43 protein-coding genes, 4 tRNA genes, 1 pseudogene and 1 riboswitch (1 of these 49 running past the window's edge) are annotated in these 57,671 nt (G+C 58.8%); of the genes and pseudogenes, 33 read left to right on the top strand and 15 right to left on the bottom strand.

Going from position 1 to position 57,671, the window contains the following annotated elements:
• Window positions 1-1,215 carry the start of a dermonecrotic toxin domain-containing protein gene (locus tag PMI36_RS15730; protein ID WP_008071842.1) on the bottom strand. Its footprint begins 3,819 nt before the window's first position, so only the first 1,215 of its 5,034 coding nucleotides appear in the window; its start codon is at window positions 1,213-1,215; the stop codon falls past the left edge of the window.
• Window positions 1,216-1,521: 306 nt separating this feature from the next.
• Between PMI36_RS15730 and PMI36_RS15735 the strand changes: the two genes are divergently transcribed.
• The 7 genes from PMI36_RS15735 to astE all read left to right on the top strand — a co-directional run bounded on the left by PMI36_RS15735 (window position 1,522) and on the right by astE (window position 9,414).
• Window positions 1,522-2,742 carry an aspartate aminotransferase family protein gene (locus PMI36_RS15735; protein WP_007904683.1) on the top strand — a complete coding sequence of 407 codons (1,221 nt, stop codon included), beginning with the start codon at window positions 1,522-1,524 and terminating at the stop codon, window positions 2,740-2,742.
• Window positions 2,743-2,966: 224 nt separating this feature from the next.
• Window positions 2,967-3,986: an arginine/ornithine succinyltransferase subunit alpha gene (gene aruF / locus PMI36_RS15740; protein ID WP_007904685.1), complete on the top strand. Its 1,020-nt coding sequence runs from the start codon at window positions 2,967-2,969 to the stop codon at window positions 3,984-3,986.
• Window positions 3,987-4,073: 87 nt separating this feature from the next.
• Window positions 4,074-5,099: an arginine N-succinyltransferase gene (gene astA, locus PMI36_RS15745; RefSeq protein ID WP_008071838.1), complete on the top strand. Its 1,026-nt coding sequence runs from the start codon at window positions 4,074-4,076 to the stop codon at window positions 5,097-5,099.
• Entirely contained in the window at window positions 5,096-6,565 is a 1,470-nt protein-coding gene (gene astD, locus PMI36_RS15750) for a succinylglutamate-semialdehyde dehydrogenase (protein WP_162830922.1), read from the top strand. The genes astA and astD overlap by 4 nt, the downstream gene beginning before the upstream one ends.
• 168 nt (window positions 6,566-6,733) lie before the next feature.
• Window positions 6,734-8,080 carry an N-succinylarginine dihydrolase gene (astB, locus tag PMI36_RS15755; protein ID WP_008071836.1) on the top strand — a complete coding sequence of 449 codons (1,347 nt, stop codon included), beginning with the start codon at window positions 6,734-6,736 and terminating at the stop codon, window positions 8,078-8,080.
• Window positions 8,081-8,100: 20 nt separating this feature from the next.
• Window positions 8,101-8,391, top strand: a complete 291-nt coding sequence (locus tag PMI36_RS15760) for a hypothetical protein (RefSeq protein WP_007904718.1) — start codon at window positions 8,101-8,103, stop codon at window positions 8,389-8,391.
• 12 nt (window positions 8,392-8,403) lie between these two features.
• On the top strand, window positions 8,404-9,414 hold the full coding sequence (astE, locus tag PMI36_RS15765) for a succinylglutamate desuccinylase (protein ID WP_008071835.1): 1,011 nt from the start codon (window positions 8,404-8,406) through the stop codon (window positions 9,412-9,414).
• Window positions 9,415-9,571: 157 nt separating this feature from the next.
• Here the strand turns inward: astE and PMI36_RS15770 are convergent, their stop codons facing one another.
• Window positions 9,572-10,081, bottom strand: a complete 510-nt coding sequence (locus tag PMI36_RS15770) for a 6,7-dimethyl-8-ribityllumazine synthase (protein ID WP_008071834.1) — start codon at window positions 10,079-10,081, stop codon at window positions 9,572-9,574.
• A gap of 115 nt (window positions 10,082-10,196) precedes the next feature.
• A riboswitch (FMN riboswitch) is annotated at window positions 10,197-10,366 on the bottom strand.
• A gap of 291 nt (window positions 10,367-10,657) precedes the next feature.
• On the opposite strand from PMI36_RS15770, the gene ltaE reads away from it, so the two are divergent.
• From ltaE to PMI36_RS15805, 7 genes are all read left to right on the top strand, one after another.
• Window positions 10,658-11,662, top strand: coding sequence for a low-specificity L-threonine aldolase (ltaE, locus tag PMI36_RS15775; RefSeq protein WP_008071833.1), 1,005 nt, complete (start codon window positions 10,658-10,660; stop codon window positions 11,660-11,662).
• Between the two features lie 146 nt (window positions 11,663-11,808).
• Window positions 11,809-14,430, top strand: a complete 2,622-nt coding sequence (gene alaS / locus PMI36_RS15780) for an alanine--tRNA ligase (protein ID WP_008071832.1) — start codon at window positions 11,809-11,811, stop codon at window positions 14,428-14,430.
• Window positions 14,431-14,520: 90 nt separating this feature from the next.
• The gene (locus PMI36_RS15785; RefSeq protein ID WP_008071826.1) at window positions 14,521-15,762 is read left to right on the top strand and encodes an aspartate kinase; all 1,242 of its coding nucleotides are present in this window, start codon (window positions 14,521-14,523) and stop codon (window positions 15,760-15,762) included.
• A 186-nt stretch (window positions 15,763-15,948) separates the two neighbouring features.
• Entirely contained in the window at window positions 15,949-16,137 is a 189-nt protein-coding gene (gene csrA, locus PMI36_RS15790) for a carbon storage regulator CsrA (RefSeq protein WP_002554426.1), read from the top strand.
• 62 nt (window positions 16,138-16,199) lie between these two features.
• A tRNA-Ser gene (locus PMI36_RS15795) sits at window positions 16,200-16,290 on the top strand.
• Between the two features lie 107 nt (window positions 16,291-16,397).
• A tRNA-Arg gene (locus PMI36_RS15800) sits at window positions 16,398-16,474 on the top strand.
• A 71-nt stretch (window positions 16,475-16,545) separates the two neighbouring features.
• A tRNA-Arg gene (locus tag PMI36_RS15805) sits at window positions 16,546-16,622 on the top strand.
• A gap of 19 nt (window positions 16,623-16,641) precedes the next feature.
• Here the strand turns inward: PMI36_RS15805 and PMI36_RS15810 are convergent.
• Window positions 16,642-17,157: a hypothetical protein gene (locus PMI36_RS15810; protein WP_008071824.1), complete on the bottom strand. Its 516-nt coding sequence runs from the start codon at window positions 17,155-17,157 to the stop codon at window positions 16,642-16,644.
• Between the two features lie 321 nt (window positions 17,158-17,478).
• On the opposite strand from PMI36_RS15810, the gene mgtE reads away from it, so the two are divergent.
• Window positions 17,479-18,921, top strand: coding sequence for a magnesium transporter (gene mgtE, locus PMI36_RS15815; RefSeq protein WP_008071822.1), 1,443 nt, complete (start codon window positions 17,479-17,481; stop codon window positions 18,919-18,921).
• A 260-nt stretch (window positions 18,922-19,181) separates the two neighbouring features.
• Here mgtE and PMI36_RS15820 read toward each other — a convergent pair whose 3' ends face one another.
• On the bottom strand, window positions 19,182-19,508 hold the full coding sequence (locus PMI36_RS15820) for an Arc family DNA-binding protein (RefSeq protein ID WP_003178899.1): 327 nt from the start codon (window positions 19,506-19,508) through the stop codon (window positions 19,182-19,184).
• 387 nt (window positions 19,509-19,895) lie between these two features.
• On the opposite strand from PMI36_RS15820, the gene phnN reads away from it, so the two are divergent.
• Window positions 19,896-20,468, top strand: coding sequence for a phosphonate metabolism protein/1,5-bisphosphokinase (PRPP-forming) PhnN (phnN, locus tag PMI36_RS15825; RefSeq protein WP_008071819.1), 573 nt, complete (start codon window positions 19,896-19,898; stop codon window positions 20,466-20,468).
• Here phnN and PMI36_RS15830 read toward each other — a convergent pair.
• Window positions 20,443-20,622 carry a PA3371 family protein gene (locus PMI36_RS15830; protein WP_008071818.1) on the bottom strand — a complete coding sequence of 60 codons (180 nt, stop codon included), beginning with the start codon at window positions 20,620-20,622 and terminating at the stop codon, window positions 20,443-20,445. The two genes, phnN and PMI36_RS15830, sit on opposite strands and share 26 nt — an antisense overlap.
• Before the next feature lie 23 nt (window positions 20,623-20,645).
• Window positions 20,646-20,879, bottom strand: coding sequence for a hypothetical protein (locus PMI36_RS15835; RefSeq protein WP_008071816.1), 234 nt, complete (start codon window positions 20,877-20,879; stop codon window positions 20,646-20,648).
• Window positions 20,880-21,171: 292 nt separating this feature from the next.
• Here PMI36_RS15835 and PMI36_RS15840 point away from each other — a divergent pair.
• A tRNA-Arg gene (locus PMI36_RS15840) sits at window positions 21,172-21,248 on the top strand.
• A gap of 83 nt (window positions 21,249-21,331) precedes the next feature.
• Here the strand turns inward: PMI36_RS15840 and PMI36_RS15845 are convergent.
• Both PMI36_RS15845 and PMI36_RS15850 read right to left on the bottom strand, forming a co-directional pair.
• Window positions 21,332-27,241 (bottom strand): VCBS domain-containing protein, encoded by a 5,910-nt coding sequence (locus tag PMI36_RS15845; RefSeq protein WP_008071814.1) that lies wholly within the window; start codon window positions 27,239-27,241, stop codon window positions 21,332-21,334.
• 839 nt (window positions 27,242-28,080) lie between these two features.
• Complete coding sequence (locus PMI36_RS15850) at window positions 28,081-32,217, bottom strand: CheR family methyltransferase (protein WP_008071810.1); 4,137 nt, start codon at window positions 32,215-32,217, stop codon at window positions 28,081-28,083.
• Window positions 32,218-32,601: 384 nt separating this feature from the next.
• Between PMI36_RS15850 and PMI36_RS15855 the strand changes: the two genes are divergently transcribed.
• The 4 genes from PMI36_RS15855 to PMI36_RS15870 all read left to right on the top strand — a co-directional run bounded on the left by PMI36_RS15855 (window position 32,602) and on the right by PMI36_RS15870 (window position 38,028).
• Window positions 32,602-34,206 carry a tetratricopeptide repeat-containing response regulator gene (locus PMI36_RS15855; RefSeq protein ID WP_008071807.1) on the top strand — a complete coding sequence of 535 codons (1,605 nt, stop codon included), beginning with the start codon at window positions 32,602-32,604 and terminating at the stop codon, window positions 34,204-34,206.
• Entirely contained in the window at window positions 34,203-34,895 is a 693-nt protein-coding gene (locus PMI36_RS15860; RefSeq protein ID WP_008071805.1) for a sensor histidine kinase, read from the top strand. Before PMI36_RS15855 ends, PMI36_RS15860 begins: the two co-directional genes overlap by 4 nt.
• Window positions 34,896-35,332: 437 nt before the next feature.
• Window positions 35,333-36,574, top strand: coding sequence for a glutamine synthetase family protein (locus PMI36_RS15865; protein WP_177319488.1), 1,242 nt, complete (start codon window positions 35,333-35,335; stop codon window positions 36,572-36,574).
• Window positions 36,575-36,645: 71 nt separating this feature from the next.
• The gene (locus tag PMI36_RS15870; protein WP_008071802.1) at window positions 36,646-38,028 is read left to right on the top strand and encodes an MFS transporter; all 1,383 of its coding nucleotides are present in this window, start codon (window positions 36,646-36,648) and stop codon (window positions 38,026-38,028) included.
• 205 nt (window positions 38,029-38,233) lie between these two features.
• On the opposite strand, the gene PMI36_RS15875 is transcribed toward PMI36_RS15870, so the two are convergent.
• From PMI36_RS15875 to flgA, 4 genes are all read right to left on the bottom strand, one after another.
• Window positions 38,234-38,980 (bottom strand): flagellar brake protein, encoded by a 747-nt coding sequence (locus PMI36_RS15875; protein WP_008071799.1) that lies wholly within the window; start codon window positions 38,978-38,980, stop codon window positions 38,234-38,236.
• Between the two features lie 88 nt (window positions 38,981-39,068).
• Window positions 39,069-39,536, bottom strand: coding sequence for a flagella synthesis protein FlgN (locus tag PMI36_RS15880; RefSeq protein ID WP_008071798.1), 468 nt, complete (start codon window positions 39,534-39,536; stop codon window positions 39,069-39,071).
• A 47-nt stretch (window positions 39,537-39,583) separates the two neighbouring features.
• The gene (gene flgM / locus PMI36_RS15885) at window positions 39,584-39,910 is read right to left on the bottom strand and encodes a flagellar biosynthesis anti-sigma factor FlgM (RefSeq protein ID WP_008071796.1); all 327 of its coding nucleotides are present in this window, start codon (window positions 39,908-39,910) and stop codon (window positions 39,584-39,586) included.
• A 169-nt stretch (window positions 39,911-40,079) separates the two neighbouring features.
• Entirely contained in the window at window positions 40,080-40,841 is a 762-nt protein-coding gene (flgA, locus tag PMI36_RS15890; RefSeq protein WP_032830386.1) for a flagellar basal body P-ring formation chaperone FlgA, read from the bottom strand.
• A gap of 81 nt (window positions 40,842-40,922) precedes the next feature.
• Between flgA and PMI36_RS15895 the strand changes: the two genes are divergently transcribed.
• The 6 genes from PMI36_RS15895 (at window position 40,923) to flgE (ending at window position 46,002) form a co-directional block, all read left to right on the top strand.
• Window positions 40,923-41,855, top strand: coding sequence for a chemotaxis protein CheV (locus PMI36_RS15895; protein WP_008071794.1), 933 nt, complete (start codon window positions 40,923-40,925; stop codon window positions 41,853-41,855).
• 46 nt (window positions 41,856-41,901) lie between these two features.
• A complete protein-coding gene (cheR, locus tag PMI36_RS15900; RefSeq protein ID WP_008071786.1) occupies window positions 41,902-42,729 on the top strand; it encodes a protein-glutamate O-methyltransferase CheR in 828 nt (275 codons plus the stop codon).
• 368 nt (window positions 42,730-43,097) lie between these two features.
• A complete protein-coding gene (flgB, locus tag PMI36_RS15905) occupies window positions 43,098-43,505 on the top strand; it encodes a flagellar basal body rod protein FlgB (RefSeq protein WP_008071783.1) in 408 nt (135 codons plus the stop codon).
• Between the two features lie 3 nt (window positions 43,506-43,508).
• Window positions 43,509-43,952: a flagellar basal body rod protein FlgC gene (flgC, locus tag PMI36_RS15910; RefSeq protein WP_008071781.1), complete on the top strand. Its 444-nt coding sequence runs from the start codon at window positions 43,509-43,511 to the stop codon at window positions 43,950-43,952.
• 15 nt (window positions 43,953-43,967) lie between these two features.
• The gene (gene flgD / locus PMI36_RS15915; RefSeq protein ID WP_008071768.1) at window positions 43,968-44,657 is read left to right on the top strand and encodes a flagellar hook assembly protein FlgD; all 690 of its coding nucleotides are present in this window, start codon (window positions 43,968-43,970) and stop codon (window positions 44,655-44,657) included.
• Window positions 44,658-44,688: 31 nt separating this feature from the next.
• Complete coding sequence (gene flgE / locus PMI36_RS15920) at window positions 44,689-46,002, top strand: flagellar hook protein FlgE (RefSeq protein ID WP_008071767.1); 1,314 nt, start codon at window positions 44,689-44,691, stop codon at window positions 46,000-46,002.
• Between the two features lie 278 nt (window positions 46,003-46,280).
• Here the strand turns inward: flgE and PMI36_RS15925 are convergent, their stop codons facing one another.
• A complete protein-coding gene (locus PMI36_RS15925; protein ID WP_008071766.1) occupies window positions 46,281-49,175 on the bottom strand; it encodes a ribonucleoside-diphosphate reductase subunit alpha in 2,895 nt (964 codons plus the stop codon).
• Between the two features lie 734 nt (window positions 49,176-49,909).
• Here PMI36_RS15925 and PMI36_RS15930 point away from each other — a divergent pair.
• Together PMI36_RS15930 and PMI36_RS15935 are read left to right on the top strand one after the other, a co-directional pair.
• A complete protein-coding gene (locus PMI36_RS15930) occupies window positions 49,910-50,632 on the top strand; it encodes a response regulator (protein WP_008071765.1) in 723 nt (240 codons plus the stop codon).
• The gene (locus PMI36_RS15935; RefSeq protein ID WP_008071764.1) at window positions 50,629-52,239 is read left to right on the top strand and encodes an ATP-binding protein; all 1,611 of its coding nucleotides are present in this window, start codon (window positions 50,629-50,631) and stop codon (window positions 52,237-52,239) included. The genes PMI36_RS15930 and PMI36_RS15935 overlap by 4 nt, the downstream gene beginning before the upstream one ends.
• A 132-nt stretch (window positions 52,240-52,371) precedes the next feature.
• Here PMI36_RS15935 and PMI36_RS15940 read toward each other — a convergent pair whose 3' ends face one another.
• Together PMI36_RS15940 and PMI36_RS15945 are read right to left on the bottom strand one after the other, a co-directional pair.
• Window positions 52,372-53,097 (bottom strand): 4'-phosphopantetheinyl transferase family protein, encoded by a 726-nt coding sequence (locus tag PMI36_RS15940; protein ID WP_202949516.1) that lies wholly within the window; start codon window positions 53,095-53,097, stop codon window positions 52,372-52,374.
• 204 nt (window positions 53,098-53,301) lie between these two features.
• Entirely contained in the window at window positions 53,302-54,093 is a 792-nt protein-coding gene (locus PMI36_RS15945; RefSeq protein WP_008071762.1) for a dienelactone hydrolase family protein, read from the bottom strand.
• 147 nt (window positions 54,094-54,240) lie between these two features.
• On the opposite strand from PMI36_RS15945, the gene PMI36_RS15950 reads away from it, so the two are divergent.
• The 4 genes and pseudogenes from PMI36_RS15950 to PMI36_RS32470 all read left to right on the top strand — a co-directional run.
• Window positions 54,241-54,843, top strand: a complete 603-nt coding sequence (locus PMI36_RS15950; RefSeq protein WP_008071761.1) for a hypothetical protein — start codon at window positions 54,241-54,243, stop codon at window positions 54,841-54,843.
• 192 nt (window positions 54,844-55,035) lie between these two features.
• Complete coding sequence (locus PMI36_RS15955; RefSeq protein WP_007899104.1) at window positions 55,036-55,713, top strand: response regulator; 678 nt, start codon at window positions 55,036-55,038, stop codon at window positions 55,711-55,713.
• Window positions 55,710-57,056 carry an ATP-binding protein gene (locus PMI36_RS15960; RefSeq protein ID WP_008071759.1) on the top strand — a complete coding sequence of 449 codons (1,347 nt, stop codon included), beginning with the start codon at window positions 55,710-55,712 and terminating at the stop codon, window positions 57,054-57,056. Before PMI36_RS15955 ends, PMI36_RS15960 begins: the two co-directional genes overlap by 4 nt.
• Window positions 57,057-57,570: 514 nt before the next feature.
• Window positions 57,571-57,671: pseudogene (locus PMI36_RS32470) on the top strand (DUF6124 family protein); the annotation flags it as partial.

The raw sequence follows: 57,671 nt of genomic DNA, 5'->3' as shown, positions 1-57,671 counted from the left end.
CTGGTAGAGATGAGTCCACAGATCGCCCTGGATTGGCACTGCCGCCATTTGCAGGTTCACGCGCTGGTCTGGATTGTCTCTCCACGTGGGGCGCGAATCGCCAGGTTGAAGCGGTTGCCAGGTGATGGGGGTGAGGCGGTTGTTCAACTGAGCGAAAAAGTGCCCGCGATCCTCATGGTCGATAAAGCGACTGAAGAATTGTTGATAGTCATGATTGCGCAAACGCTGGATCAGTTCCTGGGCGAATGCGCCGGTGGAGGAATACTCCTTGATCGGGTGTTCGGGGTCGTCGGGAATATAGGCCACTACCCGAACCGTTTCGTGCGAACGCTCCAGATCCGGGGCAAACAGCACGATACCGGTCAGGTTGGCGTTCATGATTGTCAGTTCATGGCAGCCCCATTCCTGGCCGCGCAGGCGCAAGTGTTGCAGGCCATCCAATAAGCCAAGGATCAGTTGATGAACAGCACCGCCAAGCTTGTTTTGCATGTACGCCATTTGCAGGGCGGCAATGAGTGCCGCTTTCTGGCTGTTGCGAACTTTGGATTGCATGACCGCTGTCGCCACCGGATTGCGCAGGCCCAGGTTTTCTTCAAGGTGCTCTTTGTAGCGCTCGCCAATGTCCAGTTCCCGGCACAATCGGGTAAATGCAGCGATGGGCATTTTTTGCAGGATATGCGGCAGTTGTTTGAATTGCCCGGTGGAAGAAGGCGGGGTGATATAGGTGGAAGCGGACTCGAAGGCCTGGTCTGTCGTCTCGCTGCTTTCAAAATTGTGCAGGGCGGCATCCAGCAGCGACACGGTCCAGATGCGTGCTGCCCCGGATTTCAATCGCAGCCAGGGAATGCGGGCAGGAATATAAAGACGCAAAAAGGTATGGCTGACATCCAGTTCCAGCCCAAAGCGTTTCTTGATCTCGGCTGCAAGTATTGGCTCGGCAAAGGTGCTGGCGTTTTGTAGGCGCGCCAAGGCCCGATCGACACGGTTTTGCGCCTCCCAATGCCGTGCATTGAGTTTGCCCAGTTCGACGTGCTGTGCCCTGGAGGCTGCCTTGAGTTCAGCGGGTAGCTGCGGTTTGATCTTCAGCAAGGCTTCGCGCTTTTGTGCGCTCGCCTGCATCAGCCAGGAAGGAATGACGCTCATCAGGTGCTGATAGTGCGCATCCGGCTTGAAAGATGGCATCGAAGCGTCTGGGTGTTCGGTGTTCATGTTCATGGAAGAGGTCGTCTGGGTTCGAAAGACCTCTAGCAAAACCCATCAGCCTGAACGGCGTGCGGTACATATTTACCGCCATCGGCAACACCGCATCAGATAGAACTGAGCACGCCTGCCGCAAACCCCGTCAGCAGTTTAAACTGCGCCTTTGCGACGCTATTTGTCGCATTGCCGTAAACCCGGGCAAAACCTGTGTTTGCGCTATAAGAAGTTGTCGCTTGGCGGCAAGGCCGGGCTGAAAACTGTCCTTACAATCCTCACCAAGCTCGCCAGTTTCAGGCGAGTGTTCCTTTTCAGGAGACTCCGATGTCCGTTGAGCACGCTGCGGTAGAACGCGCCGATTTCGACCAGGTAATGGTTCCCAACTACGCGCCAGCCGCTTTCATTCCTGTGCGTGGTGCCGGTTCCCGTGTTTGGGACCAGTCTGGCCGCGAGCTGATCGACTTTGCCGGCGGGATTGCCGTTAACGTATTGGGCCATGCGCATCCAGCACTGGTCGCTGCATTGACCGAGCAAGCGAACAAGTTGTGGCACGTGTCCAACGTGTTCACCAATGAGCCGGCCTTGCGCTTGGCCCATAAGCTGGTCGACGCCACTTTTGCCGAGCGCGTGTTCTTCTGCAACTCTGGCGCCGAAGCCAACGAGGCTGCCTTCAAGCTGGCCCGTCGCGTGGCCCACGACCGTTTTGGTACCGAGAAGTACGAAATCGTTGCCGCGCTCAATAGCTTCCACGGCCGTACCCTGTTCACCGTGAACGTCGGTGGCCAGTCGAAGTACTCCGACGGCTTCGGTCCGAAGATCACCGGCATTACCCACGTGCCTTACAACGATCTGGCCGCGCTCAAAGCCGCTGTTTCCGACAAGACCTGCGCGGTGGTTCTGGAGCCGATCCAGGGCGAAGGCGGCGTACTGCCAGCCGAGCTGTCTTACCTGCAAGGCGCCCGTGAGCTGTGCGATGCGCACAACGCGCTGCTGGTGTTCGACGAAGTTCAGACCGGCATGGGCCGCAGCGGCAAGCTGTTCGCCTACCAGCATTACGGCGTGACCCCGGACATCCTGACCAGCGCCAAGAGCCTGGGCGGCGGTTTCCCGATTGCAGCGATGCTGACCACCGAAGACCTGGCCAAACACCTGGTCGTCGGCACCCACGGCACCACGTATGGCGGCAACCCGCTGGCGTGCGCTGTCGCTGAAGCGGTGATCGATGTGATCAACACGCCCGAAGTGCTGAACGGCGTCAATGCCAAGCACGACAAGTTCAAGACCCGTCTTGAGCAGATCGGCGAGAAGTATGGCCTGTTCACTGAAGTCCGTGGTCTGGGCCTGCTGCTCGGTTGCGTGCTGAGCGATGCCTGGAAAGGCAAGGCCAAGGACATCTTCAACGCCGCCGAGCGTGAAGGCCTGATGATTCTGCAAGCCGGCCCGGACGTGATTCGTTTCGCCCCAAGCCTGGTGGTTGAAGACGCCGATATCGATGCCGGTCTGGACCGCTTCGAGCGTGCGGCGGCAAAACTGACGCAAGCCTGATAGACCCTTCGACGCCTGATGATTCAGGCGTCGAACCAAATTTTTGTACCGGGCCGGATCAAATGTGGGAGCGGGCTTGCTCGCGAAAGCGGTGGGTCAGACAGCAACGATGTTGACTGATACACCGCTTTCGCGAGCAAGCCCGCTCCCACACTGATCTCTGTGTCTGCAATGACTTCCCGGTTATTTTCCTCATAGAGTTTTTCGAGAAAAGGAGTGACACCATGCTGGTGATGCGCCCCGCGCAAATGGCTGATCTGGGCGAGGTACAGCGTCTGGCTGCGGACAGCCCGATTGGTGTCACTTCCTTGCCGGATGACGTTGAACGCCTGAGCGACAAGATCGCCGCAAGCGAAGCTTCGTTCGCCGCTGAAGTCAGCTTCAACGGTGAAGAGAGCTATTTCTTCGTCCTCGAAGACACGGCCACCGGCAAACTGGTCGGCTGTTCGGCCATCGTTGCCTCGGCCGGTTATTCCGAGCCGTTTTACAGCTTTCGTAACGAAACCTTCGTCCACGCCTCCCGTGAGCTGAAGATTCACAACAAGATCCACGTGCTCTCCCAGTGCCACGACCTGACCGGTAACAGCTTGCTGACCAGTTTCTACGTCAAGCCGGAGTTGGTGGGTTCGCCTTGGGCGGAGCTCAATTCCCGTGGTCGCCTGTTGTTCGTGGCCAGCCATCCGGAGCGCTTTGCCGATTCGGTGGTGACCGAGATCGTCGGTTACAGCGACGAAAATGGCGACTCGCCGTTCTGGGATGCCATCGGTCGCAACTTCTTCGACCTCAACTACGCCGCTGCCGAGCGTCTGTGTGGCCTGAAAAGCCGCACGTTCCTGGCCGAGCTGATGCCGCATTACCCGATCTACGTGCCGTTGCTGCCGGATTCCGCTCAAGAGGCGATGGGCCAGGTACACCCACGGGCGCAGATCACTTTCGACATCCTGATGCGCGAAGGCTTCGAGACCGATCACTACATCGACATTTTCGACGGTGGCCCGACGCTGCATGCCCGCGTCTCGGGGATCCGTTCGATCGCTCAAAGCCGTGTAGTGCCGGTGAAAATCGGCGAGCCGGTCAAAGGCGCTGGTCGTCAGTATCTGGTGGCCAATGCCCAGTTGCAGGATTACCGCGCCGTTTTGCTTGAGCTCGATTACGCGCCGGGCAAACCCGTAACCCTGGATCTTGAAGCGGCCGAAGCCCTGGGCGTCGGTGAAGGTGCCAGCGTGCGCCTGGTGGCGGTTTAACGCCTGCTGCTATGCCTATAAAGAATGAATGCTTAGTAAAGCAGCGAGTTTCACGGGTGGCGTCAGCGGCCCGTTTGAGGAGATAGCATGATTGTTCGTCCCGTACGCAGCAGCGATTTACCCGCTCTGATCGACCTGGCCCGCAGCACCGGTACCGGCCTGACCACCTTGCCGGCCAACGAAGAACGTCTGGCCCATCGGGTCGGCTGGGCCGAGAAGACCTTCCGCGGCGAAGCCGGGCGGGGCGATGCGGACTACCTGTTCGTACTCGAAGACGACAATGGCCGCGTGGTGGGTATTTCCGCCATTGCCGGCGCCGTCGGCCTGCGCGAGCCCTGGTACAACTTCCGGGTCGGCCTGACGGTCAGCGCCTCCCAAGAGCTGAACATCTATCGCGAAATTCCGACGCTGTTCCTGGCCAACGACCTGACCGGCAACTCTGAACTGTGCTCGCTGTTCCTGCATGCCGATTATCGCAGTGGCCTCAATGGCCGCATGCTGGCCAAGGCGCGTCTGCTGTTCATCGCCGAGTTCCCTCAACTGTTCGGCAACAAGATCATTGCCGAGATGCGCGGCATGTCCGACGCGGCGGGCCGATCGCCGTTCTGGGAAAGCCTGGGTCGTCACTTCTTCAAGATGGAATTCAGCCAGGCCGATTACCTGACGGGTGTGGGCAACAAGGCATTCATCGCCGAACTGATGCCGAAATTCCCGCTGTACACCTGCTTCCTGTCCGAAGATGCGCGCAACGTGATTGGCCAGGTTCATCCAGACACCGAGCCGGCGCTGTCGATGCTCAAGAGTGAAGGTTTCAGCTATCAAGGCTACGTCGACATCTTTGATGCCGGCCCTGCGGTGGAATGCGAAACCACCAAGATCCGCGCGGTGCGCGACAGCCAGGCGCTGGTGCTGGCCATCGGCACCCCGGGTGACGACGCCACGCCGTTCCTGATTCATAACCGCAAGCGCGAAGACTGCCGGATCACTGCCGCGCCAGCACGCTTCGCCGCCGGCACTTTGGTGGTCGATCCGCTGACCGCCAAACGTCTTCAACTCAACGCCGGCGATCAAGTACGCGCCGTTCCGTTGTCCGCTGCTCGGGAGTCGAAATAATGAATTCGCTATACATCGCCGGTGAATGGCTGGCTGGTCAGGGTGAAAGCTTTCAATCGGTAAACCCGGTGACCCAGCAAGTGCTGTGGGCCGGCGAAGGCGCCACGACCGGTCAGGTCGAGTCGGCAGTGCAAGCTGCGCGTCAAGCGTTCCCGGGTTGGGCTCGCCGTACCCTGGAAGAGCGCATCAGCGTGTTGGAAGCCTTTGCCGCTGCGCTGAAGAATCACGCTGACGAGCTGGCTCGCACCATCGGTGAAGAAACCGGTAAACCCCTGTGGGAAGCGGCGACTGAAGTCACCAGCATGGTCAACAAGATTGCGATCTCGGTGCAGAGCTATCGCGAACGTACCGGCGAGAAGAGCGGCCCGCTGGGCGACGCCACTGCGGTATTGCGCCACAAACCGCACGGTGTGGTGGCGGTGTTTGGTCCTTACAACTTCCCCGGTCACTTGCCGAACGGTCACATCGTGCCGGCGCTGCTGGCCGGGAACAGCGTGCTGTTCAAGCCGAGTGAGCTGACCCCGAAAGTGGCCGAACTGACGGTCAAGTGCTGGATCGAAGCCGGTCTGCCGGCTGGCGTGCTGAACCTGCTGCAAGGCGCTCGCGAAACCGGTATTGCCCTGGCGGCGAACCCGGGCATCGACGGTCTGTTCTTCACCGGTTCCAGCCGTACCGGCAATCACCTGCATAAGCAGTTTTCCGGTCGTCCGGACAAGATCCTCGCGCTGGAAATGGGCGGCAACAACCCGCTGGTAGTGGATCAGGTCGCGGACCTCGATGCCGCCGTTTACACCATCATTCAGTCGGCCTTCATTTCTGCCGGTCAGCGATGCACCTGTGCCCGTCGCTTGCTGGTGCCGCAAGGCGCCTGGGGCGATACGCTGCTGGCGCGTCTGGTGGCGGTCAGCTCGACGATTGAAGTCGGTGCGTTCGATCAGCAACCGGCGCCGTTCATGGGCTCGGTGATTTCCCTCGGCGCTGCAAAAGCGCTGATGGATGCGCAAGAACATCTGCTGGCCAACGGCGCCGTGGCGCTGTTGGAAATGACTCAGCCCCAGGCTCAGGCAGCCTTGCTGACCCCGGGCATTCTGGACGTAACGGCGGTTGCCGATCGCCCGGACGAAGAGCTGTTCGGTCCGCTGCTGCAAGTGATCCGCTACGCTGATTTTGAAGCGGCGATCGCTGAAGCCAACGACACCGACTATGGCCTGGCGGCTGGTTTGCTGTCGGATTCCGAAGCGCGTTATCAGCAGTTCTGGCTGGAAAGCCGGGCCGGTATCGTCAACTGGAACAAGCAGCTGACGGGTGCTGCGAGCAGCGCGCCATTCGGTGGTGTCGGTGCATCGGGCAACCATCGCGCCAGTGCCTACTACGCCGCAGATTACTGCGCGTACCCGGTGGCCTCGCTGGAAACCCCGAGCCTGGTGTTGCCAGCCACCCTCACACCTGGCGTGAAGATGGTGTAACGCCCAATCGCGGGCAAGCCCGCTCCCACAGTGGTTGAGTGGAACACAAAATGTGTGAACACCTGCGAACCTGTGGGAGCCGGGCTTGCCCGCGATGGCCGCGACTCGGTCGCACTGAACAGTTAGTTACTGAAGCCTATAACAACAGATTCTCGTGGAGCCTCGCTGATGAAATCCTATGAAGTCAATTTTGACGGTCTAGTGGGGCCGACCCATAACTACGGCGGCCTGTCCTACGGCAACGTCGCGTCCCAGAGCAACAGCCAGCAGTCTTCGAACCCGAAAGAAGCCGCGCTGCAAGGCTTGGCGAAGATGAAAGCGCTGATGGAAATGGGCTTTCAACAAGGCGTTTTGGCGCCACAAGAGCGTCCGGACGTAGCCGCATTGCGCCGACTGGGTTTCAGCGGTACCGATGCTCAGGTGATCGAGCGCGCCGCCAAAGATGCCATGCCGCTGCTGGTTGCCAGTTGCTCGGCGTCGAGCATGTGGGTGGCGAACGCCGCCACGGTCAGCCCGAGCGCCGACACCGCGGATGGCCGCGTGCATTTCACCGCCGCCAACCTGAACTGCAAATACCACCGCAGCATCGAACACCCGACCACCAGCCGCGTACTGGGGGCGATGTTCGCCGATCAGAAGCACTTTGCTCACCACGCCGCTTTGCCAGCCGTGGCGCAGTTCGGTGACGAAGGCGCGGCCAACCACACCCGTTTCTGCCGTGACTATGGTGAAGCTGGCGTCGAGTTTTTCGTGTTCGGTCGCAGCGCGTTCGACACCCGTTACCCATCGCCGCAGAAATACCCGGCGCGCCAGACCCTCGAAGCGTCCCAAGCGGTCGCGCGTCTGCACGGCCTGAGTGATGACGGCGTGGTTTATGCCCAGCAGAACCCTTCGGTGATCGATCAGGGCGTGTTCCACAACGACGTGATCGCGGTGGGTAACGGCGAGGTGCTGTTCTATCACGAGGACGCCTTCCTCGACACCGAGCAGATGCTGGCTGAATTGCAAGGCAAACTCGCAAAAGCCGGTGGGAAATTTCAGTCGATCTGCGTACCGCGTTCCGCGGTCACCGTGGAAGACGCCGTTCGTTCCTACCTGTTCAATAGCCAGCTGCTGTCGCGTCCTGACGGCTCCATGCTGTTGATCGTGCCGGAAGAGTGCCGTGGCAACGAGCGTGTCTGGCAGTATCTGCAAGGTCTGACCAGCTCTGGCGGCCTGATCCGCGAGGTGAAAGTTTTCGATCTCAAGCAGAGCATGCAGAACGGCGGTGGCCCGGCTTGCCTGCGGTTGCGCGTCGCACTTAACGAAACCGAACTGGCGGCCGTCAACCAAGGGGTTATCATGACGGCACCGTTGTACGGCACATTGACCGAATGGGTCGACAAGCACTACCGCGACCGCATGACCGAAAACGATCTGGCGGACCCGCAATTGCTGCTTGAGTGCCGGACGGCACTGGATGAACTGACGCAAATCCTTAAACTGGGCGCGGTTTATCCATTCCAGATCAATTGAACGTCGAGAGCGTAAAACACATGAGCGATACCCTGCAGCTGATCCTTGAAGACACCGACGGCACGCAACTGGAAACTTCCTGCACCCGCGTCGCGGTCATGTGGCAAGGCAAAGAGCTGTGGATCCAGCAGGACGGCCGCGGCCAGTTGCTGATCGGCGTGGACGTTGAAGAAGGTGACGCTGAATACGCCAACCTGCTGCTGCGCCCATTGGCGACTAATCTGGTAAGTTTGCAACTGGAGATGGAACCGGCCGACGTCGGTGATGATGAGGACCACGTACACGGCCCGGATTGCAATCACGACCACTAAGGAAACCGCTCTATGCTCGCCCTCGGCAAACTGCTTGAACTGACCCTCGCCGGCCGCGAACCGGCGGAGAAGACTCAACTGACTGTCGAAGGCGTGCGGATGCGCTGGTTGAGCGAAGGTGCGCTGGAAGTCCGGCCACCTGAAGCCCGCGACAATGGCCTGGACCTGCTGCTATCGGCCGGCATCCATGGCAACGAAACAGCGCCGATCGAGCTGCTCGATCGCCTGTTGCATGACATCGCCCGCGGTGACTTGAAGCCGTGCGCACGTATTCTGTTCCTGTTCGGGAACCCGGAAGCGATTCGCAAAGGCGAGCGTTTCATCGAGCAGGATGTCAATCGGCTGTTCAACGGCCGGCACGAACAAACCAGTGGTTCTGAGGCGTTGCGCGCTTGTGAGCTGGAGCGGCTGGCGGCGACTTTCTTCAGCCTGCCGGACCGCAATCGCCTGCACTACGACCTGCACACGGCGATCCGTGGCTCGAAAATCGAGCAGTTCGCCCTGTACCCCTGGAAAGAAGGTCGTCAGCATTCACGCCTGGAACTGGCTCGCCTGCGCGCCGCCGGCATGGAAGCGGTGCTGCTGCAGAACAAACCCTCCATCGTCTTCAGCTCCTATACCTACGACAAGCTCGATGCCGAGTCCTTCACCCTGGAGTTGGGCAAGGCCCGGCCGTTCGGGCAGAACGATGGGGTCAACGTCAGCCTTCTTGAAACCCGCCTGAAGCAGATCATCGAAGGCACCGAGCCGCCAATGACCGACGACGGACTGGATGGCTTGCAATTGTTCAGCGTCGCGCGGGAAGTCATCAAGCACAGCGATAGCTTCCGCCTGAACCTGCCGACGGATATCGAGAATTTTTCGGAGTTGAAAGTGGGTTATGTGCTGGCCGAGGATATCGCCAATACCCGCTGGGTCATCGAAGAGAAGGGCGCCCGGATCATCTTCCCGAACCCCAAGGTCAAGAACGGCCTGCGCGCCGGCATCCTGATCGTGCCGACCACCGACGAAAACCTCGCGTAGGCACAACACATAACAAATGTGGGAGCGGGCTTGCTCGCGAAAGCGGTTTAACATTCAACGCATTTGTTGACTGTCAGTCCGCTTTCGCGAGCAAGCCCGCTCCCACATTTGATTTGAGTGAAGCCAAAGACCCCCACCCAAATCACAGGTTTTGTGTTTAGACGGCTACCGCGCGGGGTTCGCTGCGACGCAACGCACGCATCTTGTGCAGCGTATCCGCACAAGTCTTTGCCGCTTCCTGACCTTTGTGCACGAAATGCTCGAAGAAGAACTTCTGATGTTCTTCGCCGGCATGGAAGTGATGCGGGGTCAAAACCACCGAGAACACCGGTACTTCGGTTTCCAGCTGTACCTGCATCAGGCCACTGATGACTGACTGGGCGACGAATTCGTGGCGATAGATGCCGCCGTCGACCACCAGGCCCGCCGCGACGATGCCGGCATAACGACCCGACTTGGCCAGCAGTTTGGCGTGCAGCGGAATTTCAAAGGCGCCGCCGACTTCGAAGAAATCGATGTCCGATTCCTGATAACCCTGAGCAATCATTTCGGCCACAAAGCCTTTACGGCTCTGATCGACGATTTCCTTGTGCCAGCAGGCCTGGATGAACGCAACGCGCTCGCCCTGATGGTTTTTGCTTTTGCTATCGATTGCGGTGGGTTGCATGTTCTGACTCCTGTTTATGTGAAAAACAGGGCGTTATGAATCGAATGGGATTTAAGGGTACGCAGGCACAAATGCCTGCGGACGGCGCTTTGGTATAGAGCCTAGGCGGCGTCAATCCCGTTCTCTCTTCATCCGGACTATGACCGTCGGCCCCGGGATCACACCGGGTCTGCTGACCTTGCCGCCATCACAGCCATTGCCGTGCTGCCGCCAAGCGCTCGCGGGCTAGGCGCATTGCGCGCAATTACCGCCGGTGGGGAGTTACACCCCGCCCTGAGAACGTTTTTGCCGCCAGACTTTGGCGGCGAAGCGTTTTTAACACAGATTTCCGGCGCGCGCATAGCCAATGCCTGTCACTGAACCTGTGGGAGCGGGCTTGCTCGCGAATACGGACTGCCAGTCGACAATGATGTTGCCTGACACACCGCTTTCGCGAGCAAGCCCGCTCCCACATGGATTGCGCTTTTTCGAAGGCGTAATCAGTCTTTTCCTCGCGCAAGGCTTGATTATTTGTCGGCATGACCGCAGTAATTCCTTCCTGAAAAGGGATTTTCCCTGCTTACCGAGGCCAGACTCATGAGCGTTATCGATCTTCGCAGCGACACCGTCACCCAACCGACCGCAGGGATGCTCGACGCGATGGCCAATGCAGCCACCGGTGACGACGTTTATGGCGAAGATCCGACGGTCAACCGTCTGGAAGCCGAACTGGCAAAACGACTGGGTTTTGCCCAGGCACTGTTTGTCCCGACGGGCACCATGAGCAACTTGCTCGGTCTGATGGCCCACTGCGATCGCGGTGACGAATACATTGTCGGACAACAGGCTCACACCTATAAGTACGAAGGTGGCGGCGCGGCAGTGCTCGGTTCGATCCAGCCGCAGCCGCTGGAAGTGCAGGCCGATGGTTCGCTGGACCTGGCGCAGGTCGCCGCCGCGATCAAGCCGGATGACTTCCACTTCGCCCGCACTCGTTTGCTGGCGCTGGAAAACACCATGCAGGGTAAGGTTTTGCCGCTGGAATATCTGGCCCGGGCACGCCGTTTCACTCTGGAAAACGGCCTGGCGCTGCATCTGGATGGCGCACGACTTTACAACGCGGCAGTCAAGCTGGGTGTCGATGCGCGGGAGATCACTCAGTATTTCGATTCGGTTTCGGTTTGCCTGTCCAAAGGTCTGGGTGCGCCGATCGGTTCGGTGCTGTGCGGCTCGGTCGAGTTGATCGCCAAGGCGCGACGTCTGCGCAAGATGGTCGGCGGCGGCATGCGCCAGGCCGGGATTCTCGCCGCGGCGGGGCTGTATGCGCTGGATAACCATGTTCAGCGCCTGGCCGATGACCATGCCAACGCACAAAAGCTGGCCGAAGGCCTGCGAGCAGTGGGCTATGAGGTCGAGCCGGTGCAGACCAACATGGTTTACGTGCAGATGGGCGACAAGGCCGAAGCGATCAAGGCTTTTGCCGCGACACGCGGGATCAAGCTCAGCGCTGCCGGTCGTCTGCGAATGGTCACGCACATGGACGTCAGTCGTGCGCAAATCGAGCAAGTCGTCGCCACATTTACCGACTTTTCTCACAACTGACCGTGTTAGCCGTCCAATTGACTGTTTGTATCGTACAAACACACTGTACCTAGTCACTAACGCCGATATAATGCGGCCCTTTGCCGTCGCTTCGTCTGTTGACGTTTCGCACAGGCCTTTGGCCGCAGCCTCCGTGGAAGAACCTAATGAAAAGCGCAGAAATCCGTGAAGCCTTCCTTCGCTTCTTCGAAGAGCAAGGCCACACCCGTGTAGCCTCCAGCTCTTTGATTCCGGGCAACGACCCAACCCTGCTGTTCACTAACGCGGGGATGAACCAGTTCAAGGACTGCTTTCTGGGCCAGGAAAAGCGCGCGTACACCCGCGCTGTAAGCAGCCAGAAATGCGTGCGCGCCGGCGGCAAGCACAACGACTTGGAAAACGTCGGTTACACCGCCCGTCACCACACCTTCTTCGAGATGCTGGGTAACTTCAGCTTCGGTGATTATTTCAAGCGTGACGCCATAACCTACGCCTGGAACTTCCTGACCTCCGAAAAGTGGCTGAACCTGCCCAAAGAAAAGCTCTGGGTCACCGTCTACGCCAGCGATGACGAGGCGTACGACATCTGGACCAAAGACATCGGCGTGCCGGCCGAGCGCATGGTTCGCATCGGCGACAACAAGGGCGCGCCGTACGCGTCCGACAACTTCTGGACCATGGGCGATACCGGCCCATGCGGTCCTTGCACCGAGATTTTCTACGATCACGGCGCCGACATCTGGGGTGGCCCACCGGGCTCGCCGGAAGAAGACGGCGACCGTTACATCGAAATCTGGAACAACGTGTTCATGCAGTTCAACCGCACCGCCGATGGCGTGTTGCACCCGTTGCCAGCGCCGTCGGTGGACACCGGCATGGGCCTGGAGCGGATCAGTGCCGTGCTGCAGCACGTTCACTCGAACTATGAAATCGACCTGTTCCAGAGCCTGCTGATTGCATCGGCCAAGGCGATCGGTTGCACCAACGATGCTCAGGCTTCGCTGAAAGTCGTGGCTGACCACATCCGTTCCTGCGGCTTCCTGATTGCCGACGGCGTGCTGCCGTCCAACGAAGGTCGCGGTTATGTGCTGCGCAGGATCATTCGTCGCGCTTGCCGTCACGGCAACAAACTGGGCGCCAAGGGCAGCTTCTTCTACCAGATCGTTGCGGCGTTGGTCGCCGAGATGGGCGAAGCATTCCCTGAGCTGAAATCCCAACAGGCGCACATCGAGCGCGTCCTGAAAGCCGAAGAAGAGCAATTCGCCAAGACCCTGGAACAGGGTCTGAAGATCCTCGAGCAGGATCTGGCCGAACTCAAAGGCGACGTGGTGCCGGGCGATGTAGTGTTCAAGCTTTACGACACTTATGGCTTCCCGATGGACCTGACCGGCGACATCGCTCGCGAACGCAGCCTGACCATCGACGAAGAAGGCTTCGAGCGCGAAATGGAAGCCCAGCGCGTCCGTGCCCGCTCCGCCAGCTCCTTCGGCATGGACTACAACAGCCTGGTCAAGGTTGATGTGGCCACCGAGTTCACCGGTTACACCGCTCACAGCGGTTCCGCCAAAATCGTTGCTCTCTATAAAGACGGGCAATCGGTTGACGTGCTGAGCGAAGGCGAAGAGGGCGTGGTCGTTCTCAATCAGACCCCGTTCTATGCCGAATCCGGTGGTCAGATTGGTGATTGCGGTTTCCTGCAGGCTGGCGCTGCGCGTTTCGACGTGCGCGACACCACCAAAACCGGCGGCGCGTTCCTGCACCACGGTGTACTGGATTCGGGCAGCCTGATCGTTGGCGCTCCGGTCGAGACTCATGTCGATGCCGACGTGCGTCACGCGACGTCGCTGAACCACTCCGCCACTCACTTGCTGCACGCTGCATTGCGTCAGGTACTGGGCGAGCACGTTCAGCAGAAGGGCTCGTTGGTCGACAGTCAGCGTCTACGCTTTGACTTCAGCCACTTCGAGGCGATCAAGCCTGAACAGTTGAAGGCGCTGGAAGACATCGTCAACGCCGAAATTCGCAAGAACTCCGAAGTTGAAACCGAAGAAACCGACATCGAAACCGCCAAGCAAAAAGGCGCCATGGCGTTGTTCGGCGAGAAGTACGGCGACAGCGTACGCGTGCTGAGCATGGGCGATTTCTCTGTCGAGTTGTGCGGCGGTATCCACGCCACCCGTACCGGCGACATCGGCCTGCTGAAAATCATCAGCGAAGGCGGTGTGGCCTCCGGTGTGCGTCGTATCGAGGCATTGACCGGTGCAGCTGCGCTGGCCTACTTGAACACGGCAGAAGAACAACTCAAGGAAGCGGCCAACCTGGTCAAGGGCAGCCGCGATAACCTGATCGACAAGCTGTCGGCTGTGCTGGAGCGCAACCGTCTGCTGGAGAAGCAACTCGAGCAGTTGCAGGCCAAGGCGGCCAGCGCGGCGGGCGACGATCTGTCGGCTTCTGCCCTGGACGTCAAAGGCGTGAAAGTGCTGGCCGTGCGTCTGGACGGTCAGGACGGCAAAGCGCTGCTGGCGCTGGTCGATCAATTGAAAAACAAACTCGGCCGCGCAGTGATCCTGCTCGGCAGTGTCCATGAGGAAAAGGTCGTTCTGGTTGCAGGCGTGACCAAAGACCTGACTGGCCAACTCAAAGCCGGTGATTTGATGAAGCAGGCTGCTGCGGCAGTGGGCGGGAAGGGCGGTGGTCGTCCAGACATGGCGCAGGGCGGTGGTATTGACGCTGGCGCACTGGATGCCGCATTGGCCCTGACCGTTCCATTTGTAGAGCAGGGTTTATAAGGCAATGTGTCTGGCTCGCGGTCTAGTGGCGGGCCAGAACGTTGTTTGAGTGATTATTGGGCGCCCTTCATGGGCAGAGGCGGCTTTGAAATGGCTTTGATCGTACAGAAATTTGGAGGCACCTCAGTCGGCACTGTCGAGAGAATCGAGCAGGTCGCCGACAAGGTTAAGAAATTCCGCGAGGCGGGCGATGACCTGGTGGTTGTGCTGTCTGCAATGAGCGGCGAAACCAACCGTCTGATCGATCTGGCCAAGCAAATCAGTGGCGACGGTCAGCCGGTTCCTCGTGAGCTGGATGTGATCGTATCCACCGGTGAGCAGGTGACGATTGCACTGTTGGCCATGGCGCTGATCAAGCGTGGCGTGCCAGCGGTGTCGTACACCGGCAATCAGGTACGGATTCTGACGGATAGCGCGCACAATAAAGCGCGTATCTTGCAGATTGATGACCAGAAGATTCGCGGTGACCTGAAGGCCGGTCGTGTGGTGGTTGTCGCCGGTTTCCAGGGCGTCGACGAGCACGGCAATATCACCACCCTCGGTCGTGGCGGTTCCGACACCACCGGCGTGGCGCTGGCGGCAGCCCTGAAGGCTGACGAATGCCAGATCTACACCGACGTCGACGGCGTCTACACCACCGATCCGCGTGTGGTGTCCGTGGCTCAGCGCCTGGACAAGATCACCTTCGAAGAGATGCTGGAAATGGCCAGCCTCGGTTCCAAGGTGTTGCAGATCCGTGCGGTGGAATTCGCCGGCAAGTACAACGTTCCGCTGCGCGTACTGCACAGCTTCAAGGAGGGTCCGGGCACCCTCATTACTATTGATGAAGAGGAAACCATGGAACAGCCGATCATTTCCGGCATCGCTTTCAACCGCGATGAAGCCAAGCTGACCATCCGTGGCGTGCCAGACACCCCGGGCGTGGCGTTCAAGATTCTCGGCCCGATCAGTGCCGCGAACATCGAAGTCGACATGATCGTGCAGAACGTTGCGCACGATAACACCACCGACTTCACCTTCACCGTGCACCGCAACGACTACCAGGCGGCGCAAACCGTGCTGGAAAACACCGCTCGTGAGATCGGTGCCCGTGAAGTCGTTGGCGACACCAAGATCGCCAAGGTCTCGATCGTCGGCGTCGGCATGCGCTCCCACGCAGGTGTGGCCAGCCGTATGTTCGAATCCCTGGCGAAAGAGAGCATCAACATCCAGATGATCTCGACCTCGGAAATCAAGGTGTCCGTGGTGATCGAAGAGAAGTACCTGGAACTGGCTGTGCGCGCACTGCACACGGCTTTCGAGCTGGATGCGCCGGCCCGACAGGGCGAGTAATGCGTTTCCCCAAGGGCGCGGTCTGACCGCGCCCTTCGTTTTTTTGAATGGCGCGTACCAAAACTGTTCTTTTGCTCGCGCTAGTCAATACTCAGGCATGTAGGGCTGCGATCGTTCTGGTTGTAGGTCGAATGCCTTTTTTTTGCAGACTGTTGTCCCTGAAATGAAATGCGTGAGGAGAAAGGTATGCTGATTCTGACTCGTCGGTGCGCAGAAAGCCTGATTATTGGTGATGGCGAAATCACTGTGACCGTGCTCGGCGTTAAAGGAAATCAAGTGCGTATCGGTGTCAACGCCCCGAAAGAGGTTGCTGTGCACCGTGAAGAAATTTACCTGCGTATAAAGAAAGAGAAGGACGAAGAACCAAGCCATTAATTTTTATCGTTTTTTATGTTTGCAAACGGGGAAAAGGTTGGTTAAGATACGCCCCGTGTTGCGGAGAGCTGGCCGAGTGGCCGAAGGCGCTCCCCTGCTAAGGGAGTACACCTCAAAAGGGTGTCGGGGGTTCGAATCCCCCGTTCTCCGCCATTATTTGCGTAGTACGTTGTAATCTGGCTTCTTCGGTAAGTTGTTGAAATTACTAGAAAAAGTGCTTTACAAATAGATTCAACGGCCTATAATGCGCGGCAACAAATGCACTCGTAGCTCAGCTGGATAGAGTACTCGGCTACGAACCGAGCGGTCACAGGTTCGAATCCTGTCGAGTGCACCATTTAAGAGTTGTTTGCAGTAATGTGAATAACTTGGCTTCAACCAGTTGTGATCTGGTATAAAAACACAAATGCACTCGTAGCTCAGCTGGATAGAGTACTCGGCTACGAACCGAGCGGTCACAGGTTCGAATCCTGTCGAGTGCACCAAAAACCAAAAAGCCCGCGTTTAACGCGGGCTTTTTGCCGTCTGCGATTTGGCTTTTCCTTTGGTGCAACCTTTCTCGTCAAACTCGATATGAGCACTGCGCCCTCGCTTGTTGTCGTAGCGATAGCTTGTGGCTGAATTGCGGGTGGTGATTTTGTCGGGTTTGCCGAGCGCACTTTCGACGTCCTGCTGGCTCATGCCGGCAACGACCCGCTGATTGATGATCGCTATGCGGCGTTCCTTCGCGCTGAGCAGATCTCCACATATGCCTTCGGATTGACCAACCACCGTCGGCTCTCTCCTTTGCAATTTCGTACCTGATGTTTCGCGATACTCGGCCTCAGGCATCAGGGGCGTCACGCTGCCTGGCGGGAACGTGCGTACGTCGTGTGCTGAGAGGCTTTCTCCTGTCGTACAGCTCAAGGTTGTGAAGGTGATGTGCCCATTGGCGGCTTCGCACCGGTGAACGGTCGTGGCGAGCACTTGGGGCGGCAGGCAGAGCAGGGTGGCAAGCAAATAATGAGCAATCGATGGCATTCGACGTCCTCCATGACGGTCTTCATCAAGGGTAGTCATTACATTTTCAGGCGGCGGTGTGTTTTCTTTTCAGGATGAGTCGTCGCAGTTTCATGGATCAGGATGGCGCTCAGGTTTATCTCGCAAGCACTTGTTTCAGCCGCGATTTTTTAACGTTTAAAACCGTCAGGCGGTGTTATCATTGCGCCCGTCAGCCCCGCCGGGGCTTGTGGAATACCTCCATGGACTTACCCAGTAGTTACTCGTTATCCCGTTTTTACAATCATGAATTGACTGATTGATCCTTCCGGCGTGCCCCGCTGCTGGGAGTGGAGTTCGCCTATGTCTGAAGCTGAAGTAAAGAAAACGCAGGAAAGCTTGCAGGACCGCCTCGCTCAAGTCGTTGAGCTGCTGCAGCGCCAGCGAGTGGTCGAAGACCTGACTCATCGCCAGGAAGGTCCGCATCACGACCGGGTCGAGAACCTGGTTCACCGGCAAAACCTTGTCGAGTTGCAACGCAAACTCGATGATCTGCACTCCGCCGACGTTGCCTACATCCTTGAAGCCTTGCCGCTGGACGATCGCCTGACAGTCTGGCAATTGGTCAAGGCTGATCGCGACGGCGACATTCTGCTCGAAGTATCCGATTCGGTTCGTGAAACCCTGATCGCCGACATGGACGATCACGAGCTCTTGGCGGCGGCCAAGGACATGGATGCCGACGAACTCGCTGACCTGGCCTCCGAGCTGCCGCGAGACGTCGTCCACGAGCTGATGGAAACCCTCGATAATCAACAGCGTGAGCGCGTCCGCTCCGCGTTGTCCTATGACGAGGAGCAGGTCGGTGCGCTGATGGACTTCGAGATGGTGACTATCCGTGAGGATGTCAGTCTCGAAGTGGTTTTGCGTTACCTGCGTCGTCTCAAAGAACTGCCAAGCCACACCGACAAACTGTTCGTGGTCGATTACGACGGCGTGCTCAAGGGTGTGTTGCCGATCAAGCGTCTGCTGGTCAACGACCCGGAAAAGCAGGTGTCGGAAGTCATGGCCAGCGACCCGGTGAGTTTTCATCCGGATGAAGATGCTTACGAGGCAGCGCAAGCATTCGAACGTTATGACTTGATCTCGGCGCCGGTAGTCGACAAGAACGGCAAGCTGATCGGTCGTCTGACCATCGATGAAATGGTCGACCTGATTCGTGAAGAGAGCGAAAACGAAGTTCTCAACATGGCGGGTCTGCGTGAAGAAGAAGATATTTTCGCATCAGTCTGGAAGTCCCTGCGCAACCGTTGGGCCTGGCTGGCGATAAACCTGATCACCGCGTTCATTGCATCCCGGGTGATCGGCTTGTTCGAAGGATCCATCGAGAAACTGGTAGCACTCGCGGCATTGATGCCGATCGTTGCCGGTATCGGTGGCAACTCGGGTAACCAGACAATCACCATGATCGTTCGGGCCATGGCGCTGGACCAGGTCAGTACCGGCAATACGTCGCGGCTGATGCGCAAGGAGTTGGCGGTTGGCCTGATCAATGGTCTGGTCTGGGGCGGCGTGATTGGTGTGGTGGCCTATTTGCTTTATGGCAGTTGGTCCCTGGGCGTGGTGATGACCGCCGCCATGACGCTTAATTTGCTGCTTGCGGCGTTGATGGGGGTTTTGATTCCGATGACCCTGGCGCGGCTTGGGCGCGACCCGGCAATGGGTGCCAGTGTGATGATCACTGCCATGACCGACAGCGGTGGCTTTTTCATCTTCCTCGGGCTGGCGACGATTTTCCTGCTTTGATGTCCTGCTTTAAAAGAACCTGCCTGATTGGCCAAGGCCAGTCAGTTAAGCGCAATCCATGTGGGAGCGGGCTTGCTCGCGAAGACGGCGGCACAGTCAACATTGATGTTGCCTGACACATCGCCTTCGCGAGCAAGCCCGCTCCCACAGGTTTCGCGCCTTGACTGACTGGCATTGAAGCCCGATCGGCGGGTTTTTTTTAGCCAAATTTCAGGCAAAAAAAAGCCAGCAATTACGCTGGCTTGAGCTTTCGGGATGAATCAGGAAGCGTCTGCGGCCATTTCGGCGTCATGGGCGATCAGCGAAACCAGAGCGTTTTGCTGACGGTGGGAGAGTTGGCGGAAGCGTTGCAGCAGTTCGCGTTCATGCAATGACAACTCGGGGCTGTCCAGGCGCATGCTCAATTCTTCACCCAACGCGCCTTCCTGAATAAGACTCTGCTCAAGGCGCGCGATGATTTCGGAGTTCATGCTGCGATGATGATTGCGAGCCACCTCGGCAATGCGTTCACGCATTCCGTCTGGCAGACGTACGACGAACTTGTCAGCCGTACGGCTGGAATAAATTGCCTGTTTCAATGGGCGCATATATTTAACCGGTTAGTTCAGGGGAGCGGTTCTCGGGATAGGCCGCAGGATGTCAGATAGGACAAGCACTCCGGCCAAATGTTCAACCTGAATTGATAGAGGCGCGCATCATGCCTCAAATTAGCCAGATCATTGGCGTCAATTCTGTGACAAATATTGATCTGGGTAAAGGCTTAATGCCAGCACCTATTACCAGAAATGCGGACTGGTTTGAAAATAATCCATGAGTCCGTATCGCTGAACCGCGTCCTCTTGCCCGACAGGTGATGCCCGAAGACGCCTGAAGGTGCATGCTATGCGGATTCGATCCTTGTTCCTTACCTTATACAGGATAGTGGCAAATGGCCGATTTACTAGTCTGGGCGAATGGCGCGGGATGATTTCAGGATGGGTGGCAGGCTTATTTATTTAATGGGGCCTTCGGGATCCGGCAAGGACAGCCTTATCGAAGCCGCTCGCGAGCCGCTGCGCGCACGCAATTGTGAAGTCGTGCGTCGCGTTATCACACGCTCGGCGGAATCGGTGGGTGAAGACGCCATCGAGGTGTCCCGCGAAGAGTTCGAACAACGCAGGGCCGAAGGAGATTTTGCGCTGTCGTGGCAGGCCAATGGGCTCAATTACGGTATTCCTGTGCGCGTAGACCAATGGCTCGCGGACGGTCGCGATGTGTTGATCAACGGTTCGCGCGGGCACCTGGCAGAAGCGCAACAGCGCTATCCCACGCTATTGCCGGTGCTATTGACTGTCAAGGATGAAGCCCTGCGCGAGCGCCTTTTACGGCGGGGGCGTGAGAGCCCGGCAGAAATTGAAGCAAGACTGCGCCGTAATGCGCTGTTTACGGTTGATGAGTCAATCGATGGTATGCAGATCTGTCAACTCGATAACTCCGGCGACCTTACTGTAACTGTCGCCAATCTTCTGGAGCTGCTGAACCTCAGCGCAAAACCGGATCGAACTTGATCTTGCGCCCGGCGATCAGCGCCAGCACGAACAGCGTACCGAACACGGCGCAAGCAATCAGGGGCAGGGTGACGACCGTGTCCCCGACCAATGACAAATGAAGGATGCCACTCAGTAAGGCGAGGACGAAAAATCCTGCGGCTGATTTAGACATGCTGTGCTCCTGATGGGGTGATTTCAAAATACCAAGCGTTCGAAAGACTGTGTGCGCAACTGAATAGTCTCTTGGCTCACCTCTTGGCTGACAAAACCGCGTTGATCGCTCATGACTGCCAACTGCGGTGTTTTTTGCAGTTGCAGGTAATGGGGGATGCGTTGAGCAATCGTCGTAACATCGTTTTCGGGGAAGAAATGAAAACCCACCAGAACCGCCAAAGCGACCGCGTTTGCGACTAACAGAGCGCTGTTCATGGGGCTGACCTCCTGTGTTCTGTGAGAACAGCCGAAGCAGCCTGCATGCCAAAAGTTTAACGGCTATTAAATCCTTTAAAAACAACGAATTAAGATATTTTTGCAAAATGCCAACATTGCATTTTGCAATGATGGCATTTTGCGGTGATGCAATTTGCACGGTAAACAAAGCCACGCTCTCGTGAGGCGTCTGCCTACACTTAAAAAGCCCTACGGACGACATGACAAAAGCGGGCCTGCCCGTTAACATGCACGCCGTCCATCGCTGCGCATTTCTTTGCGGGCGACTTGTGTCTCAGTAGCTCAATTGGATAGAGCATCCCCCTCCTAAGGGGAAGGTTGGCAGTTCGAACCTGCCCTGGGACACCACCTATTTGAAAGCCCCACGCAGAGTGATCTGGTGGGGCTTTTTTGTGGCTGTCTGCAGCGGTGGATTTGTCTCCAGCCCAACATCAAGCCGTCAACGTATGGTCAGCCTCCCCAAACCAGGTGCGCACCAGATCGGTACCGCTTGTGCCCGTGTTGGCAAGAACCGCCACATCGGCGAAGTTCGTACCATTGGCTGCACCATCGGCATCCACCTTCACGGTGATGTCGCTGCCTGATTGCGCCAGTTGGACGAAGTCGGACGCCTGGCTGATACCGCTAACGAAGTTGGCGCTGAGCAGGGCAGAGAGGTCGAGTGCGTCGCCTTCGGCGAAGTTGTAGTCGAGGATGGTGTCCCCGCCTTCCGCCGCGTTGAGATAGGCGAACATATCGGCTCCCGCGCCACCGCTGAGCGTGTCCTCCCCACCACGACCCGCCAGGATGTCGTTGCCGTCGCCGCCACTGAGTACGTCTGCCGCCATGCTGCCCACGAGTGTGCCGCTGGATGCTCCGTTGTAACTGACTTGGGTACCGGCCTCGCCGTCGGTGACCTGGAAGTCCTCTACTGTGTAGTGCCCTAGCAGGTTCACCTCGGCCCGGTGTATGCCGTCGTCCACCGTCAGCAGGCCGCCGCTGCCAGAGGCGTTGGTGCTGTAGCTGAGCTGGGTGTTGGCGCCGAAGGCGAGATCGCCGAAGGTCAGCATGTCATCGCTTTCCAGACCGAGGATGCCGACCAAGGAACCCGCCGCTTCGGCCTGTGCGATTACCAGTGTGCCCGCGCCTTCGCCGTGGAAGGCGACGGACCCGTGTGCTGCGCCGGAAAAGGTCAGGGTCGCGTCGCCGTCGATGGTGGCGCTGCCGTTGCCCATCACGTCGGCCAGCAGGCGCATGTCGCCACCGTTGGCCCATAAGTGACCGGAGTTTTCGACCGCACTGGCTACCGTCATACCGCCTTCACCCGTGGACTCCAGCACGCCGCTGTTGGTGATGGTGTGGGTGCCGGTGTCGAGCACCAGGCTGTTCAGTCCGCTGGCCAGGATCAGGCCTGCATTGACCAATACCAACTGCCCGGCGCCCAACTGGCCGGCGCCGGAAATGCGGTTGTCGACGTTGGTCAGCACGGTGTCGGCGCTGCCACCGAAAATCACGTTCTGTGCGCTGTCGGATAGCAATACCTGGCCGCCACCGGTCAAGGTCGCACCGCGGAACAGAATCTCAAGATTGGTCTCGCTGCCGGTGGAGCCGAGTTCGATGGTGCCGCTGTTATGAATGCTGCCACCGAACGGCATGATCGCGCCGTCGGCAATGGTGAGGGTACCGGTATTGGTCATGACCGGATCCACATCGAACTGGAAGTTCGCTTCGCTCAAGTCAGCGGCATCCACCCCTTTGAGGGTGACTGACTGGCCGGAGCCGATGCTGACCAGGGCATTGCCGTTGGCGTCGTTAGTGATGCTCAAGTCAGCAAAACCGGTGACGCCCGCAAAGCCGATCAGGTCGATCTTGTCTGCCGTGACGTCGAAACTGTAGATCTGGTTGTTGCCGATCGGCTGGGCGAAAACGAAAGTGTCTGCACCGGACGAGCCAGTCAGGTTATCGTCAGCGGACAAGGCGAAGATTGGCGCGTCGGGGGCAAAGGCCTCGACGTTATTGAACACATAGGAACTGCCCATACTGCCGTCGGCGTTAGTCCAGGTCATGTTGATATGGAGCACCGCGGCGCCCGTGAAGCCTTCTGGTGTTGTCACGGTCAATGCGCCGGGATCACTGGTCTGCACGGTCCAGCTGCCGTCGCCGTTGTTGGTTCCGGTGTTTAGAGTCCAATTCGACGGAACGTCGGTAACTGTGACAACAAAGCTGTCAATCAGGCCTGCTGATGGATCGGCAATCGCAAGGTTTATCGCTTCTCCGGACACTCCCGCAGGGTAAGTCAGGCTAATGCTTGTTGCAGCACTAACGTTGCCCGCCGCGTCCGTAGCCGTGACAAATAGCGTCTTGGTACCCGTAAACTTGCCATCCAGATCAATATTGGCAAATTGACCGCCGGTATTGGTCGTACCGGTCCCAATTTCTGTGTCGCCGGCGCCAAATACACCGTTGCCATTGTCCAGGTAAACCTTAATGGATGAATTTGCCTCGGCGCTCCCTGAAAGCTTATGGTTTGGGCCACCGCTCTTGTTGTAAGTCAGCCCAGTCGGTGATTCTGGCGGTGTCATATCAACCGGAGTCTCAACTACGTTCTGCACGTTTACCGTAATTGTCTGCGTGTCGGTTCCGCCATTACCGTCCGCCACCAGAACGTCCACAACATAGGCATTGTCACCATCAGCACCACCGACATCCTGGGCATTCTCGTAATCCGGCGCCGAATTGAACGTCAGCACCCCGCTTGAACTGATCGAGAACTTGCTGAAGTCCGTCCCGGCCGTATTCAGGATCGAGTAGCTCAGGGTTTGCGCCGGAAGATCAGCATCGGTCGCCGTCACTGTCGTGACCGCCGTGGTGTTCTCCGCCACGTTGACCGAAGCCGTCGCACCACCACCGTTGGAGGTGATCACCGGGGAGTTATCGTTGACCCCCGTCACGGTCACCGCGATCGCCTGGTCGTCAAACAACGTGCCGTCCGATGCCCGCACAATCACGTCATAGACGTTGTTGGTTCCCGAATCAGTCGGTGCCTCAAAGTTGGGCGCAGAGATAAAGCTCAGCGCGCCTGTGCCTGAAACGATCGAGAACTTCGCGGCATCCGCTCCGCCGACGATGCTGTAGCTCAGTGTTTGTGCCGGAAGATCAACGTCGGTTGCTACCACCGTTGTAACTGCCGTGGTGTTCTCCGCCACGCTGACCGAAGCCGTCGTATCACCGCCGTTGGAGGTGATCGTCGGCGAGTCGTTGCTGCCGTTGATGGTCACCGTCACCGCAGTCGCGGTGCCGTCGGCGCTAAGTACCGTGAAGGTGTCGGTCAGGCTGTCGCCGACATTAAGTGAGTCGAAGGCCGAGTTGGCGGTATAGCTCCAGTTGCCCGCGGCATCGATGGCGAAGGTTCCGTTGGCGCCGGCGGTACCGGATTGGGCCTGGAAGGTTTCCGGGCTGTCGACGTCGCTGATGGTGAGGGTGCCAGCAGTGGTCAGCGGGGCATTGGTTTCGGTCAGCGTGACGCTGGCCGAGGACAGCACGGCGGCGTCGTTACTGCCTTTGATGGTGACGGCCACCGAGGTCGCCGTGCCATCGGCACTGAGTACCGTGAAGGTGTCGGTCAGGTTGTCGCCGACATTAAGTGCATCGAAGGCCGAGTTGGCGGTATAGCTCCAGTTACCCGCGGCATCGATGGCGAAGGTTCCGTTGGCGCCGGCGGTAGCGGATTGGGCCTGGAAGGTTTCCGGGCTGTCGATGTCGCTAACGGTGAGACTGCCGCCGGTGGTGAGTGGGGCATTGGTTTCGGTCAGCGTGACGCTGGCTGAGGACAGCACTGCGGCGTCGTTACTGCCGGTGATGTGGACGGTGACCGAAGTGAGGGTGCCATCGGCACTGCTCACGACGAAGGTGTCGGTGTAGGTGGTGCCAGCGGCGAACTCGTTGTGGGCGCTATTGGCGACGTAGCTCCAGGCACCATTAGTGCCGATGGAGAATTGGCCGTAGCTGCCGGCGGTGTTGGTCTGCGTGACGAAGGTCGCGGCGCTGTCGACATCGCTGATGCTCAGCGTGCCGTTGGTGGTCAGCGGGGCATTGGTTTCGGTGAGGTTAGCGATGTCGGCGGACAACACCGCAGCGTCGTTGGTGCCGAGGATATGCACGGTGACAGAAGTGAGGGTGCCATCGGCACTGCTGACTGAGAAAGTGTCGGTGTAAGTGGTGCCGGCGACGAACTCGTTGTGGGCGCTATTGGCGACGTAGCTCCAGGCACCATTAGTGCCGATGGAGAATTGGCCATAACTGCCGGCGGTGTTGGTCTGCGTGACGAAGGTCGCGGCGCTGTCGATGTCGCTGATGGTCAGGGTGCCGTTGGTGGTCAGAGGAGCATTGGTTTCGGTCAGCGTGACGCTGGCCGAGGACAACACGGCGGCGTCGTTAGTGCCGCTGACGGTAACGGTCACCAACTGAGTGTCGACGCCACCCAGGCCATCGCTGACCCGCACGCTGAACACTTCATCGTGACTTTCGCCAGCCCCCAGCGACTGCACCGCACTGGTGACGCCATCGGTGCCATTGGCCAAGGTGTAAGTCCATTTTCCGGTGTTGTCGACGGCGATCGAGCCATAAGTGCCGGTATCCGTACCGGCGATGCTCCAGGTCGCGGTGGCCGCGTGATCGATGTCGGCCGAACTGAACTGGCCACTCACGCTGAGCGTGGTGTCTTCCTGCACGGCACCGATATCGTTGTCTGTCGCGAAACTGAGCACGGGTGCGTCATTGGTGCCAGTGAGGGTGATGGTCACAGTCTGCGTCGCCGAAGCAGCATTAGCCGCGCCACTGTTGTCGGTGGCAACCACCGTGTACGAGAAGGTGATGGTTTCACCCGCACCGAGGAAGTCGAGGTTCTGGTTGCTGCTGTAGTCCCAGCTGTTCTGATCGACCGAGAAACCGGCCACCAGTGCCGAAGCCACGCCCGCATTGAGCGTGCCGCCGCTCCAGGCGATGTTGCCATTGGAGGTGTGCGACACAGTCACCACGTCGATGTTGTCCACATCGGCAAAACTCAGTGCACCGCTGTCGCTCAGCGTGGCGGTGCCATTACCTTCGTTTATTGCGCCGCTGCTGTCGGCGATCGTCAGCGTCGGCTGGTCGTTAGTACCGGTGATAGTAATGGTCACGGTCTGCACCGCGCCGTCGCCAATCGCCACGTTATAGGTTTGGGTGACGATCTGGCCTTCGCCGAGGAACTGCAGGGCGGTGTTGTTCACCGCGAAGTTCCAACCCAGCGAACCACTGCCCGTGCCGGTGCTGTCGCTCAGTGGATCAGTGGTGAAACTGCCCAGATAGCCGGAAGCGCCCGGCGTGACGGTGACGCTGTGGGTGTCGATCAGGTCGACGTCGGTGAAGGTGATGTTGCCGCTGGCTGCGTAGTCGCCGCTGTCTTCCCCGGCATCGCCGGCTTGTACGCCGCTGGTGATCTGCACCTGGTCGTTGGTGCCGGTGATGGTGATCGTCACATTCTGCGTGGTCGACGAACCATGCCCGTCATTGATGGTGACCACATAAGTTTCGGTAGCCGTCTGACCTTGGGCCAGGGACTGGGCTGCCACATTATTGAGGGTGTAAGTCCAGTTAACGGAGCCGTCGGCGGTGTTGGCTGCTTCGGTCACGGGGGCAAGGACGAAGGTGCCCAGCGCGGTTGTATTGCCTCCCGCAGCCTCGAAAGAGGCGGTATGCGTGTCGCTCAGGTCTACATCGCTAAAAGCAATAGTGCCTGTCGCGCTCAGCGAGTCAGTGGTGCTCGGAGTCGTGGTCGCATCTTCGGTTACCGTGCTGGCCTGTGCGCCGAGGCTCATCGTCACACTGTCATTCATGCCAGCGAACTGTACCTGCGCGGTAGCCCAGCTGAGCGTGCCGTTACCCAGACGAATCGCATAGGTAAAACTGTCCGTCAGGGATCCTCCAGCTGCCAGCGCCTGGAGTTGTGCCTTGAACGCAGTCGACAACGTAGCGGCGTCGTAGCCGACCTTGCCATCGGAGGTAATCCAGATCTTTGCACCATTGAAACTGGTGTCAGTACTCGTCGCCTCGATTCTGCCCGTGTCCTGGACCAGCAGGTCGGCCGGAGCATAAACCTTGGTGGCGGTAGAAAGACTGGTCGCGTCATCGAGTGACCAAAGTGTCTTTGCGCTGCCGCCGAGGTCATTGGACATGACGTCCAGGTACACGACGCCCAGCAGGTCTTCAGTGATGGCCGCGGTGCTCGTGCCAATAACTCCGGCAGTGAAAATGTCGTCCTGCGCCTGCGGAGTGTTGGAAAGCGAAGTAACGGTGCCGCCGCTGGTAGTTGTGGTGGTAGCCATGTCTTTCTCCCGAAAATGCCATTTTTTTATTTTTAGAATCGCTAGGGACTGCTAAGAGGGCGAAGTCCCGTTCTTGCACCGCTCAGGTCGTTCAAGAGTGGTGCGAGGGGGGCGCCGGACATCGTCGGCCAGCTGACGGGACAAGCGCTGCCGGCAGAGGCGCGCGGGTACTGCGGGGGTGAAAAAGCTCGCCGCACTCGAGGAGCGGATCGCAGGTCAGGTTGGGCGAACGTGGGCCCGAACCTGGGGCTGCATTACGCACGGCGCGCAGTAATCTGAGAGCTCCCATGTGGAAGGGACTCCTGAAGTAATGGCTGAATGAGGCCGTGTCTTGGGATAACCCTGACTCAGGAGTACGGCCTTTCCTGATATCAGTTTGATAGGTGTTTAGTTGTGGGCTCAGGCTTTGTAAAGGTGTTAACCGGATGAAACGGTGCCATGTGCCAATATTCCGACAAGTGGATGTTTAGGTGTCAATATTACGTCGATCTGTTTTTGGCGAAGGGACTGAAGGCACTCAATACTGGTGCGGCTCAAATGATCTGAAACCCTTATGCGGCATGGGCTGGCTGTGTTTTATCGGTGCTGGGACGCCCCTGAGATTTCAGCGTTCTGTGTTAAAAAGGCCCCGCCAGAGCCTGATGCAGGTCGGTTAAGGATAAATCGGACATGTGCGGGCGCGTGTGAGTCATGAGGGTGTCACCCAGGTGTTCATCGGTGTTTACGATAGCCATGGGATTTTGATGGGGGAGGAGTTTCACGACAGAGGCCGCGATGTACCTTACTGCGCGGCATTGGAGTGGGGCGCTCAGCGAGCGAGGGATATGGTGGCCGGGGCCTCAGGCCTGGGACTGCCGCAGAGTCTCGATGGTTGTGATCAGGTCATCGTAGGAAACCGGTTTTCCAATGTGCTGGTCAAAACCCGATTGGCGGGCCTTTTTAATGTCGCTGCTGGCGCCATAGCCGGTCAGGGCAATGGCCGGCACATCCTTGGCAAGCGGCAACTGACGTAATGCACTCATCAGCTCATGGCCGTTCATGACCGGCATGCCCAAATCCGAAATGATCACATCGAAACGGGTGCTCTTCGCTGCGTCCAGAGCGGCCATCGGACGATCGAAGGCAATGACTTCGGCGTCCTCCATTTCCAGCAGCATTTTCAAGGTTTCCAGCACCTCGGCAGAGTCGTCGACCAAAAGAATCGTCAAGCCGCTCAGTCTTCCTGACACATCGTCGATTTGAGCTTCGGTTTGGGTTTTTCCTTCGATGATGGCCAGTGGCAAGTAGACACTGAAGGTACAGCCTTCCCCGACGCCCGGTGAACTCACCTCAACCGTACCCCGTTGTGCCTCGGTCAATTGGCGGACCAGTGACAAGCCGATGCCCAGCCCCTCGCGTTGGTGGTTGGCGTGCTGTGTTTCTGCCTGGCCAAACAGGTCGAATACGTGTTCGAGGTGCTCGGCCGCGATACCGATGCCATCATCCTTGACGTCCAGGCGGGCCATATTTCCGGCCTGCCGGGCGATCAATTGCACGTGGCCGTTGGGTGGGGTGAATTTCAGTGCGTTGTTCACCAGATTCCAGATGATCTGCTCCAGGCGCGTCGGATCGGCGCAGACCATCAACGGCGCCGACGGTATTTGCAACTCCACGGTGGTGCTGTGCCGATCATTGAGCACGACCGTGTGGATATCGCGCAGCACACCGGCCAGGTCCATGGCCACCGGTTTCAGCTTGAGCTTGCCGGTACGGACGCGGGCGACGTCCAGCAGGTCGTCGATGATCCGTGCCTGGCTGCTGACGGCATCGCAGATGGTGCTGACGGCTTTGGCGGCCGGTGCCACAGACTTGGTGACCGGCAAGCGCCGCAGCAGTTCGGCGTTGAGCTGGATCAGGTTCAGTGGATGCTTGAGTTCGTGGGACATGACCGCGAAGAACTCATCCTTGAGGTAATTGGTGTTCAGTGTCTCGGCCAGTTGTTGGCTCTGCTCTTCATGCTGGCGTTTGTGGCCGGTCAGGTCACGGGCGATTTTCACATAGCCTCGCAGGTTGTCACCGCTGAGCAGGGTCACCTCGCCGCTGCAATAGAAACGGCTGCCGTCCTTGCGCAGGTGCCAGCGTTCATCCTCGGAACGGCCATGGGTACGAGCCCCCAGCAGTTCGGTTTCGGGCACGCCGGAGGCGCGGTCTTCGGCGGAAAAAATGAAGTCGTAGTAGGCACCTTCGGCTTCGGCCTTGCTGTAGCCGAAGATCAGCTCGGCGCCTTTGTTCCAGCTGGTGATCACGCCTTGTTCATCGAGGGTGATGATCGCGTAGTCGCGGGTACTCTCGGCCACCAGACGCATGCGTTCTTCGCCCAGGCGCAATTCTTCTTCAGCCGCGCGGCGTTTGGTGATGTCGATGAAGGTCAGCACGGTGCCGTCGATATGGTCTTCGCTGGAGCGGTAGGGCAGCAGACGGGCGATGTACCAGCGCTTGTCGGTGCTGCTGACTTCGCGCTCGATCATGTTCAATGATTCGAATACCTGGGCGGCGTCACTCGCCAGGTCGTCATAGTGCAGGCGATGCGTGATGTCGAGCAGTGAACGGCCGGTGTCCATCGGCAACATGCTGAAAATGTCGGTAGCGCGCGGGGTGAACCATTTGATCCGCATACTGCGGTCGACAAAGACCGTGGCAATGTCGGTGGAAGCGATCAGGTTGGTCAGGTAGTCGTTGATCTTGTCGGTTTCTTCGACTTTGGTTTTCAGCTCGTAGTTGACCGTCAGCAACTCTTCGTTGATCGATTGCAGCTCTTCCTTGCTGGTTTCCAGCTCTTCGGTGGCCGAGCGCAGTTCTTCGTTGATCGCCTGCATTTCTTCGTTGGAGGCTTTCAGTTCTTCACTGGAGACTTCCGATTGTTCAATGGTGTCCTGCAAGTGCAGCTTGGTGCGTTGCAGTTCACGTTCCAGGTTGGACAATACCTGGCTCTCGGTTTGCAGCAGGGTCGTGGTCGTCACTTGCGAAGGATCGACTTCGACTTCCTCGAAAATCACCAGGACGAACTCGCCGTCCGATTCTTCATCCTTGTAAGGCTGTGCTTCCAGGCTGACCTTGTAGCGTCGATCTTCGCGCTTGATCGGCACCTCGCGGGATTTGACCGCCAGGCCGCTCTGCTGGACCTGGAACAGCGTGGTGCGGATCTCCAGGCGCAGCTCCGGAAGGATCAGCGTCAGCAGGTTGCGTGACAGCTCACCGCCCACATGCCGCAGGAAACGCCCGGCACTTTCGCTCATGTGCAGGATGTCGGCGTTGGCGTCGACGATCATGCTCGGCGGGGCGGCGCGTTCGAGGGCGCGCTGGTGGATGTCGGCGAAAGAAAGTTTACGCTGCACGGCGCTTTGCGGTGCCTGCTGCGAAACGCTGGTGCGCACATAGCCACCGCGTGGCACGGTCGGCATGCGTCGGCTATTGGCGGTGCCGGTCTTGGCGCGGAAGATCCGGTTGCGTTTGTCTACCGGTGTGAACAGCTCATGGCAAGCGTCTGCGCTTTCGGAAGACCCCAGGAACAGGAAGCCGCCGGGCCGCAATGCAAAGTGGAACATCTGCAGAATTTCGCGTTGCACGCCGCGATCCAGATAGATCAGCAGGTTACGGCAAACGATCAGGTCGATTTGTGAAAAGGGTGGGTCGGACAACAGGCTGTGTTTGGCGAACAGCACTTTCTCGCGGATTTCCTTGCGAATCCGATAGTGGTCATCTTCCTTGATGAAGTAATGCCGCAACCGCGTCGGCGGCACATCCGTGATAATCGCTTGCGGGTACAGACCGGCCCGGCCGAAGCTGATGGCGCGCTCGTCGATGTCGGTGGCGAATACTTGCAGCGAAGCCTTGCTGGACTCCAGTTGCAGCTGATCGCTGACCAGCATCGCCAGGCTGTAGGCTTCTTCGCCGGTGGAGCAGCCAGCCGACCACACCCGGATTTCTTCTTTCTCAGGCTGCGCCGAGACCGCGGCACTGACCAGTTGCGGCACGATATCGCGCTCTAGTGCTTCAAAGGCTTCACGATCACGGAAGAAGTTGGTCACGCCGATCAGCATGTCCCCCAGCAACGCTTTGGTTTCTTCGGGATTGCTTTGCAGGTAGTGGTAATAAGCTTTCAGGTCTGGCTGGGCGGTGACCTGCATCCGGCGCTCGATCCGCCGCAATACCGTCGCGCGCTTATAGTGCTTGAAGTCGTGACCGGTGCCGGAGCGCAACTGGATCAGGATGTCATGCAGCATTTGCTCGGCGAGTGCAACATCGCGCTCGGACACCGAGGCGATGGTTTGATGTTCCGGCTCGTTGAGGATGGGCAAGCGGATTTCCTGGGAGTTGTGCCAAAGATCCAGCAGTTTTTGCGGCATTTCGACCACGGGCAATACGAGATCAACCATGCCGGTCTCGATGGCTGCGCGTGGCATACCGTCGAACTCGGCATCTTCCGGCACCTGGGCCACGGTAATACCGCCCTGTTCCTTGATGCGTGACAAGCCGACCGCGCCATCGGAGCCGCTGCCGGAGAGCACCAGGCAAAAGGCGCGTTCCTGGTGTACGTCGGCCAGGTCACGAAAGAACAGATCGATCGAGGCGTGGCGCCCCAGCTGCGGATCGTTTTCACTGACTTCAAGGTTGCCGTCATTCATCGTCAGCCGCTGCGCGGGTGAGATGACGTACACCCGGTTTTTCTCGATCGGCACGGTTTCGGTGACCTGCAGGACCGGCATCCGGGTCGATTCCTGGATGATCTTGTCAGCGATGCTTTGGTGGTCGGGCGACAGATGAAGAATGATCACGAACGCCATGCCGTTGTCGTGGGGCATGTTCTCGAAGAACAACTTAATGGCCTGGAGCCCACCCGCCGAAGCACCGATGCCCACCACCGGAAAGTCCAGGGTGCTGGGACTCAAGGCCTGTCGCTCGGGAGCCGGGGCCGAGGGTTTGGGGGTGGTGGTCATTTCTTTCTGCCTTTGCTGGCGATGTAAAACGCTTTGCATGCAAGCGGGTATAAAAAGCGCGGGTCATAAAACAGAATAATCCCGTTTTTCAATAAGGCCTTCAATTATTTAGCGCGCATTTATGGGCCGATATAAGTTTTTGACAAGCAAATGCGCAATTGCACTCCTGCCGCTTCAAGGGAACGCGACTACTGGCCGATAACCCGAACAGTCGTTGTCATTTTTATTTCTGGCGGCCGGCAATTGTCATCACGGGTTTTTGCGAAATTGCTTGATAGCCGATGGCCTCCCGCTATCATCTGTGCGCCAAAAAAGGCCGCGAGGCTGAATTCGCCCGTGTAGTTGCCTTTGGGTTGTTCTTCTTAAATTGCCTGGAAATCTTCGATGCTGTCGTATCACCAAAAGAGTTTTCTGATCGTCGATGATTTCTCGGATTTCCGCAGTTCCGTCAGGTCCATGCTGCGGGAGCTGGGCGTCAAGGACGTCGACACCGCCGATACCGGTGAACAGGCGCTGCGCATGTGCTCGCAGAAGTCCTACGACTTCATCCTGCAGGATTTTCACCTGGGCGATGGCAAGAAGAACGGTCAGCAGGTGCTTGAAGACCTGATGATCGAGAAGCTGATCAGCCATGAAAGTGTGTTTGTCATGGTCACCGCCGAAACCAGCCAGGCCATGGTGCTCAGCGCACTGGAGCATGAGCCCGATGCTTACCTGACCAAGCCGTTCAACCGTTCCGGCCTGGCCCAGCGCCTGGAACGACTGGAACAGCGTAAGACCTTGCTCAAACCGATCCTGCAGGCTCTTGACCGAGGCAAACCGGTTGAAGTGCTCAATGCCTGCATCGCCCTGTGCAAACAGGACATTCGTTATTCGCCGCTGTGCCTGCGTTACCGCGCCGATGCGTTGCGCGATTTGAACCAGAACGAAGCGCTGGAACGCCTCTATGACGGCATCATTGCCGATCGGCCATTGCCATGGGCATTTGCCGGGTTGGGCCAGTTGCTGTTCAAGCGCGGCCAGGTCAGCCAGGCCAAAGGCATTTATGAAAAAGCCCTGAAAGTTTTTCCGATGATGCCGGCCCTCTACGACGGCATGGCCGATGTGTTGGTCGCCGAAGGGGACACCAAGGGGGCGCAGAGAGTCCTGGAAGAGGCTATTCGCCTGTCGCCGCTGGCGGTGCGCCGGCAAGCTTTGCTGGGCAAGCTGGCAATGGCCAACGAGGATTTCGATACCGCTTCCAAAGCCTATCGCCAGGCGGTGGCCCAAGGGGCGCAGTCACGTTTCAAGGATGCGGAAAGCAACCTCGGCCTGGCCCATGCCTTGATCAGCAAGGGCAGCGAAAAGGGCCTGGACACCCGGACCCGCCTCGAAATCAACACCACGCTGAGTGCGGTGGCGAAGGAGAACCCTTCCGACCCCGGCTTGCAGATTCGTGCGCGCCTGATGAAAGCCACCAGTCTGCTGCTCAACGATGCCGAAACCGCCGAGAAGCTCACCGAACAGGCGATGATGCGCCTCGATGGCATGGAGCAGTTCATGAGCGCCGAAGCGGCGCTGCTGGTGGCCAAGCAGCTGCAAATGTTGGGGCAGGCGAGTGCCGGCGCTTCGATGCTGAAAAACTGTGCGGAAATCTACGGCGACGATCCGACCGTGATGAAAGGCATCGCCAAACTGACTGACGACCCGACCATCCTCAACTCCGGCAACGCGGCCGCCGACCTTAACCGTCAGGGCGTGCGGGTGTACAAGACCGGGAACCTGGTGGAAGCCCGGGATGTATTCCGCAAAGCCCTGGCGTTGCAGCCGAAGAACATCAGTATTGCCCTGAACATGGCGCAGTCGTTGCTGCATGGCACTGACACCAGTGTGCCGTCGGCCGAACTGGAAGAATGTCGGGCCTGCCTGAAAACCGTCGGCCTGATGCCCGATACCGACGCGCGTTATCCGCGCTACCAGAAACTGAAAATCAAGGCGTTCGGCGAATGAACGACAGCGAACCGTCACTCGACTTTTCCACGGTGATTGCCTCCACCGTGCATGACATGAAGAACTCCCTGGCCATGCTGATGCAGGCGCACAGCCAATGGCTGGCGCGCTTGCCCGATCCCGAGCAACACACCCCGGAGCAGGGCGTGATCGACTTCGAGTTCGCCCACCTCAATGGCATGCTGGTGCAATTGCTGGGGCTGTACAAACTCGGCGTCAACCAGATGCCGTTGCAGCCGGCCTACCATGAGCTGGATGATTTCATCGAGGCGCAACTGGCGGCTCACCAGGAAGTGTTCGCCAGCCGCGGCATTATCGCGAGCTATGAAGTGGACCCGTTGAGCCCGCTGGGTTTCTTCGATCGGGAACTGATTGCCTCGGTACTCGCCAACTGCATCAACAATGCCATTCGGTACGCCCGCCATGCCTTGTTGATCAGCGTCAGCGATGAGGCCGGGCAACTGGTGTTGACCATCAATGACGATGGCGAGGGTTATCCAGCCGAGATGATCGAGCGTCAGGCCGATTACGTGCAGGGCATCAACCACAGCAGTGGCAGCACCGGCCTGGGCTTGTACTTTGCCGGACGGATTGCCGCCTTGCATCAGCGCAACGGCGTGGGCGGACGCACCGAAATCAGCAATGGCGGCCCGTTGGGCGGCGGCGTGTTCAGCCTCTATCTCCCCTGACAGACACAATCCCCGTAGGAGCTGCCGAAGGCTGCGATCTTTTGATCTTGTGTTTAAAAAGCAAAGTCAAAAGATCGCAGCCTTCGGCAGCTCCAGAGACGGTGTTGTCAGGGCCGGGGATGGTGGTGTCAGGGCAGGAATACGGGAGGCATGTTGTTCAGGCCGGGTACGGTGTTGTCAGGGCGTGATTACGGGAACCATGCTGTTCAGGCCAGGAACGCAGCCTTCGGCGGTTCCTGCACCTTTTTGTTTGACGCTGCTTGATATTCCGAACAGCCGAAGCCTATTTTGTACGGGTCGCCGTTCGCGGCTCGTACAACAACAAGGATTGCGTCATGACAACCGATGGCCATCGTTCACTCGCGCAGCGATTGACGGGCATTGATGAGATTGAATGTGTCACGCCGGACCTGAACGGCGTACCACGCGGCAAGGTGATGACCGCCGAAGGATTTCTTGAAGGGCGGCGTTTGCAGATGGCGCGAGGCGTGCTGCTGCAATGCATCATGGGCGGTTATCCGCCAGCGCGTTTTTATGGCAGCGATGATGGCGACCTGGCGCTGGTGCCTGATCCCGCGCAGATCCACCGCTTGCCCTGGAGCTCGCAGCCTCGGGCGCTGGCCATTTGCGATGCGGACGAGCTGACTGGCGAGAGCTCGCCGTTGTCGACCCGCGGCCAACTCAAGGCCGTGATCGCTCGATATGCCGCCCTCGGTCTGGCGCCGGTGGTGGCGACCGAGCTGGAATTCTTCGTCTTCGCGCCCAACCCTGACCCGACGCAACCCTTCCAGCCGCCACTGGGCCTGGACGGTCGTCGCGAGGACGGTCATTCGGCGTTCAGCGTCAGCTCCAACAACGGCTTGCGGCCGTTCTTCAATGAAGTCTACGAATGCATGGCGGCGCTGGGCTTGCCGCGCGATACCTTCATGCACGAGATGGGTGTCAGCCAGTTCGAGATCAACCTGCTGCACGGCGATCCGCTACTGTTGGCCGACCAGACCTTGTTGTTCAAGCATCTGCTCAAGGAAGTGGCGCTCAAGCATGGCCTGACCGTGGTGTGCATGGCCAAGCCGTTGGCTCACACCCCGGGCAGTTCGATGCATATTCACCAAAGCATCGTCGAGATCGGCACCGGGCGTAACGTGTTCAGCGACAAGGCCGGCGAGCCGACCGCGACCTTCCGTCATTTCATCGGTGGCCAGCAGGCCGGTATGGCGGATTTCACCGCGCTGTTTGCGCCGAACGTGAACTCCTATCAGCGCCTGTGCCATCCTTTCGCATCGCCAAATAATGCCTGCTGGTCCCACGACAACCGTGCGGCCGGGCTGCGCATTCCGGCCAGTTCACCGGTCGCTCGTCGGGTCGAAAACCGCTTGCCGGGGGCCGATGCCAATCCGTATCTGGCGATTGCCGCTAGCCTGGCATCAGGGTTGTATGGCATCGAAAACAAACTGGAGCCGAGCGAGCCGATCCAGGGTGAGTTCGTTGTGCCGGATAATCTTTCGTTGCCGTGTACCTTGCATGCCGCTCTTGAACGTCTGAAACGTAGCCAATTGGCGAAGGAACTGTTCGGCAAGGAGTTCATCGAAGGCTACATCGCTTCGAAGACCATGGAGTTGACCAGCTTCTTTGATGAAATTACTCCCTGGGAACGGCGTGTTCTAGCAGCCCAGGCCTGACGACCCGTCGCCGTCGGGCTATCGTTTGTCGATAGCCCGATACTCACTGCAAGGAGCCGCTCGGAACGCCGATGCGCCAAATCTTGAAATCTTTTCGGGGGCTTTATTTCGCCTCGCTGATGATGTTGATCGGCTCGGGCCTGTTGAGTACTTACCTTGCCCTGCGCCTGGCGGCCGATAAAGTCGACAGCCTGTGGGTTGGTGCGTTGATGGCGGCCAACTATTTCGGCCTGGTGCTGGGCGGCAAGATCGGCCATCGGCTGATTGCCCGGGTCGGGCATATTCGAGCCTATTCAGCCTGCGCCGGGATCGTCGGCGCGGCGGTGCTGGGCCATGGTTTGGTGGACTGGCTGCCCGCGTGGCTGTTCCTGCGGGTGATCGTCGGCCTGGGCATGATGTGCCAGTACATGGTGATCGAAAGCTGGCTCAATGAGCAGGCAGAAGCCAATAAGCGTGGCGTGGTGTTCAGCGGCTACATGATCGCTTCGTACCTGGGGTTGGTGCTGGGTCAGCTGATTCTGGTCATGCACCCGGGCCTGGGCCTGGAACTGCTGATGCTGGTCGCCCTGTGTTTCGCCCTGTGCCTGGTACCGGTGGCCCTGACGCGGCGGATTCACCCGGCGCCTTTGCACCCGGCGCCGATGGAACCACGCTTCTTCATCAAGCGCGTGCCACAGTCGTTGAGCACGGTGTTGGGGTCGGGTTTGATCGTCGGTTCGTTCTACGGTCTGGCGCCGCTGTATGCCTCGCAGCAAGGGCTGTCCACCGAACAGGTCGGTCTGTTCATGGGTAGCTGCATTTTTGCAGGCCTGGTGGTGCAGTGGCCGTTGGGTTGGCTGTCGGACCGCTATGACCGGGCGCTGTTGATCCGCTGTTTCGCGTTTAGCCTGGCGCTGGCTGCGTTGCCGCTGGCGATCATGCGGCAGGTGCCGCTGGAGGTGTTGTTCATCGCCGGGTTCCTCTGCTCGTTGGTGCAGTTCTGCCTGTACCCGTTGGCGGTGGCGTTCTCCAACGACCACGTCGAGGGTGATCGTCGGGTGTCGCTGACGGCGATGCTGCTGGTGACTTATGGTGTCGGCGCGAGTATCGGACCGTTGGTAGCCGGGGTGTTGATGAAGCTGTTCGGCAGTCAGATGCTCTATGCCTTCTTCAGCTTCTTTGCGCTGGTGCTGGTGTGGCGAATTCGCCCGAAAGCGGTCACCAACCTGCATCAGGTGGACGATGCTCCGCTGCATCACGTGGCGATGCCGGACAGTATGTCGAGCTCGCCATTGGTCGCTTGCCTGGACCCGCGAGTCGATGAGCAGGTAGTGCAGGATCAGATGCAGAACCCGGTCAACCCGGAGGCTGATTTCAATCCGGATGCAGAACCCGAATCAGCGCCTGAAACGGATTCGGAGCCCGAAGACCCTGACACAGGTCGCGAGCAAAGTTTTACCGAAGCGCGGCCTTGACCAAGGTATGGAAAATGCCCCTGCTTTCACGAGCGAGGGCGTTTTTTATGGCCGGACACTAATCTCCCTGTAGGAGCTGCCGCAGGCTGCGATCTTTCAGGATCAAAATCGCAGCCTGCGGCAGCTCCTACAAAAGCAGTTTGCAGCACCCAAAAAAACGGGCAGTCACCGCAAGGGACTGCCCGTTTTTTATGGGCGTGGCGTATCAGAAGTCGTCTTTATCGAAACGCCGTGCTTCGCGCTGAAGCTGATAGACGAACCGCTCGACCTGGCGCTGCACCAGGCCGCTCATGTTGTGAAAACGCACGCCGGCGAAGGTGGTGTTGATCTTTTCTTCGAAATGCAGGTAACGCAGTTCGACCGGTGCCGTCATGCTGCCGAAGGGCAGGGCAGCGACGAAGCGGTCATAGACCTGGCCCAGTTGCAGGCTGGCGGTGATGTCGCCCTCGAAGCGCAATTTGCAGCCGGTGGCGGAGATGTCCAGCAGTTTGCCGCTGATGGCCGATTTGAGTTTGTCGCCACCCAGATCGACGTTGACCAGTTGCGCCAGCTTCAACGCGGCGCGGAAAGCATTGCGGCGCTGGTGATAAACCACCTCATCGGGCAGTGCGCCACGGTAGCAGCGGCCATCGCCGGAGTCGTCGATGGTCAGCGGGCCATTGCTTTCCCAGGCGATGCGCACGCCGTCGTGGAAGCCTTCGACCTTGAACGGTTCGCCGGCCAGCAGAAAACGTTCGCCATCGCGCGGGATCATTTCGTCCAGGGCGATCATGTTGCTGTCACGATCGATGTCCACCAGATAACTCTGGAAGCGCTGGCTGCGCTCATGGAACGTGATGATCAGCGGGTCATGGCTGTCTTGCAGCTGACGCAGATTGCCGGAGATTTCCAGGGGCGTAGTGAGCACCTTGGGTGGCTGCGGAGCATCTTCCGCGTTTAAGGCATTGAACACGGGGCATCAATCTCCAGACAAATATGACTACTGGCTAGCATTCTGCCAGCATGTTTCGCGTCTTGATAGAGCGTGCTCATTGAAAGGCTCAAGCCTGACTGAGCGGGCGTGGCTTTGCGAGCTTGGAGGTTGAACCGCGGGCATCATAGAGCGCTGGCGGCTCGCCGCCGGTGAGGATTTTCAGCTGGTTGGCCGTGGCGGCCTGCTGCACCAGAATCGACTGGCCATTGTTAACGTTGGCGGCCTGGCACTGGGCCAGGAGGTCGGTCAGCACGTCGCTCTGTGCCAGCAACTGATCGCCAATGCTCGAATGGCTGGCAAGTTGCTCCAGGCCCTGGCGATTGGTCGGCAGGTTGAGACTGGCGAGGATTTCACTGCGCTTGCGGCCATGCTGCTCAAGCAAAATGATCAATGCCTGTTTCTGCGCCAGAATCTCTTCGAGCAGTGGCATGTCGCGACCGTGCAGCGCGAGGGACTCGGTTTGCAGCAGCTCCAGCAAGTGTTGCGCCGGGGCAAAGTCGTCGATGATCAGTTGCAGTAAATTAGTGTCGTGCATGGCTGGCCTTGGGTTTTAAGCGTCCAAAAGCCTGGCGCGGCCGTGGCCTAGCGCTGGGCTTCGAAGTTGAGCAGTTTGCTGGCTACACGGTTGCTGTCGACTTTATAGCTGCCATCGGCAATCGCTGCTTTCAACTCGGCCACGCGGGCGTTGTCGACGGCAGGCTGATCGCGCAGCTTGTCAGTGACCTTCTGCAACTGTTGAGCCTCATTGCTGAGGTGTACCGATTCCCCGCTTTTGGTGGTACTGGCCTGTTCGGCCGGGGTATTCAGCGGCGTGGATTGGCCGGCTTCGGCGGTTTCCTTCGCGGCGCTGGTACGTGTACTGCCCGTAAGTGACGAGGAGCTGTTTAAACGACTGAAATCGATGACCATGACAAAAAACCTCTGGGTATTTGGACGCTTGCCATGTTTTCGGCTCTTGCTGTGAAAACTTTAGGCCCATTTATCAATGAGCTTGCATGCGCCAGCGTGTGTCCTGCATGCGGCACAGTTTAGGCAACAGCCCAGTGGCGCGCCATCTCTTCACAAACTACGTGGCCGCTTACATGGAAACTTCCACCTGGCCGGGCGCGGTGACTTGCGCCTTGATGACCCGCTGGGAGTTCAGGTTTTTCACCCGGATCTGTTCACTCATGCCGCCATTGGACAGCGCTTCACCCGGCATGCGCACACTGAGCGTACCACTGCGGGCGGTAATCACCACCTGATCGCCCTTGCGAATGACTTCCGCCTGTTCGAGATGGACCAAGGTAATCACTTGATCAGCGACCATTGGTCGGGTCAGCTTTTGTCCGATCGCTTGATCGACGGAAGTCAGAAACCCCTGATTTATCAAGCTGATATCGCGCTCTCGCAGGGTTACGTCCTGAGGTTCGATAATCCCTGTGCGCTTGAGCGGACGGGTGGTGGTCACGATGTCGCGAAACAGCCGTACTTGAGCGGGTACGAAGACTGTCCAGGGGGAGGCTCCATCGCAGCGAACCTTGACCGTAACCCGGCCCAGAGGCCTCGCGGGGCTCTCAAGGGTGGCTGTCAATTCCTTGTCGCACATAGGCATGCGCAGGCGTGGATCGAGCTGATTGACCTCGATCTCGTAGCGTCCTTGCGTTTGACTGGTGGCCAGATAGTCTTCTACGGTGAATTCAAGAAAGCCCTGAGTGACGCCGATAAGCATGTCAGGCAAGGTAACCGCGTCAGCAAGGGCAGGGCTGCCAGCGTTGAACAGGCAAACGGCCGACATCGCGCAGAGCAATCTGCGGCAGGCTGATGTCAGGTGTCGGAAAAATGTCGGTTCTGTGTTCATAAGAGTTAAAAAGCAAGCGCCGTGCCGTTTAGTGAAGAATGTGCGTCGCAACACACTTAGCGTTGGTGTAGGAGTCTGGGCATGGCTGGTGTAATGGATTCGGTGAACCAGCGCACGCAACTGGTGGGGCAGAATCGCCTTGAGCTGTTGTTGTTCCGTCTCGACGGCCAGCAGCTGTATGGGATCAACGTGTTCAAGGTTCGTGAGGTGCTGCAATGCCCCAAACTGACCCTGATGCCCAAGTCCAGTCCTGTCGTGTGCGGTGTGGCGAATATTCGGGGGGCGACCATTCCGATTCTGGATCTGGCGATGGCGACCGGTTCCGGAGCGCTGAAAGATCAAAGCAATCCCTTCGTGATCATCACGGAGTACAACACCAAGACCCAGGGTTTCCTGGTTCGGTCGGTGGAGCGCATCGTCAACATGAACTGGGAGGAGATTCATCCGCCACCCAAGGGCACCGGGCGCGATCATTACTTGACGGCGGTGACTCGGGTCGACAATCAGTTGGTCGAAATCATCGACGTCGAGAAGGTGCTGGCGGAAGTGTCACCGACACCGGAAGCGATTTCGGTGGGCGTGGTGGATGTCGAGACTCAGCACAAGGCGTTGTCCTTGCGCGTGCTGACGGTCGACGATTCATCGGTGGCGCGTAAGCAGGTGACCCGTTGCCTGCAAACCGTCGGCGTCGAAGTGGTGGCGTTGAACGACGGTCGGCAAGCGCTGGATTACCTGCGCAAGCTGGTCGATGAGGGCAAGAAGCCGGAAGAAGAGTTTCTGATGATGATCTCCGACATCGAGATGCCGGAGATGGACGGGTACACCCTGACGGCCGAAATCCGCAGTGATCCGCGCATGCAAAAGCTGCATATCATCCTGCACACTTCGTTGTCGGGTGTGTTCAATCAGGCGATGGTCAAGAAGGTCGGTGCCGATGACTTTCTGGCCAAATTCCGTCCTGATGACCTGGCATCCCGGGTAGTCGACCGGATCAAAGCAGCAGATAACAGCTAGGGGCCTTCTGTCCCTGGCGGTCAACACGATTTAAGAGGCGGCATCTTTGTCTACGGGTAATTTGGATTTTGAACAGTTCCGGGTATTCCTGGAAAAAGCCTGTGGCATTTTGCTCGGTGAAAACAAGCAATACCTGGTCTCGAGCCGTCTCAACAAACTGATGGAACAGCAGGGCATCAAATCGCTGGGTGAGCTGGTTCAGCGCATCCAGACTCAGCCGCGCAGCGGTTTGCGCGAGATGGTGGTGGATGCCATGACCACCAACGAAACCCTGTGGTTTCGTGACACCTATCCGTTTGAAGTCTTGAAGAACAAGGTCTTGCCTGCAGCGATCAAGGCAAGCCCCGGCCAGCGCCTGCGGATCTGGTCGGCGGCGTGTTCGTCGGGTCAGGAACCGTATTCTCTGTCGATGTCCATCGATGAGTTCGAACGGGTCAACATGGGCCAGTTGAAGATGGGCGTGCAGATCGTTGCCACTGACCTGTCCGGCACCATGCTGACCAACTGCAAGACTGGCGAGTACGACAGCCTGGCCATCGGCCGCGGTCTGTCGCCCGAGCGCCTTCAGCGTTACTTCGACCCGAAAGGGCCGGGACGTTGGGCGATCAAGGCGCCGATCAAGAGTCGGGTGGAATTTCGCTCGTTCAACCTGCTGGACAGCTACGCGAGCCTGGGCAAGTTCGACATCGTGTTCTGCCGCAACGTGCTGATCTACTTCTCCGCCGAGGTGAAGAAAGACATCCTGTTGCGCATCCACAGCACGCTGAAGCCGGGCGGTTATCTGTTCCTTGGCGCGTCTGAAGCGCTGAACGGTTTGCCGGACCATTACCAGATGGTCCAGTGCAGCCCGGGGATCATTTATCAGGCGAAGTGATTCGTTGATGGCATAAAAGAACGGGAGTCCTCAGGGGGGCTCCCGTTTTTTTGTGCCTGATGATTTTCCGGCACCACCACGATCCAATGTGGGAGCGGGCTTGCTCGCGAAGGCGTCGTGTCAGTCGACATCAGCTTTGACTGGCACACCGCTTTCGCGAGCAAACCCGCTCCCACAGGGTCAGGTGGTGTTCTTTCTACCGTGATAAGCGGCAGAAAAGCGGCAGGCGGCGGAAATCGGTTGCCGCTTTTCTGGCATTGCCGGCTTGCCACCGCGCGCAAAGCCCCGGTTTACGGGCTTTTTTGAATTGGCACGGCGCTTGCTATGTCCCTGTTACGAAAAATCAGGTCACCCAAAGGTTTCCCGACATGAGCATCAGCTTCGATAAAGCGCTCGGTATCCATGAACAAGCCCTGGGCTTCCGCGCTCAGCGTGCCGAAGTCCTGGCCAACAACATCACCAACGCCGACACCCCGAACTACAAGGCTCGGGATCTGGACTTCTCGAAAGTGCTCGCCGAGCAGAACGAGAAAACCAAAAACGGCAAGTTCGCCTTGAACATGACCAACAGCCGTCACATCGAAGCTGAAGGCATGGGCAATGGCGACGAGTCGCTGATGTATCGCACGCCAATGCAACCGTCGATCGACCAGAACACCGTGGATGCCCAGCTGGAACAGTCGAATTACGCGGAAAACGCGGTCAACTTCCAGGCCAGCTTCACCCTGCTCAACAGTAAATTCAAAGGGCTGGTATCAGCCCTGCGTGGAGAGTAAGTCATGTCCCTTGCCAGTGTTTTCAACATTGCCGGTAGCGGCATGAGTGCCCAGACCACTCGTCTGAACACCGTCGCCTCGAACATCGCCAACGCCGAGACCGTCTCGTCGAGCATCGACCAGACCTACCGTGCCCGCCACCCGGTATTCGCCACCATGTTCCAGGGCGGCCAGAGCGGCGGCAGCGATTCGCTGTTCCAGAACCAGGACGCTGCCGGTCAAGGCGTGCAAGTGCTGGGCGTGGTCGAAGACCAGAGCAACCTTGAAGCGCGCTACGAGCCGAACCATCCGGCTGCCGATGGCAAGGGCTACGTCTATTACCCGAACGTCAATGTCGTCGAAGAAATGGCCGACATGATTTCCGCGAGCCGTTCGTTCCAGACCAACGCCGAAATGATGAACACCGCCAAAACCATGATGCAGAAGGTCCTGACCCTCGGTCAGTGATAAGGGGCGATTCATATGAGCGTTATCAGCGATGTTCTGGCCAATTCTTCGGTCCAGACCCCGACCACCAAAGACAGCCTGACCTCCGCCGCTACCGGCGGCCAGGCACTGGGCAAGGACGCGTTCCTGCAACTGTTGGTGACTCAGCTGAAAAACCAGAACCCGCTCGATCCTCAGGATAACAGCGAGTTCGTGGCACAGTTGGCGCAGTTCAGTAGCCTGGAAGGTATCACCACGCTGAACGATACGGTCAGCGGCCTTGCCAGTAGTTACAGCTCCTCGCAAGCCTTGCAGGCTTCTTCGCTGGTGGGGCGCTCCGTCATTGCGCAGACCGACAAAACCCTGGTCGACACCTCCAAGAGCCTTAACGGTACCGTCGTGGTGCCAACCTCGGTTTCCGCCGCCACCGTCAAGATTACCAACTCGGAAGGCAAGACCATCCGTACGCTCGAGTTGGGCAGTCAAAGTGCCGGTAACGCCAGTTTCATCTGGGACGGCAAGGACGATGCAGGCGCGGTGGCACCGGCGGGTACTTACACCTTCGGCGCAACGGCCACCATCGACAGCAAGGCGACATCGCTGATTACTTATCTGCCAGCGACCGTTAACAGCGTGACCATCAGCCAGACCGGCGGTGAGTTGATGCTGAACCTGGCAGGCATGGGCAGCGTTGCCCTGTCCAAAGTACAAACCATTGGTATATAGAGCCGACTAACACGGCACAAAGGAGTGGAATATGTCTTTCAATATCGGCCTTAGCGGTCTCTATGCAGCCAACAAACAACTGGACGTGACCGGCAACAACATCGCCAACGTCGCGACCACCGGTTTCAAATCCTCCCGTGCAGAATTCGAAGACGTGTACTCGGCCACTCGCCTGGGTACCGGCAGCAAGACCGTCGGCAACGGCGTGCGTCTGGCCAACGTTTCCCAGCAGTTCGGCCAGGGCGACGTGAACAACACCGGCAACGTGCTGGACATGGGCATCCAGGGCAACGGCTTCTTCATCCTCAGCGACAACGGCTCCCTGAGCTACACCCGTGCCGGTGTGTTCAAGACTGATGCTGAAAACTATGTGGTCGATAACAACGGCAACCGTTTGCAGGGTTATGGCGTTGATGCCAATGGCAAGATCATCAACGGTGTGTTGACGGATTTGAAGATTGATACGTCGAGCCTGAAGCCAAACCCGACCACCAAGGTCGATCAGACGATGAACCTGAACTCGGCGGAAACATTACCGACCGTGACCACGTTCAGCCCGACCGATACCAACAGCTATAACAAGACCATTTCCACCAAGGTCTACGATAGCCAGGGTAACGAGCACACCATGGATCAGTACTACGTGAAAACGGGTACCAACGCCTGGCGTGTCCACACCTACATGGATGGTCGTTCCCCGGCCAACCCCGCTACCACGCCACCAGTGGCGATTACCGCCGACATCACTTTCAACTCCGATGGCAGCATCAATACGCTGACGGCGGGTGCTGGCTGGACCAAGACCGGCAACACGTTGACCATGACCGGTTGGGTGCCAGGTACCATTACCAACGCCGCGACGACTCCTGTGACCTGGGGTCCGAACGGTTCCGTCGCTGCCACTGGCGGTATCGCGTTCAACATGGCGCTGACCACTTCTTACAACTCGCCAACCGCTCGTACCGCTCAGTTCCAGGATGGTTACGCCACTGGCCAGATCTCCAGCCTGACGATCGACGCCACCGGCGTCATGACCGCCAACTTCAGCAACCAACAAACCAAGGCCATCGGCCAGGTTGCAGTCGCCAGCTTCGCCAACGAGCAAGGCTTGCAACCGATTGGCGGTACCCGCTGGAAAGAAACCTTCGCCTCGGGCGTGGCGGGTGTCGATGCGCCGACAACCGGCACGCTGGGTTCGGTCGTGTCCAACTCCCTGGAAGAGTCCAACGTCAACCTGACCAACGAATTGGTCGAGCTGATCAAGGCCCAGAGCAACTACCAGGCAAACGCCAAGACCATCTCCACCCAGAGCACCATCATGCAGACCATCATTCAGATGACCTGATATTGGTTAGCGGGTAGCGCTTCACCAAGAGCCCCTCGCAAGAGGGGCTTTTTTGTGGGTGGTAGATACAGTTCAAGATCAAAAGATCGCAGCCTCGCTTCGCTCGACAGCTCCTACAGGGACCAACGTAGGAGCTGTCGAGCGAAGCGAGGCTGCGATCTTTTGATCTTAAGAGGCTGCGATCTTTTGATCTTAAAGCAGGCAAAAGAAAACCCCCGACCAGCCAGAGGCTCATCGGGGGTTTCAGGTAAGCGCCTTTCAGCGCTCACCGGCTCAGCTTATTGGCAAGCTTCGCAATCCGGCTCGTCAATCGCGCACGCCTTCGGCACTGGAGCAGGGCCGGCAGGGGCTGCCAGGACCGAGTCGTCGCCGTGGTTGCCACCGCTGGAAACAGCGTTCAGCTTACCGGTGTTGATGGTCGACTTCTCGGTGCTGGTCGCGGCCAGGGCACGGAGGTAGTAGGTGGTTTTCAGACCACGGTACCAGGCCATGCGGTAGGTCACGTCCAGCTTCTTGCCCGAAGCGCCGGCGATGTACAGGTTCAGCGATTGGGCCTGGTCGATCCACTTCTGACGACGGCTTGCCGCGTCAACGATCCACTTGGTGTCCACTTCGAACGCAGTGGCGTAGAGCTCTTTGAGTTCTTGCGGGATGCGCTCGATCTGCTGCACCGAACCGTCGTAGTACTTCAGGTCGTTGATCATGACCGAGTCCCACAGACCGCGAGCCTTCAGGTCGCGAACCAGGTACGGGTTGATCACGGTGAATTCGCCCGACAGGTTCGATTTCACGTAGAGGTTCTGGTAAGTCGGTTCGATCGACTGCGACACGCCAGTGATGTTGGCGATGGTCGCGGTCGGTGCGATGGCCATGATGTTGGAGTTACGAATGCCTTTCTGCACACGGGCGCGAACCGGTGCCCAGTCCAGGGTTTCGTTCAGGTCGACATCGATGTACTTCTGGCCACGCTGTTCGATCAGGATCTGTTGCGAATCCAGCGGCAGGATGCCTTTGGACCACAGCGAACCCTGGAACGTCTCGTAAGCGCCGCGCTCGTCGGCCAGGTCGCAGGACGCCTGGATCGCGTAGTAGCTGACCGCTTCCATCGACTTGTCGGCGAACTCGACGGCAGCGTCGGAACCGTAAGGGATGTGCTGCAGGTACAAAGCGTCCTGGAAGCCCATGATGCCCAGACCGACCGGACGGTGCTTGAAGTTGGAGTTCTTCGCTTGTGGCACCGAGTAGTAGTTGATGTCGATAACGTTATCGAGCATGCGAACAGCGGTGTTCACGGTGCGTTCCAGCTTGGCGGTGTCCAGCTTGCCGTTGGTGATGTGGTTCGGCAGGTTGATCGAACCCAGGTTGCAAACGGCGATCTCGTCCTTGTTGGTGTTCAAGGTGATCTCGGTGCACAGGTTCGAGCTGTGAACCACGCCTACGTGCTGCTGCGGGCTGCGCAGGTTGCACGGGTCTTTGAAGGTCAGCCATGGGTGGCCGGTTTCAAACAGCATGGACAGCATTTTGCGCCACAGGTCTTTGGCCTGGATGGTCTTGAACAGCTTGATCTTGCCCGGGTACTCGGACAGGGCTTCGTAGTACTCGTAACGCTCTTCGAAGGCCTTGCCGGTCAGGTCGTGCAGGTCCGGCACTTCGGACGGCGAGAACAGGGTCCACTTGCCGTCATCGAAGACGCGCTTCATGAACAGGTCAGGGATCCAGTTGGCGGTGTTCATGTCGTGGGTACGACGACGGTCATCACCGGTGTTCTTGCGCAGCTCGATGAACTCCTCGATGTCCATGTGCCAGGTTTCCAGGTAGGCACAGACAGCGCCTTTGCGCTTGCCACCCTGGTTAACGGCGACGGCGGTGTCGTTCACCACTTTCAGGAACGGTACAACGCCCTGGGATTTGCCGTTGGTGCCCTTGATGTACGAGCCCAGCGCACGAACCGGCGTCCAGTCATTGCCCAGGCCGCCAGCGAATTTCGACAGCATGGCGTTGTCGTGGATCGCGTGGTAGATGCCCGACAGGTCATCCGGCACGGTGGTCAGGTAGCAGCTCGACAGCTGTGGACGCAGGGTACCGGCGTTGAACAAGGTCGGGGTCGAGGACATGTAGTCGAAGGACGACAACAGGTTGTAGAACTCGATCGCACGGTCTTCTTTGTTCTTCTCTTCGATTGCCAGGCCCATGGCCACGCGCATGAAGAAAATCTGCGGCAGTTCGAAGCGGATCCCGTCCTTGTGGATGAAGTAACGGTCGTACAGGGTTTGCAGGCCCAGGTACGTGAACTGCTGATCGCGCTCGTGGTTGATTGCCTTGCCGAGTTTTTCCAGGTCGAAGGACGCCAGAACCGGGTTCAGCAATTCGAATTCGATACCTTTGGCGATGTACGCCGGCAGTGCCTTGGCGTACAGGTCGACCATTTCGTGGTGAGTCGCGCTCTCGGCGACGCCCAGGAAATTCAGGCCTTCGGCACGCAGGGTGTCCATCAGCAGGCGGGCGGTCACGAACGAGTAGTTCGGCTCACGCTCCACCAGCGTACGGGCAGTCATCACCAGAGCGGTGTTGACGTCGGTCAGGGCCACGCCGTCGTACAGGTTCTTCAGGGTTTCGCGCTGGATCAGGTCGCCGTCGACTTCTTCCAGACCTTCGCACGCTTCAGTGACGATGGTGTTCAGACGACCCATGTCCAGAGGTGCAAGGCTGCCATCGGCGCGGGTGATGCGGATCGACGGGTGAGCCTGTACTGCGTCCTCGGCAGGGGCGCGTACAGCGCGTTCCTTGGAACGGGCGTCGCGGTAGATCACGTAGTCGCGGGCAACTTTCTGCTCGCCGGCACGCATCAGGGCCAGTTCGACCTGGTCCTGGATTTCTTCGATGTGGATGGTGCCGCCCGATGGCATGCGACGCTTGAAGGTGGCGGTGACTTGTTCGGTCAGGCGGGCAACGGTGTCGTGGATGCGCGACGAAGCGGCAGCGGTGCCGCCTTCAACTGCAAGAAACGCTTTGGTGATGGCGACGGTGATTTTGTCATCGGTGTAAGGAACGACAGTCCCGTTTCGCTTGATCACGCGCAGCTGGCCAGGCGCGGTGGCGGACAGATCCGAATTCGAATCGGCGGCCTGCGGCAAGGTGCCCTGCGGGTTCTCGCGAGTTGTGTCGGTTTGCATGGGGGGTTGTCTCCACATTCTCTATGTTTGTTTGGGCACCATCACGGTGCCCACCGTTCTGTCCTGAAGCACTACAACCGACGTGGCGTCGGGCATAACAACTTCGGGACAGTAGGAAAAAGGCTAATGATGCCGCTTCCTTGCCGAAGTCTTTGGCCGCGAGCCAGGGCTCGAAGCCGGATTCCTTTCTGGGGTGCCAGTTTTGACTGCAACACCCGTACCGTTCTGGCTGTTCTGGCCTGAAAAAACGGTGCCATCCGCGCATGCGGTTTGGGCTTGTAAAATCGTGCTTGGTTCAACCATAAACAGGCAATAAAGCGCTTGAGTTTCTGGTCTGAAATGTGGTTGGGCTTTTATGCTAAAACCCTACATGTAGGGTTTTTTTAGCGCCGAGGTACAAGATAATGCGTTTTTGAGGGTGTTGCAACGTACTACCTGTGGATAAACCTGTGCGTAAATTGTGTGTGAAAGGTGGAACGAGCGTGTAGGCCGCGACCTAGCTGGAGCGGACCGTTTTTCACTGATTTTCAACGATTGAAATCAGTCATTCGGATTTTTAAGGGCGCGAACCCTATCACAAAAAACCGCTGTGTCCGAACGCATTTACCCGCTTGTGTTCCAGACGTGCGCCGTTTATACAATCGGCCAATGCAGATGCATTCTTATCCTCCCCAATCATTACAAAAAGACGGGCGGATCCTTTCTTAAAGTGATGTTGGCAAGCAGAGGTCACCGTGGAGCAAGAAGTCTGGCAGGTATTGATTGTCGAGGACGACCAGCGTCTGGCCGAACTGACTCGCGACTACCTGGAAGCCAATGGCCTGCGGGTGTCGATCGAGGGCGACGGCGCCCTCGCCGCGGCACGCATCATCAAGGAGAAACCGGACCTGGTAATCCTCGACCTGATGCTCCCGGGCGAAGACGGCCTGAGCATTTGTCGCAAGGTTCGCGACAAATATGACGGCCCGATCCTGATGCTCACCGCACGCTCCGATGACACCGATCAAATCCTCGGCCTCGACCTCGGTGCTGACGACTACGTCTGCAAACCGGTTCGCCCGCGTCTGCTGCTGGCGCGCATCCAGGCCTTGTTGCGGCGTAGCGAAGCGCCTGAAGCAGCCCCGGAAAAACAGCGGCGTCTGCAGTTCGGCCCGTTGGTGGTGGACAACGCGTTGCGCGAGGCCTGGCTGCATGACAAAGGCATCGAGTTGACCAGCGCCGAGTTCGATTTGCTCTGGCTACTGGTGGCCAACGCCGGGCGTATTCTGTCTCGCGAAGAAATATTCACCGCGCTGCGCGGTATCGGTTATGACGGCCAGGACCGTTCCATCGACGTGCGCATCTCACGCATCCGCCCGAAGATCGGCGATGACCCGGAGCATCCGCGGCTGATCAAAACCATCCGCAGCAAAGGCTATCTGTTCGTTCCCGAAGCCTGCGCAGACTTGTCGCTGTGAACTCGATCTTCCTGCGCATTTATGGCGGCATGTGCGCGGCGCTGATTCTGGTGGCTGTGCTCGGCGTGCTGGCCTTGCACCTGCTTAACCAGGTGCGCAGCGAGCAATACCGCGAGCGTCTGGCCCACGGCACGTTCTCGTTGATGGCCGATAACCTGCAACCGATGAACGAAACCGAGCGTCACCGGGCCTTGCTGGTGTGGGAGCGCTTGCTCGGGATTCCGTTGGCGCTGAAGACATTCCCCCAGACCGACCTCGACCTGACCCAGCGCACCCGCGTGCTGCGCGGTCAGGCACTGGTGGAGCAGACCGGCCCGCACGCGGCAAAGGTTTACCGTTTGGTCAGCGACAAGGAACAACTGGTGCTCACCGGGGAAGTCCAGCAGATCAGCGAACAACTGGCGCGAGCGACCATTTACCTGTTGGCCGATGAACTGGTGCGCTACCCAGTGGCCGAGCAGCCCAAGCGTCTGGCGCAGTTAAAGGAAGAGAAGGGTTTCGGCTTTGATCTGCGGCTGGTCACGATCGATCAGGCCGACATGGACGAAGATCAGAGCCGCCGCGTATCCGAAGGCGACACGGTGATGGCGCTGGGCAAGGGCGGCGATTCCATCCGGGTGTTTGCCGGCATGGTCGGTACGCCGTGGGTACTGGAAATCGGCCCGCTGTATCAAATGAATCCTTACCCGCCCGAGTGGCTGGTGCTGATTGCGGCCCTCGGCCTGAGCCTGATCGGTTTGATCGTCTATCTGTTGGTGCGTCAGCTGGAGCGCCGTTTGCGCGGGCTGGAAGCCGCCGCCACGCGCATCGCCAAGGGCAGCCTGGAAACCCGCGTGCCGGCACGCGGCGCGGACTCGGTGGGGCGCCTGGCCTCGGCGTTCAACGGCATGGCCGAGCACTTGCAGCAATTGTTGGCGATTCAGCGAGAACTGGTGCGCGCCGTGTCCCATGAACTGCGCACGCCGGTGGCGCGTTTGCGTTTTGGCCTGGAGATGATCGGCTCGGCCACCACGCCTGAGGCGCTGGAAAAATACCGCGAAGGGATGGACCACGACATCGAGGACCTCGATCGGCTGGTCGACGAGATGCTCACCTATGCGCGGCTGGAGCAGGGTTCGCCGGCGCTGAATTTTCAGCGGATCGATCTGGATGCGTTGGTCAATCAGGTGATCGAAGAACTGGCGCCGTTGCGCGCCGAGGTCACGGTGCAGCGCGGTTTGTGCCTGTCGGCCGCCGATTGCGACGACGCCTGGGTCGAGGCCGAACCGCGTTACTTGCACCGGGCGTTGCAGAACCTGGTGAGCAATGCCATGCGCCACGCCCACTCACGGGTGACCGTCAGTTATCAGGTGGGGCAGCAGCGCTGTCGGGTGGATGTCGAGGATGACGGGCCGGGCGTGCCGGAAACCGCCTGGGAGAAAATCTTCACCCCGTTCCTGCGCCTCGATGACAGCCGCACCCGTGCCTCGGGCGGGCATGGGTTGGGGTTATCGATTGTGCGGCGAATCATCCATTGGCATGACGGGCGAGCATTGATCGGCAAGAGCAAAAGCCTGGGCGGGGCCTGTTTCAGTTTGAGCTGGCCGAGGAATCAGGAGCGGCGGTGAGATCTGCGGTGAATGATCCACCGCTTTCGCGAGCAAGCCCGCTCCCACATTGGACCGTATCTGACGTGGGAATGCGGTCCAATGTGGGAGCGGGCTTGCTCGCGAAGAGGCCCTGTCAGGCGCTACAAAACCTCAGGCCTTGATACTGACCAGACTCAACAACTGCCCATCCATCACTGCAAACTGCGCGTCCAGCTCAGTGCCGCTGCACCATTCACCGGACAGGTCGGTCAGCAATCGCAACCGCACTTCGCCGCCCGCGCTCCACTCCAGCACCTCGGCGTGTTCGAAATAGAAGCGCTTCTGCACGATAGGGTAGAGCGCCTTGAACAGGCTTTCCTTCACCGAAAATGTCAGCGTCACCAGCATTGCCAATTGATCGCGAGCACCAGCAGCCATGCGCTGCATTTCAGGCCCGGTGAGAATCTCCCCGGCCAGGCGTTCGGCGCGCTCTGCGTCGAGCAGGTTTTCCAGGTCCATTCCCAAGCCACGCCAATGGGCTTTGTTCGCGACTATTGCTGCGGCCCGGCCGGTGCTGTGGGTGATCGAGCCGGTGATATGCACTGGCCACACTGGTGCGCGGTCTTCGCCGATGGCCGGGATGAAACTCAGCCCTTCCAGTTGTTGCAACGCCGCCCGGGCGCAGACTCGTCCGGCGAGAAACTCGGCCTGCCGCTTGGCCACCGAACGCTGGATGCTCGCCGGCGGCTCGATGGCGCTGCGCTGGAAATCATCACTGGCCAGTTGTTTGGTATCGAAGTGGGTACCCAACAGGACCGTATCGGGCAGCACAAACGGCAGCGGCCAATGGGCGTCGAGTGGGGTGCAGCAGACGGGTAGGGCGGGGGCGGGATTCATGACGGGCATTTTGCCGGGTTGCCTTGAGGCTGGGTAGTAGCTGAGAGCTTTTGTGGCGAGGGAGCTTGCTCCCGCTCGGCTGCGAAGCAGTCGTAAACCGGTGAACGCGGTGTGTCTGAAAAAACGTGATTGCCGGGTTTGGGGCCGCTTCGCAGCCCAACGGGAGCAAGCTCCCTCGCCACAGGGAGCAATGCTGTTGGTGTGTCAGCCAAATATCTTCTTGAAAAACGCCTGCATATCCGCCCAGGACTTCTCATCCGCGGTCTTGCTGTAACCAATGTCCGGCCCGCCGTGGTCGCCATGGCTCAGACGATCCGCCTCGGGATTGCTGAACCCGTGCTTGGCGCCTTCGAGGGTGACGAACTTGTAGTCGGCATTGGCCTTGTCCATTTCTGTCTTGAACGCTGCCACGTTTTCCGCCGTGACCATGCTGTCCAGAGCGCCATGCTCCACCAGGACTTTCGCCTTCACGCTGCCAGGCGTCGCTGGCGTATTGGTCACCAGCGCGCCGTGGAAACTCACCACGCCCGCCAGTGGCACGCCTTGACGCGCCGCATCCAGCACCACCTTGCCGCCGAAGCAATAACCGATGGCCGCCAGTTTGGCCGGGTCGGTTTGTGGCTGTTTCTTCAGCAAGTCGAGCCCGGCCTGAAACCGCGCACTGGCCGCTGCGCTGTCCTTCAATGCTGCTTGCATGAAGGCCATGGCGTCCTTGGCGTGTTCGGTGTTCTTGCCGTCGCCAAACATGTCTATCGCCAGCGCGCTGTAGCCCAGACCGGCCAGATCACGGGCGCGGCGCTTGGCGTAGTCGTTGAGGCCCCACCATTCATGCACCACCACCACGCCCGGGCGCGGGCCTTTGATCGCGTCGTCGTAGGCGTAATAGCCGATCAGCTTGGTGCCGTCGGCACTCTGGTAGGGAATTTCCTGGGTCTGGATGGCGGCCTGGCTGACCCCGCTCAGAGCCAGTAACACGAGGGCGAGGAACACACGCATGATCAAATCTCCATATTAGGAATCGTGAGAACAGCGTAGTCGATTTGATTCAGCTCAGGTTCAGAGTGCGTTCAGGGGCAGTACAGGGAGGGGTCAGTAACCTTGCCCCGTACCCAAAAAGCACATAGCGCATGAGGAAACTCCCCAATGACTACTTTTAAAAAACTGCTTCTGGCTTTCACCGTGATGGGCGCCAGTGTTGCGGCCCACGCCGATACCACCAATTTCGCGGGCCTGACCTTTGGCCAGACCAGCGACAAGGTTAAAAAATCCAGCGCCCTGAACGACAACCTCAACCACCCGAACGCCGACGGTGTGATCGGCAAGGACAGCACCTGGGGCGCGCGTCTGGGCCAGCAAGACAGCAAGGGCCGCTACTACGCCACTTATGACAATGTGTCGGGCTCGCACAATGGCATTAAACTGCGTCAGGAAAACCTGCTGGGCAGTTACGATCTGTTCTACCCGGTGGGTGGCAGCACCAAATTGTTCGGCGGTGCCACCGCCGGTTTGACCAAACTGACCCAGGAGTCGCCAGGCTTCAGCCGCGATAGCGACATCGGTTACGCCATTGGCGGCCAGGTCGGTGTATTGCAGCAAGTTTCGCAAAACACCTCGGTCGAGCTGGGTTACCGTTACCTGCGCAGCAACGCCAGCACCGAGATGAGCGAGCGCGGCGGCAGCAAACAGGGTTCGCTGGACTTGACCAGCAGCGCCCAGACCTACCTGTCCGCCAACTACGCTTTCTAAAAAGCGTTTTATGAGGGTAGGCGCCGAGGCCAGTCGGTTAAGCGAAATCCCTGTGGGAGCGGGCTTGCTCGCGAAAGCGGTGTGTCAGGCGACATCAATGTTGACTGACACACCGTCTTCGCGAGCAAGCCCGCTCCCACATGTTCCGCGGCGTTATGTCTTTGGAGATGTTGATTTGCCCAGGAGAGCGTTATGAAATTGCTGGTCGTCGAAGATGAAGCGCTGTTGCGCCATCACCTGCAAACCCGCCTGACGGATAGCGGCCACGTGGTCGAATCCGTGGCCAACGCCGAGGAAGCGTTGTACCAGGCCGAGCAGTTCAACCATGACCTGGCGGTGATCGACCTCGGCCTGCCGGGCATGGGTGGGCTCGATCTGATTCGTCAATTGCGCTCCCGGGGCAAGACGTTTCCGATCCTGATCCTCACCGCGCGGGGCAACTGGCAGGACAAGGTCGAAGGCCTCGCCGCCGGCGCTGATGATTACGTGGTCAAGCCCTTCCAGTTCGAAGAGCTGGACGCCCGGCTCAATGCCTTGCTGCGCCGCTCCAGCGGTTTCACCCAGTCGACCATCGTCGCTGGCCCCTTGCTGCTGGACCTCAATCGCAAACAGGCGTCCCTCGATGAACAACCGTTGGCACTGACCGCCTACGAATACCGGATCCTCGAGTACCTGATGCGCCATCACCAGCAAGTGGTGGCCAAGGACCGCTTGATGGAGCAGCTCTATCCGGATGACGGTGAGCGCGATCCGAATGTGATCGAAGTGCTGGTCGGCCGCTTGCGCCGCAAACTCGAAGGCCCGGCCGGCTTCAAGCCGATCGATACCGTGCGTGGCCTTGGCTACCTGTTCAACGAGCGCTGCACTTGATTCGTTCCCTTCGCGTCCGGCTGATGCTCGCCGCCACGGTCCTGGCGGTGTTGTTCATGCTGGCGTTGCTGCCGGCGATGCAGGGCGCGTTCAGCCTGGCGTTGCAGGATTCCATCGAGCAGCGCCTGGCGTCGGACGTCACCACGCTGATCTCTGCTGCCCGGGTGGATAACAACCGCTTGCAGATGCCGGCGCAGTTGCCCGACGAGCGCTTCAACCTCACCGACAGCCGTTTGCTCGGCTACATCTATGACCGCGAAGGTCATCTGGTCTGGCGCTCGAAAGCTACCCAGGAAGAGAAGATCAACTACAAACCGCGTTACGACGGGCGCGGTAACGAGTTCGCAAGGATTCGCGAAGCCAATGGTGAAGAGTTCTTCGTCTATGACGTCGAGGTCAAACTGCTGGGCGGCCAAAGCGCGGCGTTCAGCATCGTCGCCCTGCAACCGGTGCGTGAATACGAAATCACCCTCGAAGGCCTGCGGGAAAACCTTTATCTGGGCTTCGGCGCAGCCTTGCTGGTGTTGCTCGCCTTGCTGTGGATCGGCCTGACCTGGGGCTTGCAGGCGTTGCGCCGGTTGAGCCAGGAACTGGACCAGATCGAGGGCGGCACGCGTGAAAGCCTGAGTGAAGAACATCCACGGGAACTGCTGCGCCTGACCGGCTCGCTCAACCGCTTGTTGCACAGCGAACGTGAACAGCGCGGCCGTTATCGCGACTCCCTCGACGACCTGGCCCACAGCCTGAAAACCCCTCTGACGGTGTTGCAAGGTGTCAGCGAAGACATGGCGCAAAAGCCGCAAGAGCGCGAACAGGCCTGGGTGCTGCAAACCCAGATCGAGCGCATGAGCCAGCAGATCGGCTATCAACTGCAACGCGCAAGCCTGCGCAAAAGCGGGCTGGTGCGCCACCAGGTGCGCCTGCGCCCAGTGTTGCAAAGCCTCTGCGATACGCTGGACAAGGTCTACCGCGACAAACGTGTGCAGGTCGCTTTCGATCTGCCCGATCAGTGTTATGTGCCGATCGAACAAGGCGCCTTGCTGGAAATGATGGGCAACCTGCTGGAAAACGCCTATCGCCTGTGCCTGAGTGAAGTGCGCATCAGCGTGCGCGAAACCCTCAGCGGGATTGAGTTGTGCGTTGAAGATGATGGCCCGGGCGTGCCACCGGACCAGCGTGCGCGGATTCTGCAGCGGGGCGAGCGGCTGGATCGTCAGCATCCGGGGCAGGGGATTGGGTTGGCGGTGGTCAAGGACATCATCGAAAGCTACAGCGCCAAATTGACGCTGGGGGATTCACCGATGGGCGGGGCGGCGTTCCGGATTCATTTTCCGGTGGTTTGATCCTTGGATTGATGGTGTTCTTTCGGGCCTCTTCGCGAGCAAGCCCGCTCCCACATTAAACCGAGTCGTTGCTGAGAACGCGGTCAACTGTGGGAGCGGGCTTGCTCGCGAAGGGGCCGGCCAATCCACCACAAAGCTCAGTGTCAGACCGCTAAACAAGCACTGTTTAAACGACACTTCCGGATACTCACTCAGGCTACACATTCTTGCGCCGCTGCCTACGACTACGCCAGAATCCGCCGGCTAGTGCGCCTGGGGCGCGGGCTCTATCCTTTGCCGGTCGCTGACGAATCAGCGATCGGGTTTAGCGATCCGATCCCATACACAGACGCAAAAGCGCCCAAGTTTTGATTGCAGTTTTAGTGCCTGCAATTCGCGTAATGGTGGCTGTGCGTGGGAGACCTTCGAGTCTACCCGGGGTTTCTGTGACCCGGATCGCTAACCTGCGTACAGCCGCCACCTTTACTTGTTTAGCGATAGGTCGTGGCGGCTCAACCAACCACGGAGCTTCACCATGTTCAAACCTACACCCAACCCACCTGAAACCGATCCGACATCCCCCTACGAATCCCTCGATTCGAAAAAACTCAACGAAGCCGCCGACCGCGCCCTCGA

It is taken from the genome of Pseudomonas sp. GM79 (assembly GCF_000282495.1).
In the GTDB taxonomy this organism is placed as follows: Bacteria; Pseudomonadota; Gammaproteobacteria; order Pseudomonadales; family Pseudomonadaceae; genus Aquipseudomonas.
This window is presented reverse-complemented; position numbering and strand designations above follow the sequence as displayed.

Coding starts and splice junctions, on each gene's coding strand:
- PMI36_RS15735 (WP_007904683.1), top strand. CDS start 1,522: ATGTCCGTTGAGCACGCTGCGGTAGAACGCGCCGATTTCGACCAGGTA.
- aruF (WP_007904685.1), top strand. CDS start 2,967: ATGCTGGTGATGCGCCCCGCGCAAATGGCTGATCTGGGCGAGGTACAG.
- astA (WP_008071838.1), top strand. CDS start 4,074: ATGATTGTTCGTCCCGTACGCAGCAGCGATTTACCCGCTCTGATCGAC.
- astB (WP_008071836.1), top strand. CDS start 6,734: ATGAAATCCTATGAAGTCAATTTTGACGGTCTAGTGGGGCCGACCCAT.
- PMI36_RS15760 (WP_007904718.1), top strand. CDS start 8,101: ATGAGCGATACCCTGCAGCTGATCCTTGAAGACACCGACGGCACGCAA.
- astE (WP_008071835.1), top strand. CDS start 8,404: ATGCTCGCCCTCGGCAAACTGCTTGAACTGACCCTCGCCGGCCGCGAA.
- PMI36_RS15770 (WP_008071834.1), bottom strand. CDS start 10,081: ATGCAACCCACCGCAATCGATAGCAAAAGCAAAAACCATCAGGGCGAG.
- ltaE (WP_008071833.1), top strand. CDS start 10,658: ATGAGCGTTATCGATCTTCGCAGCGACACCGTCACCCAACCGACCGCA.
- alaS (WP_008071832.1), top strand. CDS start 11,809: ATGAAAAGCGCAGAAATCCGTGAAGCCTTCCTTCGCTTCTTCGAAGAG.
- PMI36_RS15785 (WP_008071826.1), top strand. CDS start 14,521: ATGGCTTTGATCGTACAGAAATTTGGAGGCACCTCAGTCGGCACTGTC.
- csrA (WP_002554426.1), top strand. CDS start 15,949: ATGCTGATTCTGACTCGTCGGTGCGCAGAAAGCCTGATTATTGGTGAT.
- PMI36_RS15810 (WP_008071824.1), bottom strand. CDS start 17,157: ATGCCATCGATTGCTCATTATTTGCTTGCCACCCTGCTCTGCCTGCCG.
- mgtE (WP_008071822.1), top strand. CDS start 17,479: ATGTCTGAAGCTGAAGTAAAGAAAACGCAGGAAAGCTTGCAGGACCGC.
- PMI36_RS15820 (WP_003178899.1), bottom strand. CDS start 19,508: ATGCGCCCATTGAAACAGGCAATTTATTCCAGCCGTACGGCTGACAAG.
- phnN (WP_008071819.1), top strand. CDS start 19,896: ATGGGTGGCAGGCTTATTTATTTAATGGGGCCTTCGGGATCCGGCAAG.
- PMI36_RS15830 (WP_008071818.1), bottom strand. CDS start 20,622: ATGTCTAAATCAGCCGCAGGATTTTTCGTCCTCGCCTTACTGAGTGGC.
- PMI36_RS15835 (WP_008071816.1), bottom strand. CDS start 20,879: ATGAACAGCGCTCTGTTAGTCGCAAACGCGGTCGCTTTGGCGGTTCTG.
- PMI36_RS15845 (WP_008071814.1), bottom strand. CDS start 27,241: ATGGCTACCACCACAACTACCAGCGGCGGCACCGTTACTTCGCTTTCC.
- PMI36_RS15850 (WP_008071810.1), bottom strand. CDS start 32,217: ATGACCACCACCCCCAAACCCTCGGCCCCGGCTCCCGAGCGACAGGCC.
- PMI36_RS15855 (WP_008071807.1), top strand. CDS start 32,602: ATGCTGTCGTATCACCAAAAGAGTTTTCTGATCGTCGATGATTTCTCG.
- PMI36_RS15860 (WP_008071805.1), top strand. CDS start 34,203: ATGAACGACAGCGAACCGTCACTCGACTTTTCCACGGTGATTGCCTCC.
- PMI36_RS15865 (WP_177319488.1), top strand. CDS start 35,333: ATGACCGCCGAAGGATTTCTTGAAGGGCGGCGTTTGCAGATGGCGCGA.
- PMI36_RS15870 (WP_008071802.1), top strand. CDS start 36,646: ATGCGCCAAATCTTGAAATCTTTTCGGGGGCTTTATTTCGCCTCGCTG.
- PMI36_RS15880 (WP_008071798.1), bottom strand. CDS start 39,536: ATGCACGACACTAATTTACTGCAACTGATCATCGACGACTTTGCCCCG.
- flgM (WP_008071796.1), bottom strand. CDS start 39,910: ATGGTCATCGATTTCAGTCGTTTAAACAGCTCCTCGTCACTTACGGGC.
- flgA (WP_032830386.1), bottom strand. CDS start 40,841: ATGAACACAGAACCGACATTTTTCCGACACCTGACATCAGCCTGCCGC.
- PMI36_RS15895 (WP_008071794.1), top strand. CDS start 40,923: ATGGCTGGTGTAATGGATTCGGTGAACCAGCGCACGCAACTGGTGGGG.
- flgB (WP_008071783.1), top strand. CDS start 43,098: ATGAGCATCAGCTTCGATAAAGCGCTCGGTATCCATGAACAAGCCCTG.
- flgC (WP_008071781.1), top strand. CDS start 43,509: ATGTCCCTTGCCAGTGTTTTCAACATTGCCGGTAGCGGCATGAGTGCC.
- flgD (WP_008071768.1), top strand. CDS start 43,968: ATGAGCGTTATCAGCGATGTTCTGGCCAATTCTTCGGTCCAGACCCCG.
- flgE (WP_008071767.1), top strand. CDS start 44,689: ATGTCTTTCAATATCGGCCTTAGCGGTCTCTATGCAGCCAACAAACAA.
- PMI36_RS15925 (WP_008071766.1), bottom strand. CDS start 49,175: ATGCAAACCGACACAACTCGCGAGAACCCGCAGGGCACCTTGCCGCAG.
- PMI36_RS15940 (WP_202949516.1), bottom strand. CDS start 53,097: ATGAATCCCGCCCCCGCCCTACCCGTCTGCTGCACCCCACTCGACGCC.
- PMI36_RS15945 (WP_008071762.1), bottom strand. CDS start 54,093: ATGCGTGTGTTCCTCGCCCTCGTGTTACTGGCTCTGAGCGGGGTCAGC.
- PMI36_RS15950 (WP_008071761.1), top strand. CDS start 54,241: ATGACTACTTTTAAAAAACTGCTTCTGGCTTTCACCGTGATGGGCGCC.
- PMI36_RS15955 (WP_007899104.1), top strand. CDS start 55,036: ATGAAATTGCTGGTCGTCGAAGATGAAGCGCTGTTGCGCCATCACCTG.